Source organism: Pseudomonas sp. LBUM1663 (assembly GCF_059695905.1).
Map to the genome: position 1 here is coordinate 2,567,814 of NZ_CP166792.1, position 57,671 is coordinate 2,625,484.

Here is a 57,671-nt window from a genome sequence, read left to right on the forward strand (position 1 = left end):
TTGGTTCTTATTGCGGTGGCGTGTTGACCTGATCCTACAGCCATCTGGATGCAGATCTTCATATTCCATATCGGTATAAATAGATAATTATATATTCCTTTTGTTGTAGGTGTGGCTGGTGCACCTTGAAGGCCTGCGCATCCATGCGGATGTGTCCGACACCAGACAGGAAGCCTCAACATGACCATCAAAGCGATCAACGTCCGCAATCAATTCAAAGGTGTAATCAAGGAAATCGTGCAGGGCGAAGTGGTTTCCGAAATCGACGTGCAAACCGCCTCCGGCATTGTCACCTCGGTGATTACCACCCGTTCAGTGCGCGACCTTGAATTGAAAGTGGGCAGCGAGGTGATTGCCTTCGTCAAATCCACCGAGGTGTCCATCGCCAAGCTCTGAAAAGCTGGTTCGACATTCAACATCTGCGGCCTCGGCTAATACCGGTAAGTCACGAGCGACGAAAAACCTGTGGGAGCGTGGCTTGCCCGCGAAGAATGCACCGCGGTTTTTCAGGTATTACGCGTCATCGTTCTTCGCGGGCAAACCACGCTCCCACAGGATCTGCGTCTTGAGTTATTAGCGGCCTCGGCCGTTTTTTTTTTGTCGGCGGCCCGGTGCTGCCATGGTTCTTCCCATCACGTTGAGGTTTTCATGGCGACTCCCTTCAAGCGCTCCGCATTGACCCTGTTGGCCGCCTCTGTGGCGGCGGTGAGTGCGTTACTCAGCCCCGGCGTTCAGGCCGAAGGCAACATCAGCATTGCCCAGCAATTTGGTATCGGTTACCTGATCCTCGATGTGGTGCGCGATCAGCAACTCATCGAGAAACATGGCAAGGAGCAGGGGCTCGACATCAAGGTCGACTGGAACAGCATCTCCGGTGCCACGGCGATGAACGAGGCGCTGCTGGCCGGCGCGCTGGATGTGGTGTCGGCCGGCGTGCCGCCGATGCTGACCATCTGGGACCGGACCAAGGGCAAGCAGAACGTCAAGGCCATCGCATCGCTCGGGTCGATGCCCAATTACCTGCTGACCAATAATCCAAACGTGAAGAGCCTCAAAGACTTCACTGAAAAAGATCGCATCGCGGTGCCGGCGGCGGGGGTAGGTTTCCAGTCACGCACGTTGCAGATCGAGACGGCCAAGCAGTTCGGCGCTGAACACTACAAAAAGTTTGACGACATCTCGATCAGCCTCGCCCACCCGGACGCGACGTCAGCGCTGATTGCCGGCGGCTCGGAGATCAACTCACATTTTTCCAGCCCGCCGTTCCAGTACCAGGAACTGCAGAACCCCAACGTGCACAAGGTGCTGAGTTCCTACGACGTACTGGGTGGTCAGGCCACGTTTAACGTGTTGTACACCACCGAAAAATTCCACGACGAAAACCCGAAAACCTACAAGGCGTTCTACGCGGCGTTGGCTGAGGCCGAGCAAATCATCAAGGCCGATAAGCCGGCCGCCGCCCAGACCTATATCCGCGTGGAGCAATCGAAATTGCCCCTCCCACTGGTTGAGAAAATCGTCGCTGACCCTGAAATCGACTTCACCGTCGTGCCGCAGCGCACCTTTATCTATGCCGAAAAACTCCAGGAACTGGGCGTGCTGAAAAACAAGGCCGCCAGCTGGAAGGATTACTTCTTTGAAGAAGCGCACGGCAGTGCGGGTAGCTGATTCTGGGGGCTTCACGCGTAGAACCCTGTCGATCTTGTGCCCCGTCATCGCCCCCCATTGGCCGCGTGATGCCTGCTGACGATGATCTGGCGACAAGGAAACAGCAATACAGAACGTTCCCCTGGTGTTGAATTCCCTCTAAACCCTGTGCCATTGAGCAACGATTACCGAACCCGGCAGTTTCACTTCCAAAGTGCCGGCGAACTGATCGTCGATAGCTTTGAGCAGGCCTTGGGCAGGTGTACGACCCAAGCTGATGGGCTTTAGACCGGAGCTTGCAACCATCAGCGCCTTGAGGTCTTTCAACGGGCCTTTAACCGCTTTGGCACTCGACAGATCCTTGATGTGCAGCAAGTCCGGGGAGGCGAAAAACTCCGCATTGTCCAGACCTGCCGCCGTCATTTGTTCCGGGTTTTCCGGATCAATTTCCGCGTAATGCGTTGCCCCTGCGAGAAACTTTCGGTTCGCTACCTCGCCGTCGATTGCCAAGAGAAAGAAGGTAAACGCTGTATTACCCAGGCGCACCCAATCATCCTGGTTGGTGTTGCTGCCCTGGGTTCTTTGCAATGTTTTGATGTTGCGGTACACCAGTTCAAAGTTCGAAGAAACAGTGTTGAACGGTGGGGGGCCGTCTTTTGACGTGGTGTAGTGGCGGAGGGTGAACTTCTTGTCCGCCACTTTCAAAAGCTCGGCGTCGGTTGCCTTCTTGTCACCAAACTTCAGGTTGTCATCCGTCACCGATTGCATGATTTCGAACGGCTGAATTCGGTCCTGTGGGTGATAGTTCGCCTGGTGTCGTTCATACATTTCCAGCGCCGAAGCCGGTTTTTGCGAAGGTGCTTCACTGGCTCGAGGAGTCGTGCAGGGGCCTTGGTGATAGGTCCCACACTCGGAACAGGTCCTGGGGACTGAAAACGGCACAGGTTTTGGGGTAATAACGGGCGCTGCGCGAGGGGACGGGACTAATGTGCTTGATGAATACGCCTGGGCGCTTTCGATCGGGGGAAAAATCTTACTGCTCCTGCGTATTTGTCCCGCGGGCGGCGTGTTGGGACTTGCTGGAGACGGGACGTTGGGCATGGGGCTTTTGCCTGCGTTCGATCCGGAGTTTTTCAGCACAGTAGTCACTCTCTTGAAGTAGTCGGAGATTAATAACGGCTTGAGGTGATCCCCGCGTTTATAACCGAGCCCAGTATGAAAACTGCCCGAAAATTGTTAGATGAAATTTCCTACATGGAGAAATCTTTGGTGTGTTGCTTGGCCTTCAGATACTTGGGTGGGGCTCTTCGGGCGTAAGATAGCGGTGCTTCTTTCATCAAAAGGAGCCCAGGCAGAACCTGTTGATCAAGCGGGCCGAAGCGCTCGCTGACAAGCTGATGGAAACCAGGAAATAACCGAGGAATTCGAGGGGCCCAAGCGCCACTTGTTCGAAAACATGCAAGCACCTACCTACCAACTACTGGAAGTCGCCCACGGCAAACCGATCAAGCTCTGGACCGAAGGCGTCCCGGTAGAAAACGAAGCCAGGCAGCAATTGATCAACACCGCGAAGATGCCGTTCATCTTCAAACACCTGGCGGTGATGCCTGACGTGCATTTGGGCAAGGGCTCTACCATCGGCAGTGTGATTCCGACGGTGGGTGCGATCATTCCCGCCGCTGTCGGCGTGGACATTGGCTGCGGCATGATCGCCGCGCGCACGTCGCTGACCGCCACTGACTTGCCGGATCACCTGCATGGATTGCGCTGCGCAATCGAAAAAGCGGTGCCACATGGCCGCACCGTTGGTCGTGGCATGCGGGACAAAGGCGCCTGGGACAGCGTCCCCAAGCAGGCCGATCAGGCCTGGGCGGCGCTGAACCCACGGTTCAAGGCGATCACCGATAAATACCCGAAACTCGCCAACACCAACAATCGCGGACATTTGGGCACGCTGGGCAGCGGTAACCACTTCATCGAGGTGTGCCTGGATGAAACCAACCGGGTCTGGTTCATGCTGCACAGCGGTTCACGCGGGGTCGGCAACGCCATCGGTAACTTGTTCATTCAACTGGCTCAGGCCGACATGCGTCAACACCTCGCCAACCTGCCGGACCGTGACCTGGCCTACTTCGAGGAAGGCAGCCGGCATTTTGATGATTACGTCGAAGCCGTCGGCTGGGCTCAGGATTTCGCCAGACAGAACCGTGCGTTGATGATGCACGCGGTGATTCAGGCCACACGCAAAGTGATCAGCAAGCCGTTCGAAGTCGCTTTGGAAGCGGTGAACTGTCACCACAACTACGTGCAGAAAGAGCGGCACTTTGGTCAGGATATTCTGGTCACCCGCAAGGGCGCGGTGTCGGCGCAGAAGGGCGAGTTGGGGATCATTCCGGGATCGATGGGGGCGAAAAGTTTCATCGTCCGCGGGCTCGGCAACGAGCAATCGTTCTGCTCCTGCAGCCACGGCGCCGGTCGCGTCATGAGCCGTACCCAAGCGAAAAGCCTGTTCACCGTCGAAGATCAGGTCCGCGCCACTGCCCATGTCGAGTGCCGCAAGGATGCGGCGGTCATTGATGAGATCCCGATGGCCTATAAAGACATCGACCACGTCATGCACGCCCAGCGCGAACTGGTGGAGGTGGTGCACACCTTGCGGCAGGTGGTTTGCGTGAAGGGTTAGGCATTACGCGTAAGAATGAAGATGAAACAGCCAGCGATTGAACTGAACGTCAGGTGACCATCGAAGGCAAAGCGCAAGGCTGTGGGCCGAGATTCGAGTGTGAAGGTTCTCTTCCAGCGCCGCACCTGCTTATTGTCCGAGTCGATTCAGCGTATGCCACATCGGATCAAGCGACACACTGATAAACCCGTCCAATGGTCGATTCAGCTCTTCAACCAGCAGAATCGTCGCAGCGGTCGACAGCGCACATAACAGCAACACCACCACAATCGTGCCATTGCGCGGTGAGAACAATCCGAATGATCCGAAGATTATCGCCAGCCATGACGTCAGAATAACCAGCATGACAGGCGGGATCGATTGATTGGACTGAAGCAGGGTCAGCCAGCGTGCTGCGAACACAGTATTCATGATCTGCAAGGCGGACGCCTTGAGTGTACGCTGGCTGTCGGTCGTGGGAGAGAGTGCTTCCACTTGGCGTTGCAGCGCCTCAGAGCGGGCTATCGCTTCGGGGGCGTCGAGTTTTTCCAATTGAGTTCGGTTGCGCGAGGCAAGCATTTGCACGACTTCAGCGTAATTGTGCTTAAGACGAGTGCGGATCTCTTGGGTGTCCGGTCCATAGCGGGCCAGCACCCGATCAAACTGAACGACTTCGGCCGCAGCGCCCTCCAGTTCGGCGTTGGCCGTGTCGAAAGTACTTTTGGCGGACGAGACGAGCAGACCCAGAACGAGCGCCGACATGGTTGCGATCAGGCCGGTGGCGAGCTTTACGACGGCGACGGAGTCATCGCTCAGGTGTTGACTGGGTAATCGCTCCCGCACGTAAGAGCCGAGCAAGGCGGTGCCGAACAGGCAAGCGAACACGATCAGGGCAACGACCACGTCATTCAAGTTCAGTCTCCATTGTCATCTGGGAGGTAGGTATTACTTGTATTTGATGACAATTCCTTTGAGTTTGCGGCCCTCGATGGTTTGTACATCGCGAGCCCACAGCGGCCCGTTGACATAGGCACCCACCGCTTGGATGTGGTCATACACCACCACCACGGCGTCGCCGCCGAGCTTGGCGGCTTCTTCCCGGAGTTTTTGTTCCACGTCGGTAATAGGTGGGGCCGGATCGACACTCGCATCGATCAGCACTTCACCCAATCGGATGTGCGGACGCAGCGGTTCGGTGCGTAGCACGACGACTTCGCTTGCCAGCGTCGGCGCAGGATGCTCGACGCCCACATACGCGGTGGTCTGCGCATCAACAGTAGCGCAACCACTCAGCGCGAGCAGGCTGGCGGCGAGCCCTCCAGCCAGCAGCGACAGTTTGAAACGGGTGGACCAGGACGCGTCATGAGCAGGCATGGTGGATTTCCTCCGGCAGGACCGTTGCTAAGCGGGGTCGCTTGTTGACGGTAGCAGACGGTCCGGGAGTTTCCACAAAGCCCAACCCTTTCAAGTCGGCCTTTTTTACACCTGAAAGGTCACTGATCCTTTTCGCAGTTCACCATCCACGACACACCGAACCGGTCCACCAGCATCCCGAAGCGTGCCGCCCAGAAAGTCTTTTCCAGTGGCATTTGCACGTTGCCGTCTTCTGATAACGCACCGAACACACGCTCCGCTTCGGCAATGCTGTCGACGTTCAGCGAGACCGAACAACCGCTCATGTCGTCCGTGGGGCGATCCGGTGTGGTGTCCGAACCCATGATCGCCTGATCGCCCACCGACAAGCGGGTGTGAATAATCAGGTTATGCAGGTCCGCCGGAAAGTGCTCGCGCGCCGGGCTTTCGCCGAAGGTCATCATCATTTCGATCTGGCCTTGCAGGGCTTGCTCATAGAAAGTGAAGGCGGCTTTGCAGTCGCCGTTGAAGATGAGGTAGGGATTGATTTTCATTTTTTGCTCCCGGTAACCAGTGGGACTGGAGACCCACATTGGTCTATGAATGGACTCCAAGTAGCAAAGCGTTAGACGTGGGGTCGTGCCGGGTTTGTTTAGACGTTTTTTTTATGGGAGGGGCGGGGCTTATTGCTTGACAACTCAGGCCACCGCCCGCGTGGCGGGCGACGGGCGCAGCAAGCGTTCAACGGCGCCGATCACCAGGTTTTCCAGCAGCTCATCGCGCAGCGCTTCATCCAGTGGATGTTGCGCCAGCCAGCCGGGTGCGCTGTTGAGCAAGTTGGCGATGGCGTGTCCGGCGGCCTTCAAACCCTGCTCGCCGAGACGGGACGGGGCGCCGAGCATCTTCAGCAACTTGCGTTCGTATTGCTCGCGCAACTGGCGAACACGCGCTTGTTGCTCGGCGTTCAGGCAGCCGCTGTCGCGCTCCGCCAGGCGAAAATGCCACGGCATTTCCCGGTGCAGATTCAAATGCGCGCGGATCAGGTTGAGCAGTTTGTCGCGTTTCGCCGAGGTCTTTTGATCGATGCGCCCAAGGGTCGACAGCAGTTCTTCGTAGAACTCCTCGATCAGGTCGAGCAGCAAGTGCTGCTTGCTCGGGTAATGGTGATACAACGAGCCCGGGGACAGCCCCAGGCACGTTGCCAGCTCACGCATGCCGACCTGCCCGAACCCCTTGCTGGCGAACAACTCCAGCACGATGTCCCGGTACTCGGCGAAGCGCGAGCAACGCTCAGGCATAGGCATGGAAGCCACGTCCTGTCTTGCGTCCCAGGTAGCCGGCGGCGACCATTTCCTTGAGCAGCGGAGCGGGGCGATATTTGCTGTCGTTGAAGCCGTCGTAGAACGCTTCGAGAATCGCCAGCACGGTGTCCAGACCGATCAGGTCGGCCAACGCCAGCGGGCCGATCGGCTGATTGCAGCCCAGACGCATGCCGGCGTCGATGTCGTCGGCGCTGGCCAGGCCTTCCTGGAACACCAGAATCGCTTCGTTCATCATCGGCACCAGAATCCGGTTGACCACGAAGCCCGGGCGGTTGCCAGCGGTGATCGCGGTTTTGCCGAGGGTGGTGGCCATGTCCAGCGCCAGGGCGTGTGTCGCGTCGCTGGTTTGCAGGCCGCGGATCACTTCGATCAGGCCCATCACCGGCACCGGGTTGAAGAAGTGCAGGCCGATGAAACGTTCAGGCTGGCTAACGCTGGCGGCGAGTTGAGTAATCGACAGCGACGAGGTATTGGAGGCAATCACGCACTCGGCGTTGACCTGCGCGGCAATCTGTTGCAGCACGCGCAGTTTCAGGTCGAGGTTTTCGGTGGCCGCTTCGATCACCATCTGCACGTTCTGCAGGCTACTGTAATCGGTGCTGGTGTGGATCCTGGCGAGGGCATCGAGCTTTTGCGCTTCGGTCAGGGTTTCCTTGGCGATCTGCCGGTCGAGGTTTTTGCCAACGGTGGCCAGGGCTTTTTGCAGCGCGCTCTCGGAGATGTCGATCAAGGTCACGTTGAAGCCGGCCAGGGCACAGACTTGCGCAATGCCGTTGCCCATGGTGCCTGCGCCGATCACGCCGATTTTTTGCAGATTCATGTTCCGTCCTTCCGATCAAACCCTGCGATACCTTGGCCGCCGCAACGGCCGAAGGCGTACTATTGGCCGCGAGTCTAGAACCGGCAGGGCGGTTGTCCTATGCCGCAACTGTTCAACGGTGCTGGTGTTTTTTGCCAGTCGGGCGATGGGGAGTGAAGCGTTCAAATGCGGGAAAAGGACTCGGTGGCGGCCTACTTCGTGCAGGCAATGATCCATGGGCAAGGGCACAATCCGCAGCGTTCGCGAGCTGCGCTGGAAGAGGCGGGCATCGACCCGGTATTGATCGAGCAGCCGACCGCACGCGTGCCGGCGAGCGCGTTTGCTGCGCTATGGCTGATTCAGATCCGCGAACTGAATGACGAATTCTTCCGCCTCGACTCCCACGGCATGCCGCCCGGCAGCTTCGCGCTGATCTGCCGCGCCTTGATCCAGGAACCCGACCTGCACAAAGCCATGCGCCAGTGCCTGGCCAACTTCGCGCTGTTCCTGCGCGACTTTCGCGGCACCCTGACCGTGCGCGGCAAACGCGCCATCATCAGCCTCGACACCCACGCGCAAAACGAAGACGCCAGCCGATTCGGTGAAGAGACGTTCCTGGTGTTGATGATCAGCCTGCTGTGCTGGCTCGGCGGGCGACGCATCCCCATCGACCGCGCGGATTTTCGCCATGAGCGCGTTTCCCTCAGCGACGACCGATTGCTCTGGGGCCCCAACCTGACCTTCGGCGCCGAACGCACCGAAATCGAATTCGCCAGCCACTACCTGCGCCTGCCGGTGGTCCAGGATCTGGCCTCACTGAAAGTATTCCTGCGCACGGCGCCGCAATGGCTGGTGATCCGCTTCCGCAACCAGCACGGCCTGGCGTCGCAGGTCCATCAGCGCCTGCGCAACAGCCATTACAGCCAATGGCCAACCTTGCAGGCGTTCGCCCTGGAACAACACCTGAGCCCCAGCACCTTCCGCCGCAAACTGGAGCGGGAAGGGTGTTCGTATCAGGAGATCAAGGACGAAGTGCGGCGCGGGGTGGCGTTTGAGCAGTTGCGTGAGAGTCGGGCGAGTATCAGTGATATTGCTGAACAGCTGGGTTTTCAGGAACCGAGCGCGTTTCATCGGGCGTTCAAGAAGTGGACGGGGGAGAGTCCGGGGCGGTATCGGGGGCGGTTTCAGGACTCTCAGTGAGCGTTTTGAGCGGGCACTTTTTGGGCAATCATGTGCGGCTGTTTAATCATGAAAGGGGGGTTGTTTAAACATCTTTGAAGATACTTCCTGAAAGCTACAAATCCTTGCGCCGTTGCCTACGGCTACGCCAGAATCCGCCGGCTTGTGCGCCTTGGGGGCGCTCGGTAACTTGATTCCCGTCACTGCCCTTCAGTGATCGGGTTTCGCAGCCCGGGTAAACTCTAGACGCACAACGTCTACCGCTCGTGAGCAGACGATTCATCGTCTGTCATTCATGTCATGGCGGCTGTGCGTGGGAGACCTTCGGGTCTGCCGGGTTCCTAGAGTCCTGGTCTGCGAACCCGCGTACAGTTGCCACCTCTTTGTCGTTTCGCAGCGAATGGTGGCAGCTCCATTTCTCTAGGAGTTTTGCCATGTTCAAAGTCACACCCAATCCGCCGGACACCGATCCGATTTCCCCCTACGAACCTGATTCTAAGAAACTCAACGAGGCCGCCGAGCGCGCCCTCGATTTCCACTTCCCGTCGAATGCCGACATCAAAGCCACCCCGCGAACACGTAGCACGCTGTTTTCCGTCGACCCGGAGGCTACGGCCGAAACCCTGGCGGTTTACCTGGTCGAGACTCTGGCCTCGGTCGACGTGATGGTTCATCAATTGGTGGATCATCTGGAGGGTGAGTCACGTTATGCGCTGTTGGGTATTTCCAACAGCATCATGATTGCGGAGATCACGGCGAACCGGGTGTTGGATAAGATTGATTTGCCCAGGTAGGTACGGTTTGCTGGGGTGAGTGGGTAACTGATGTTGGGTGTGCAGCAGTGCCTTTTTTGGGGCTGCTGCGCAGCCCAGCGGGAGCAAGCTCCCTCGCCACAGGGTTTCTTACCTGCCCAGTTGTCCAGCTGAAGTACCATGACGACATTGTCGTGATTAGCGACCTTCTTTTGCCGAGTTCATCAATCCATGCCTGCGGCACTTTCCCGTTTCACCTCATTGCTTGATCAGGCCAGACGCGCCTTGCTCCTGGTCTGGGGCACCTCTCGCGGTCTGTTTCTCGGCCTGGTCCTGGCCACCCTGATCGCCGGTGTCCTCCCGGCTCTGGCCGCGTGGCTGGGCCAACGTATTGTCGATGCGGTCGTCGCGGCCATGCAATTGCACGCGCAGCAGGGCAGTGCGCCGTTGTGGCCGGTGGTGCGTTACGTGTTGTTCGAGGCTGGCGTGCTCGCGTTGCTGTCCGGGACGCAGCGGGCACTGTCGGTTCAGCAGTCGTTGTTGCGGGTGCAGTTGGGGCAGAAGGTCAACACGATGATTCTGGAGAAGGCCCAGACGTTGTCGCTGGTGCAGTTCGAGAATTCCGAGTTCTACGACAAGTTGGTGCGGGTGCGGCGTGAAGCTTCGACGCGGCCCTTGGCGTTGGTGATGAAGTCGTTGGGGTTGATCCAGAACCTGATTGTGTTGATCAGCTTCGGCGTGTTGCTGGTGCATTTTTCGCCGTGGGCGCTGGTGTTGCTGGTGGTGGGTGCGTTGCCGGTGTTTTTCGCCGAGGCGCATTTTTCCGGGGATGCGTTCAGGCTGTTCACGCGGCGGGCGCCGGAGAGTCGGCAGCAGAACTACATCGAGACGCTGCTCTCCCACGAGGGCTACATCAAAGAGGTCAAGCTGTTCGGCTTCGCGCCGTTGCTGTTGAAGCGTTATCGCGAGACGTTTGCTCGCCTGTATGCCGAGGATCGGCGGCTGACCTTGCGCCGCGATGGCTGGGGATTTGTGCTGGGGTTGCTCGGCACTGGCGCTTTTTATCTGGCCTATGCGTGGGTGGTGGTCGATACCGTCCACGGCCAAATCAGCCTCGGGCAGATGACCATGTACCTGGTGCTGTTCAAGCAGGGGCAGACGGCGGTGAGCAGCAGTTTGAGTGCCATCAGCGGTCTCTATGAGGATGGTTTGTACCTGTCGAGCCTCTACGAATACCTCGCCGAACCGGTGGTGGCCGATGCCGGGCATCTCACGGTGGGGGCGGTGCCCGGCGATGGTTTGCGATTCGAGAACGTTGGTTTTCGTTATCCGGGTGCGAGTCGCGCTGCGCTGGAGGGCATTGACTTGCACCTGGTGCCGGGGCGCAGCCTGGCGCTGGTCGGGGAGAACGGTTCGGGCAAGACCACGCTGATCAAGTTGCTGACCCGTCTGTATCGCCCCGATCACGGGCGCATCTTGCTCGACGGCAGCGATTTGCAGGCGTGGGAAGAAGACGCGCTGCGCCGGCGCATTGGCGTGATCTTTCAGGATTACATTCGTTACCAGTTCTCCGTCGGCGAGAACATCGGCGTCGGCGATACGCTGGCGTTCAACGATGAACAACGCTGGAAAGAAGCGGCCACCGAAGGCATGGCAGCGCCGTTTATCGAGGGGCTGGATCGAGGTTACGCCACGCAATTGGGCCGCTGGTTTGCCGGTGGCCAGGAGTTATCCGGGGGGCAGTGGCAGAAGATCGCCTTATCTCGCGCTTACATGCGCCGCAACGCCGACATCCTGATTCTGGACGAGCCGACCTCGGCACTCGACCCGGCGGCGGAAGCGGCGGTGTTCGAGCATTTCAGCGAGCACACCGAAGGCCGCATGACGTTGCTGATTTCCCACCGGTTTTCCAGCGTGCGCAACGCGGACCACATCATTGTGCTGGATCAGGGCGCGATCCTTGAGCGTGGCGATCACGACAGTCTGGTGGCGGCGGGCGGGCGTTATGCGCAGTTGTTCAACCTGCAAGCCCGGGGTTACCGCTAGGCCCAGCAATTTGCGGTGGTTTGGACTTCATCAAACTTTCGAGCGCCTGGCGGTATTGGCTGCCACCCAGGCTCATGCTGTTGTTGTGCGTACCGCCGGGCACCAGTAACAGGCGTTTGGGTTCGCTGGCGGCATTGAACAATTGCTCGCTGAAGCGCGAGGGCATGAACGCGTCGGCCTGGCCATGGACCACCAGCAGCGGCATGTCGATGTCGACAATCTTGTCGATGGAATCGAATTTCTGCGACAGCAGCCAGCGCACCGGCAGCCAGGTGACGGGCAGGTTGTTTTCGGCCACCGCAGCCACCGCATCACCCAGTGAGGTGAAGGTGGATTCGATCACCAGACCGCGCACCGGTATCGCGCTGTGGTCCATTTTCGCCTGCGCCGCCAGGTCTGCCGCGAGGTCGATGGCCACCGCGCCGCCCAGGGAATGGCCGTAGATCAGGCGCTTGTTGGCGTCCGGTTGCATCGCCTTGAAGCGCTCCCAGGCGACGCGGGCGTCCTCGTAGACACTGGCTTCCGACGGCAGATCCCCCTTGCTCTGGCCGAAGCCGCGGTAATCGATGGCCAGCACCGAATAACCCATCGCCCGCAACTGCTCGATGCGAAACGCCTGGCCGGTCAGGTTCCAGCGCACCCCATGCAGATACAGGATCGACGGCGCATCACGACGCGCGGCCGGCCACCACCAGGCATGCAGGTTTTGCCCGCCCTTGAAGCTGGCCGGCTTGATATCGAATTCCTGAACGTCCTTCGGCAAACCGCGATACCAGCCGGCGGTGCCCGGCTCGATGCGGAACAGCAGTTCGCGCTCTTTGTATTTGAGGACGCCGCAACCCACGGGCAAGCCGACGACCAGCGCGGCCATGCACAGCAGCGGCAGCCAGCGACGGCGCAGGCGAGTGAGAAGGGGAGCGGGCATTTGTGTGGTTCGCCGAAAAAAACTGAAGCTCGGTTTTTAACAGACGCGTGGTGCGGACAGGAATCTTTTCGACCTGTGGGAGCCAGCTGGCTTGCTCCCACAGGGGATCAGTCCATGCGCAACACAATCTTGCCGATGTGATCGCCGGCTTCCATCCGCGCATGGGCCTGCGCGGCCTCGGTGTACGGGTAAACCTTGTCGATCATCGGCAGGCAACGCCCGGCAGCGAGTACCGGCCATACGTACTCGCGCAGTTGTTCGGCGATCGAGGCTTTTTCTTCACGGGTGCGTGAGCGCATCAGCGAGCCGGTGATCATCGCGCGTTTGCCCATGATCGCCATCAGGTCGACATCGTTGGCACGGGCACCGCCGAGGAAACCCAGCATCACCAGGCGCCCCTCCATGCCCAGTGCCGCGATGTTCTGATTCAGGTACGAGCCGCCCATGATGTCGAGGATCACATTGACGCCTTTGCCGGCGGTTTTTTCCTGGATGACCTGGACGAAATCCTGATCGCGGTAGTTGATCGCCTCGGCGCCCAGTTTGCGAATCGCCGCGCACTTTTCCTCACTGCCCGCCGTGGCGAAGGCCTTGACGCCGAACTCGCGGCAGAGCATCAGCGCCGTGGTGCCGATGCCGCTGGTGCCGCCGTGAATCAACGCGCGCTGGCCTTTGCTGGCGCCGCCAATGTCGAACAGATTGGCCCACACCGTGAAGAAGGTTTCCGGGACGGCCGCTGCATGCACCCAATCCAAGCCCTCAGGAATCGGCAGCGTCTGGCTGGCCGGTGCGACGCAATATTGCGCGTAACCGCCGCCATTGGTCAGCGCACAGACGTTGTCGCCGACGATGAATTCGCTGACGCCGGTGCCGACGGCTACCACTTCACCGGCCACTTCCAGTCCGGGAATCGGGCTCATGCCGGGTTTCATCGGGTACTTGCCGGCACGTTGAATCACATCGGGGCGGTTGACCCCGGCGGCGTGCACACGAATCAGCACTTCGCCCGCGCCGGCCGTGGGTATCGGTTCCTGGCGCGGCTTCAACACCTCGGGGCCGCCGGGCTCGGTGATTTCAATCAGGGTCATGGTGTGGGGCAATGTCATGTCGGAGTCCTGTCGAGAAAGTCTTCTGTAAATGGGATCGCATAAGTGAACCAATGATTCATTCCAAACCACCGATCCCTGTGGGAGCGAGCTTGCTCGCGATAGCGGTGTGTCAGTCACATTGATGTTGGATCTGCCTACGTCTTCGCGAGCAAGCTCGCTCCCACAGGGGATTTGTTCAGTAAACGCATGGCCTGCTCCAGCAAAAGCGCAACCACAATCGCGCCCGCTGCAATCCCAAACAACAACCCATGCTGACCGCCGCTGGCATTGAACAGCGCCGAATACGCAAACCCTGCAATTGCCTGGAAGGTGGCGAATGAAACCGTCGCGCGGCTCCAGGCAATCTGCTGCTGTTGATGGTTCGGCAGCAGTTCGTGCACTCGCGCCAGCGCCAGTGGAACGATGCCCGGCGGGAACGAACCGAGGATCACGGCCAACACGGCCAGCGCCGTGAACGAGCTGGAAATCGACAGCAGGCCGACGGCAATCGCCTGCACCACCAGCACCAACCGGATGCTCAATTTCGCACCCAGTTGATCGGCCAGAAAACCGTAACTCACCGGCCCGATGATCGCGCCCAGTCCATACATCACCCAGATCAGCGCGCCGATGTGCGGCCCGGCGCCGAGACCGCGGGCCACGTAATCCACCAGGAACACCATGGCCGGCACCAGCCCGGCGGCCATGAAAGCGTATTGGGCGAACAACAGGTAAACCCCTGGGTCGGTTGGCGTGGTGGTTTTCTCGATCGATACCGCAACGGCTTGATGATGCGCCTCTTTTGGCCAGCCGAACCAACTCGTGGCCGTCAGAAGCAGTGAAAGAAGACCCAGGCCAAACCAGGTTTGCTGCAAGCCAAGGCTTAGCAGCGGCGGCACAATCGTTCCCGAGCCGGCGATGCCCAGGCCGATGCCCAGGAAAATCGCACCGCTGGCGAGACCTCTGCGGGACGCCGGCACATGGGGCAACACCGTTGCGGCCACCAACACCATGATCGCGCCACCGGCAACCCCCGACAGCAGTCGCCAGCCGAAGAACCAGCTCACCGACAACGGAAAACCACACGCAAAAAACGACAAGGTCACGGCCAGCATCATCAGGCGCAACGCGGTTTTATTCGACGTGCGGTTGGCCAGTGGCCGGCCGATCAGCGCACCGATCAAGTAACCCACGAGGTTGGCGGCGCCGAGGTACACCACGTCGCTGGCGGAAAACCAGTGCGCCTGGATCAATGAGGGAATCAGCGGCGTATAGGCAAACCGCGCCAGGCCGATGCTGACCAGGCTGGCGGCGAGGCCGGCGAAGATCGGCAGCCAGATCGCGCTGCGCGGTGTGGTCGATGTGGTGTGCATGGGAAAGGTCCTGAGAGGATTTTACGCTGGCCTCCAGACTATCCCGATCGGTCGATGTAATAACGCAGCGAGTTTGCGCTATGGTGATGCAAATCTGCATCAACGAGAGAGCCGTATGAATTGGGATGACGCACGGGTGTTTCTGGCGGTGTGCCGAGCGTCGACGCTCCGGGGCGCGGCGCGGGTGCTGGGGGTTGATCAGGCCACGGTCGGCCGACGGATCGCGGCGCTGGAGAAGTCGTTGAGTGCAACGCTGTTTCTGCGCACCTCTGAAGGCTATGCGCTGACAGCGGTGGGGGAGGCGGCGCTGACGGCCGTGGAAAAAATGGAGCATTCAGCGTTGGAACTGGAGCGCCGGATTCAAGGGCTCGACGATCGACTGACCGGGCTGGTGCGGGTCAGCACCACCGATTCCCTGGCCATCGATTTTCTGATCCCGGCCATTGCCCACTTGCATGAACAGCACCCCGACGTGCGCGTGCAACTGGACGCTTCCACGCAGATTCTCAGCCTGGCCAAACGCGAAGCCGACATCGCCGTGCGCAACACCCGGCCGGACAACCCGGACCTGATCGCCCGTCGCATCGCACGCTGGCCGGTGGGCTTGTTTGCTTCTAAGGAGTATGTGGACGCCCATGGCGTGCCGGCGCCGGGATCGGCGTTCGAGGGGCATGATCTGGTGGTGTATCAGCCGTATCTGCAGGGCAACAAAGACATGACGCTGGTTTCGGAACCGCTGGGACGTGGGCGGATTGTGGCGAGTCTGAGTTCCAGTTTGCTGGTGCGCCGATCCATCGCGGCGGGGCTCGGGGTCGGGGAAATTCCGGTGTACATGGGGGAGAGGGACGGACTGGTCAGACTGTGGCCGGAGCGCACCCGACCGGTGCCGTATGACGTCTGGCTGGTGACTCACGCGGACTTGCGGCATACCGCCCGGGTCCGTGCGGTGATTGATGAAATTGTCGCGGTGTTTTCTGGTACTGGCGAATAAGTCGCCGCTAATCGAAGAACCAACACAACCCCTGTGGCGAGGGGGCTTGCTCCCGCTGGGCTGCGGAGCGGCCCCCTACCTACCTAAAGAGAAGGGGACTGCTTCGCAGTCCAACGGGAGCAAGCTCCCTCGCCACAGATGATGTGATTGGCGGGTAAAGCCTGAGGGCAAAGGCCCCCAGGTCATTCAAGGTCATGGCATTTCCGGCAGTTCTTGCGGGCGCAAATCGAACACCAGCACTTCAGCATCCACACCGTTGCTCAACGCGAGCACCTGCTCCTCACGAACCCGCACGCCATCGCCTTCCTGCAACTGCACACCATTAAGTTCGACGCTGCCACGGGCCACGTGCACATAGGCGTAGCGGTTGGCGGCCAGTTCCAGGGTGGCGCTTTCCTTGCCGTCGATCAGCGCGGCATACACCCGAGCATCCTGACGCAACTTCAGCGAACCCTTGGCACCGTCGGGAGAGATGATCAGTTGCAGGCGCCCGCGTTTTTTCTGGGTGCTGAAGTGCTCTTGCTGATAACGCGGTTTGGCGCCGCTGACTTCCGGCACGATCCAGATTTGCAGAAAGTGCACCGGCCGCGTGGCCGAATGGTTGTACTCGCTGTGCGCCACGCCACTGCCGGCGCTCATCAATTGCACGTCACCGGGGCGGATCACCGAACCGGTGCCCAGGGTGTCCTTGTGCTCCAGCGCACCTTCGAGCACGTAGGAGAAAATCTCCATGTCGCGGTGCGGGTGCTGGCCGAAGCCTTTACCGGCCGCCACACGGTCATCGTTGATCACCAGCAGGTCGGAAAAACCCTGCTCTTTCGGGTTGCGGTAATTGGCGAAGGAAAAGGTATGGAACGACTTCAACCAACCGTGATTGGCGGCGCCGCGATCCGAGGCTTTGCGAAGGGTCAGCATGATGAAATCTCCTGTGGGGACGTTGATTCGTCCGAGTGAGGAGAAGGTTAATGGTTACTGGCTGGTGCAATAAGTAGGTGGAAATTGAAATACTGTCCTGTTCAAGTTGACAGTGATTAACGGGCAATCAGCTATTCTTCTCCGACGCTGGCGCCGTACATTGGCCATAATGCACAGCATCCCTTATCTGCCGCTCCCACAGGGACTGAGTCCGGCAGATGGATCTTCTTTTGACTTCAGTGATTGTGAACCCATGAAAACCGTGGCTATGGTGTTGTTTCCGGACTTTCTGCTGCTCGACATGGCCGGGCCCATGGAAGTGTTTTCCATCGCCAATCGATATCTGGCAGCCGATGACCGTTATGAGCTGTCGACCATCGGCACCGAGCATGGCGCGCTGCGGGCTTCCAACGGCGTCAGCGTGCAGACCGATCTGCACATCGATCAGGCCTATCACGGGTATGACCTGTTGCTCGTCCCGGGCGGCCCGGGCGCGTACAACGAAAAACATCCACCGTTGCTGTGCTGGCTCAAAGACGCCGTCGATCGCGCCGGGCGCTACGGCTCGATCTGCACCGGTGCGTTCGTGTTGGGGCATGCCGGTCTGCTGGACGGTTATCGCGTCACCACGCACTGGCATTACACCGAGCGACTGATCAAAGGCTTTCCCAAGGCGACGGTGCAGACCGATCAGATTTACGTTCAGGACCGCAACCTCATCACCTCCGGCGGCGTCACCGCCGGCATCGACCTGGCACTGTCGGTGGTCGCCGAAGACCACGGCAAGAAAGTCGCCCAGGACGTGGCCAAGGTGTTGCTGGTGGTCATGAAGCGCCAGGGCGGGCAAGCGCAGTTCAGTCCGTTGATGGCCGCTGTCGCGCCGCATGAAACGCCGATCACCCGCGTGCAGAACCATGTGCTCGAACACCTCGACGAAGCCTTCACCATCGAACGCATGGCCAGCCTGGCGAACATGAGCACGCGGCACTTCGCCCGGATGTTCGCCCGGGACGTGAACATGACGCCCATGGAGTTTTTGCAAAGTGCGCGTATCGATTGCGCGAGGAATCTGCTGGAAACCAGCGACTTGCCACTCAAGACCGTAGCCTTTAAAAGTGGTTTTGGCAGCGTGCGGCACATGCGCTTTCTGTTCGGCGAAAAGCTCGGTCTGACCCCGGCCAAGTACCGCGAACAGTTCAGCTAGAGCGTTCTTGGCCGTGTTGCGCACCGCAATGGCCGTGATGCTCCCCCCATGGCAGTTGTACCGTCACCGAGGCCTGCCAAGATAGCCGTGAACTCTTTGCAATGGAGGTGCGGGAGCCTGGAAGGTGGGTGCGATGGATGTTTCTGCACTGTGAGCCGGGCCAGGTTTCAGCACGCAAACGTGCATGAACAGCCTCAGAGATTTAAACAGCGATACGGTGCTGCGGTTCGGCCCCTACGCATTTCACCAGCGGCAACGGCTGATCCTGGACGGTGATCGGCCGCTGCGCATGGGCGGTCGGGCACTGGATATCCTCCAGGTGCTGGTCGAGCGCGCCGGCCATGTGGTCAGCAAGGACGAGTTGATTGCCCACGTCTGGCCGACGTCCGTGGTCGAAGAAATCAACCTGCGCGTGCACATTGCGGCGCTGCGTCGGGCCCTGGGCGACGGGCAGGATGGCCAGCGCTACATCGTCAACATTCCCCAGCGCGGCTACAGCTTTATTGCCCCGGTGGAGCGGGTGCCTGTGGGGACTTTAGTCTCGCTTGAGAGCGCACAAAAACATCAACACAATTTGCCGGCACGGCTCACGCCTGTCACCGGCCGGGATTCGATAGTCGGCAGTCTGGTCCGGCAGTTGCCGGTGCGGCGTTTCATGACCCTGGTCGGTCCCGGCGGTATCGGCAAAACCACCGTGGCGCTACGCGTGGCCGAACTGCTGTTGCAGCACTATGAAGATGGCGTGTGGCTGGTGGATTTCTTGGCGCTCGATGACCCCGCGCAAGTGGTCGACCATCTGACTCAAACCCTGGAACTGGAAGTCGGCACGACCCTGGACGTGTTGGCGAATCGGCATATGTTGTTGGTGCTCGACAACTGCGAACACCTGTTGGAACGCTGCCGGACATTGGTCGACGATTTGCTGGCGTCGGCGCCTCGGCTGTCGATCCTCGTCACCAGTCGTGAACCGCTCATGGCAACGGGGGAAACGGTTCAGCGCTTGCCGTCCCTGGCGGTGCCACCCGCGTCGGCGTTGCACAGTGTGGCCGAGGCCATGGGCTACTCGGCGGTGCAGTTGTTCGTCAGTCGCGCGCGAGCCCTTCAACAAGGGTTTGCCTTGCGCGAGCAGGACCTCAAGGCGGTGCGTGAAATCTGCCGTCGGCTCGACGGCTTGCCACTGGCCATTGAACTGGCCGCGGCGCAGATCGATGCGCTGGCGCTGGTCGGTTTGCAGGCTCAACTGGATAACTGTTTTCAGTTGCTGACCCAGGGCCGGCGCACGGCCGTCCCCCGGCATCAGACCCTCAAGTCCGCGCTGGACTGGAGCTATGAACGGCTGAACCCGTTGGAGCAAGCCGTGTTGCAGCGGCTCTCGGTGTTCAAGATGTCCTTCACCCTCGAAGCGGCGATTGGCGTGAGCAGTTGCGAGGTGCTCAAGCCCAATCAACTGGCGGCACTGGTGCAGCGGCTGGTCGCCAAGTCGTTGCTCTCTATGGATCAGGTCAACGGCACGACGCGTTATCGCTTGCTCAACACCACGCGCACCTATGCCCTGGAGAAACTCGAGCACAGCGGCCACCTGCGCACGTTCGAGCGGCGCTACTCGCATTACATTAGCCGTGCGCGCTGGGTCTCAGGCGTTCAGTTGCCCATGGAGTTCGTCGAGTAGCCGCCGGACTTTGCTCAGGTCCGGCGTGGCAAAGCCTTCGGTGAACCGGTTGTAGATCGGCGCCAGCAATTCATGGGCTTGGCGGTACAAACCCTGGCGCTGCCACAGTTGCGCCAGTGAGGTGGCGCTGCGCAGTTCCCAGGCCAGGGCGCCCTGATGCCTGGCCACATTCAATGCCCGAACCAATACCTCTTCCGCCACCGCGCTTGTGTGGGAGTGAGCCTGCTCGCGATAGCGTCCGCTCAAACAATCCACCTCTGGCGGATTTTCCTCAGCCAGCAATGCATCAGCCCTGGCTCGCAATATCTCCGCCGTGCTCCATCCCGCCGCCCCCGTATCGGCCCGTTGCAACAAGGTTTCATCGACGAACGCGGTGTCCAGCGTGACCATGATTTCCTTGATCAGCCCGGCGCCCGGTGGGGGAGCTGACGGTGCTTCAGCCTGGTCAATCACCTGCGCATAGTGTTGCGCCCACGAATAAAACAGCAGCACCGAATGTTTCTGCGCCTGCTCCAGCAGCAGCCGTAAAAGTTCGCGGGCGGTTTTACTGTCGCCGTTGTAGTGGGCGATCAGGCAGCCGGCCAGCGCCAGGGTGTAGCAAATGGAGGTGCCGTGGTTGATCTGGAGCGCGATGTCCAGTGCCTGACGGGCGGTGCGCCAGGCTTGTTCCGGTTGACCTTGCAGCCAGAGGATGCGCGCCAGAATCGTCAGGGCGGCCACGCTCTGATCGTATTGCACGCCGAAACCGTGGGTGAAACGGTTGAGGTGCCCGCTGTGGGCCATGCGCTGGATGACCTGTTCGGCATTCACCCGGGCCAGTTGCTGATTGCCGGCAAAGTGCAGGGCCAGGACGCGCAAGCGGTGAGTGCTCAGCGACAGCACGGGATCGCCCTGCGCACCGAGACGGTCGAACAGCTGGCTCTGCTCCAGCGCCATTTGGTAATGGCCGCAACTGAGGTTGACCGCCATGTGCCCGGACACCGCCCGCAGTTGGCCGGCCACGTCGTTGTTGTGTTTGGCCAGGGTTCTGGCGCTGACGAACGCGGCGATGGTTTCGGCCGTGCCGCCCTGGGTGTGGTAGCAGGAGCTGCCGAGGGCCAGTTTGAGGGACATCTGCAAATGAGGGCAGGGCTCGGGCGCCGCCTCAAGCAGGGCCAGAGCCTTGCGCACGTAAACGCCGTGTTCCTTGAGCAGCGACAGTTCCTGCCAGAGTGGCGTCGAAGTCGCGGTCAAACGGATCGCCAGTGCCTGCGGACCTTGAGCGTTCAAGCCCCAGTCGAGGGCGGAACGGATGTCATCCAGACTGCGGGCGTAACGCTCGATCCACAGGCCGGTGGAGATCAGTTCCCAGTCGGTTTGAGCCTGATGCATCAAGGCCAGGCAGCGCTCGGCGTGGCGCTTTCGCGTGTCCGGCAGATCCACGGTCTGGTCGAGTTTTTCCAGGGCGTAGCTGCGCGTGGTGTCGAGCAAGCGATAGAACACTTCTTCGTCGCCCACTTCCACGTTCAGCAACGACTTGGCCACCAGTTGCGTGATCGAACCAAACACTTCGCCGGGCTCGATGTGTTCGCCGACGATCACCGCCGCGGCCGATTCCAGCGTGAAGCCGCCCCTGAATACACCCAAGCGGCGCAGGCAGGTTTGTTCGCAGGCGTTCAGCAGTTCGAAACTCCAGTCGAGCGTGGCGCGCAGGGTCTGGTGTCGGCCCAGTGCCGACGGACAGCCCTGGGTAAGCAGGCGAAAACTGCCTTGCAGCTGGGTCAGCAAACCGCTCAGGCCAAAGTGTCCGACTTGCGCCGCCGCCAGTTCAATGGCCAGCGGAATGCCGTCCAGACGGTGGCAGATTTCAATCAATAGCGGCAGTTCGTGATCGCTCAGCTCGAAACTGTCATGGCTGGCCATGGCCCGCTCGACGAACAGTTGCAGCGCAGAAAAGGTCAGCGCTTGAGCGCGGTCCAACACAGCGATGGGTGGTGGGCAATCAAGCGATTCCAGACGCTGGACGAACTCACCCTCGGCCCGCAGGCTTTCGCGGCTGGTGGCCAGGATGTGCACGTGCGGTGAGGCGCGCAGGATGCTTTCGCAGAGCAGCGCGACGGCGTCGATCAGGTGCTCGCAGTTGTCGATCACCAGCAGCATCCGCCGCTCGCGCAGGAACGCGGCAAGGCTGTTCATCGGTTCGGCGTCGTGCAGGGACAAATCCAGCAGCGTCGCTAGATGCGCGGTGATCAGAGACGGGTCGTTGATCGGCGCCAGGTCCAGCAGGCGAATGCCGTCCCGATAGCGACCGATCAACAGTTCGGCCACGCGCAGTGCCACGGTGGTCTTGCCGATGCCACCGGGGCCGACGAGGGTGATGAAGCGCTGGCGTGACAGTTGCGTGACCAGGTTTTCGACCAGCGATTGACGGCCGATCATGCGCGTCCGGCGGATGGGCAGGTTATGGGCGTTCGGCTCGAGGCTTTCGCTCGCGGGGTGCTGATCGATCGGTTCCAGCGAGAATGGCGCGACAAAACTGTAGCCGCGCTGGGCGACGGTGACGATATAGCGCTGGCCGGCCTGGCCGTCGCCGAGGGCTTTGCGCAGCGCCGCCATGTGCACGCGCAGGTTGATGTCTTCGACGACGCTTTTGGGCCAGACCCCGGCGATCAGTTGCTGTTTGCTGACCACGTTTCCTGCGTGTTCCAACAGGATCAACAGAATATCCATGGCGCGCCGGCCCAGGCGCAGGGGCTGGTCGGCCTCCAGCACCAGGCGTTGTCCGGGATAGATCCGGTAGGGGCCGAAATGGATGGCCTGCTCGGGGGGAAGGGTCAACGTGTCGCTCCTGCTTGCAGCCGTCTGGTTCGCGGTTTTCGAGCATATTCGTCAGGTTTTTCCGGCAACGCAACGAGGGTTCGAGTGACTGTCGGGTGTTCGCGGCGACTGCCCGTACCCGGCGCCACGGGCGGGTGCCGTGTTTACGGGGTGCAACCGTAGCAAAGCAGGTGTTCAGGCTTTTGGCGCGCCAATGAAAATTAACAACGTTTAACTCGTCCTGTGTCTGGTCTACGCCCAAAACTCTGCTGCTTCAACACCCGCTGGTCTTGTCGGAGCGTACCTGCTCGCGAAAGCGCTGGGTCAGCTCGCATCGATATTGAATGTGCCACGCAACCTGTGGGAGCGAGCCTGCGTGGCGAGGGGATTTATCCCCGTTCGGCTGCGAAGCAGTCGCAAACCCAGTGAATGCGGTTTTTCTGAAACACCGCATTCACAGGTTCAGGGCCGCTTCGCGCCCCAACGGGGGATAAATCCCCTCACCACAGTTCGCTCCCACAGGGGACGGCGGTGTTGCAAAGGGATCAACTTGTCATGAGGACGCCGCAATGAGCAACGTGGTGGTGGTCTATCACAGTGGCTACGGGCACACCCGGGTCATGGCCGAAGCCGTGGCCCAGGGGGTGGAACGGCACGTGGGCAGCACCTGCCTGCTGGTTCCGGTCGATGAAGTGGACCAGCACTGGGACCAGTTGCACAGCGCCGACGCCATCATCTTCGGCGCCCCGACCTACATGGGCAGCGCGTCGGCACCGTTCAAAGGCTTCATGGAGTCTACGGCGGCGTTCTACCTCGCCCAGCCGTGGCGCGACAAACTGGCCGCCGGCTTCACCAATTCCGGCTGCCTGTGCGGCGACAAACTCAACACATTGCTGCAGATGGCGGTGTTCGCCGCGCAGCACTCGATGATCTGGGTCGGCCTCGGCCTGCTGCCGGCGCGCTCCAGCATCGGCGCCTTCGACGGGCAAATGAATCGCCTCGGCAGTTCGCTCGGCGCTATGGCCCAGTCGAATGTCGAACAGACCCCGGACCTCGCCCCACCTCCCGAAGATCGCTGCACCGCCGCTCACCTCGGCGAGCGGGTGGCGCGGCTGGCTGAACGAATGAACCCTTCACCGCTTTGATACACCCCCAACACTCGCAAAGGAGACATCGCATGAGTACGTTCACGACCCGAGACGGCACCGAGATTTACTACAAGGACTGGGGCACCGGCCAACCCATCGTCTTCAGCCACGGCTGGCCGTTGAACGCCGACAGCTGGGAATCGCAGATGATCTTCCTGGCCTCCAAAGGCTACCGGGTGATTGCCCACGACCGTCGTGGTCATGGCCGCTCCAGCCAGCCGTGGGCCGGCAACGACATGGACACCTACGCCGATGACCTGGCGCAGTTGATCGAGTTGCTGGACCTCAAAGACGCCGTGCTGTTCGGCTTCTCCACCGGCGGTGGCGAAGTGGCGCGCTACATCGGTCGCCACGGCACCGGCCGCGTGGCCAAGGCCGGGCTGATTTCCTCGGTGCCGCCGCTGATGCTCAAGACCGAAGCCAACCCTGGCGGACTGCCGATCGAAGTGTTCGATGGCATTCGTCAGGCGTCCCTGGTCGACCGTTCGCAACTGTACATCGACCTCGCCAGCGGACCGTTCTTCGGCTTCAACAAACCGGACGCCAAACCGTCCCAGGGCATGATCGACTGGTTCTGGATGCAAGGCATGATGGCCGGCCACAAGAACGCCTACGACTGCATCAAGGCGTTCTCGGAAACCGACTTCACCGAAGACCTGAAGAAGTTCGACATCCCGACGCTGGTGGTGCATGGCGACGCAGACCAGGTGGTGCCGTTCGAAGCGGCGGGCATCGCCTCAGCAAAACTGGTGAAAGGTTCTACGCTGAAGATCTACCCCGGCGCCCCTCACGGCTTGACTGATACCCACAAGGATCAGCTCAACGCTGATCTGCTGGCGTTTCTCAAGGGTTGATGTACCCCGGCGCGGGCGTAGATCCGCGCCGGTTTTCGCTCCTGATGAGAGCAGACAACCATCGAGATCACGTTCATGAAAAAGCTCACAAACGCCACCGGCGCGCCGGTGGTCGATAACCTCAATATCCAGACCGCCGGCCCTCGTGGGCCGGCGCTCTTGCAAGACATTTGGCTGCTGGAAAAACTCGCCCACTTCGACCGCGAACTGATCCCCGAGCGGCGCATGCACGCCAAGGGCGCGGGCGCTTACGGCACGTTCACCGTCACCAATGACATCACGCGTTACACCAAAGCCGATATCTTCAGCTCAGTGGGCAAGGAAACGCCGTTGTTCGTGCGCTTTTCCTCGGTGGCCGGCGAACGCGGCGCGGCGGATGCCGAGCGTGACATCCGTGGTTTCGCGGTGAAGTTCTACACCGACGAAGGCAACTGGGACATTGTCGGCAACAACACGCCGGTGTTTTTCTTTCGCGACCCGCTGCGTTTCTCCGACCTCAACCACGTGGTCAAGCGCGACCCGCGCACCGGCCTGCGCAATGCCACCAGCAACTGGGACTTCTGGACCCTGCTGCCCGAGGCGTTGCACCAGGTGACCATCGTCATGAGCGATCGCGGGATTCCCACCAGTTTTCGCCACATGCACGGCTTCGGCAGCCACACCTTCAGCCTGATCAACCGTGACAACCAGCGGGTGTGGGTGAAGTTTCACTTTGTCTGCCAGCAAGGCATCGAAAACCTCTCGGACGCCGAGGCTGCCGCGGTGGTTGGCCAAGACCGCGAAAGCAATCTGCGCGACCTCTACGAAGTCATCGAGCAGGGCAACTTCCCACGCTGGAAGCTGTGCATCCAGGTGATGGAAGAGGAGCAGGCGCTCAACTACCGGCATAACCCGTTCGACCTGACCAAAGTCTGGCCGCACGGCGAGTTTCCGCTGATCGAAGTGGGCATCATGGAGCTCAATCGCAACGCCGAGAACCACTTCGCTGAAATCGAACAAGCGGCGTTCTCGCCGGCCAACGTGGTGCCGGGGGTGAGCTTCTCGCCGGACCGCATGCTCCAGGCGCGGCTGTTTTCCTACGGCGATGCCCAGCGCTATCGCTTGGGGGTGAATTTCAATCACATCCCGGTCAACGCACCGCGCTGCCCGGCCCACAGCTACCACCGCGACGGCGCCATGCGCACCGACGGCAACCTCGGCGGCACCGCCAGTTACTTCCCGAACAGCCTGGGCGAGTGGCAGGATTCACCGGAGCTGGCCGAGCCGCCGCTGCCGCTGGAAGGCTTCGCGCAGCACTATGATCATCGCCTGGAAGAGGACCATTACGAGCAGCCGGGGAACCTGTTCCGTTTGCTCGACCCGGTGCGCAAACAGCTGCTGTTCGACAACACCGCACGGGCCATGAACGGCGTGCCGCAGGCGATTCGTCAGCGCCATATCGACAACTGCACCAAGGCTGATCCGGCGTATGGGTTTGGCGTGGCCGAGGCGTTGGAGCGCCTGACCCCGTTGGGCTGACGCAACCGGTGTCGCAACGAAAGGCTTTGTAGCAGCTGTCGAGCCTGCGAGGCTGCGTTCGGCTGCGAAGCAGTCGTGAAACCTGAGTACGCGGTTTTCCTGAAACACCGCGTTGGCTGATTTCACGACTGCTTCGCAGCCGAACGCAGCCTCGCAGGCTCGACAGCTGCTACAGAGGCCGAACGCGGGCTCGACAGCTGCTACAGAGCGTGCGGCTCCAAGTCTATTGCGCGTGAGTTTGAGCGGAGTAGGCGGGGCGTTGGGGTAGGGCGCGCACAGCGCGGCATCGCCACGCAAACGGATTGATGCCTTCGCTGCGGGTGAAGATGTGGCAGAAATGCGCCTGATCGCAAAAGCCGCATTCGAGGCTGATTTGCGTCAGTGTCAGGTCGGTGCTCTGGATCAACTGCTTGGCCCGGGCAATCCGTTGGTGGCGAATCCAGTCTTGCGGCGAGAGCCCGGTGCTGCACTTGAACGCGCGGGAGAAATGACTGCGCGACAGGGCGCAGGCGCGGGCCAGTTCGGTCACTTCAACGGTTTCACCGAGGCGCTCAAGGATCAGTTGTTTGGCCAGGCTTTCGCGCCACGGGGTCAGGCCGCCGATGGTTTTCTTGCGCGCTTCAGTGACAGTCGCGCGGGCGACGTTTTGCTGAGAATGGGCCATGACAAATGTCCGTGTCGGTGAGCTTCATTCTTGGGCGCGGGGCTCTGGCAGGCGAGTTAAACGTTGTTAATTCCGTCGGTTTACAGGAGGTGACAACGCGCTAACTCAGCACATTGCTGCAATTTCCACGGGCACGATCCGTGCAAAATCGCCATCATCCGACGGCGTTCACATCGCCGCTTTTCTGACTCGATCAAGGGTGAAGGCATGAAACATTCTCTGGTTTGCGCGCTGGGGCTCGCGGTTGCGCTGGCGTCCGGGATTGCCTCGGCGCAGGCACCGGCGCAGGTCGGCACACAAGTGCCGGGCTACTTCCGCCTGGCGGTGGGCGACTTTGAGGTGACGGCGTTGTTCGATGGCTACAACGACCTGTCGCCCAAACTGCTCAAGGGCCTGACCCAGAGTCAGATCCGCGCGCTGCTGGCCCGTCGTTCGATTGAAACGCCAGGCGTGCAGACCGCGTTCAACGCGTTTCTGATCAATACCGGCAAGCAACTGATCCTGGTGGATACCGGCGCTGGCCAGTGCATCGGCGAAACGGCCGGTATGCTCTCGGACAACATGAAAGCCGCCGGTTATGAGCCCGCGCAAGTCGACACGATCCTGTTGACCCACCTGCACCTGGACCACGTCTGCGGGCTGGTCGACGGCCAGCAGAAACCGGTTTTCGCCAACGCCACGGTCTTTGCTGCGAAGGCAGAGGCCGATTACTGGCTTGATCCGCAAGCCCTGGCCAAGGCACCCGAGGGTGCCAGGCCGTATTTCAAAATTGCCCAGGACTCCACCGCACCGTATGTGGCCGAAGGCCGTTTCAAGACCTTCGCTGCCGGTCAGTCTCCCGTGCCGGGGGTGGTCGATGCCGAGCTTGAAAGCGGGCACACGCCGGGCAGCACCACCTATCGCTTCACCTCGCAGGGGCAAAGCATTCTGTTCATGGGCGATCTGGTGCATAACCTCGCCGTGCAGTTCGAGCACCCGCAAGTGTCGATCGGCTTTGACGTCGACAGCCAGCAGGCGATCAAGAGCCGCGCCAAAGTGTTCAGTGAGGCGGCGGCGAGCAAGACCTGGGTGACGGCGGCGCACTTGCCGTTTCCGGGCATCGGTCACATCGCAGCAGAGGGCAAGCACTTCCAGTGGGTGCCGCTGGAATACGGGCCTTACAAGCGTGCGGCCAAAGTACCGCTGATCGAGTAAAGTCCCCGGCTGAACACACAAGGAAACCGTGCCTATGAACCGTAACGATCTGCGTCGCGTCGACATGAACCTGCTGGTGATTTTCGAAGCGTTGATGTTCGAAAAGAACCTGACCCGTGTGGCTGAAAAACTGTTCATGGGGCAACCGGCGGTGAGTGCGGCGCTGGGGCGGTTGCGGGATCTGTTCGACGATCCGTTGTTGCTGCGCAATGGCCGCGGCATGGAGCCGACGGCGCGGGCGCTGGCGATTCTCAAGGAGTTGCAGCCAGCGATGGATGTGATTTCCGGGGCGGTCAGCCGGGCCAAGGAATTCGATCCGACGACCAGTAGTGATGTGTTCCGCATCGGGCTGTCGGACGATGCCGAGTTCGGGTTGTTTCCGCCGTTGTTGCGGCAACTGCAGGAAGAGGCGCCGGGGATTGTCGTGGTGGTGCGTCGCGCCAACTATCTGCTGATGCCGGCATTGCTGGCCTCGGGAGAAATTTCCGTGGGGGTGAGTTACACCACGGATTTACCGGCGAATGCCAAGTGCAAGAAGTTACGGGACATCCCCTGCAAAGTGCTGCGCGGGGACAAGCGGCCGGGGACGCTGACGCTCGACGAATACTGCGAACGGCCGCATGCCATGGTGTCGTTCTCCGGTGACTTGAGTGGCAACATCGATCTGGATCTGGCCAAGGTCGGCCGCAGCCGCCGTGTGGTATTGGGTGTGCCGCAGTTCAGTGGGTTGCGGGCGTTGCTGGCCGGGACTGAGATGATTGCCACGGTGCCGGATTATGCGGCGTGTGCGCTGGTTGAGGGGTGTGCTTTGCGGGCGGAGGATCCGCCGTTTCCCATTGATGCGGCGCAGTTGTCGATGGCCTGGAGCGGGGTGCATGACAATGATCCGGCGGAGCGGTGGTTGCGGTCGCGGATCAGTGAGTTCATGTCGAGGCCTTTGCCGGTTTCTGCTTGAACGTGGCGGCCTTCGGGCCGACCAGGTTCCCCTTGATGTACGCCATCCAACTGTGGGAGCTGGCCTGCCAGCGATGGCGGCCTGATAGCCGACCAATTTCTTTCAGGTGTACATATCCATTTCTGCGGTAACGGCTGCTTATGGTTTCGCCCTTACGGCGACTCACTTTTCCAAACGCCGAAAAGTAAGCAAAAGGCTTCGCCCCAGCGTCCGGCCCCTCGCCTGGGCTCGGCGTACCCTCGCTCCGGCATTCATCTGGGGGCATCGCCTCCGGTCGGCTTCGCTTCGACCTCCTCTCGATGTGTGCGGCTTCGCCGCACGGCGCTACGCGCCCACCCCCCAGATGAACGCCTCCACTCGGCCTCCCGAAGGGGCGGGTAGATCAAGATCAAAAGCTGCAGGCGAGCTAACGCTCGGCCTGTTGAGTGGTGAAAAGCTTACGGTGTGTACCAATCCATTGTGGGAGCGAGCCTGCTCGCGATGGCGGCCTGACAGCCGACCAATATTTTGCAGATGCACCCATTCCAATTGTGGGAGCTGGCTTGCCTGCGAAGGCGGCCTGACAGCCGACCAATATTTTGCTGATGTACCCAATTCTATTGTGGGAGCTGGTTTGCCTGCGATGGCGGCCTGACAGCCGACCAATATTTTGCGGATACACCCATTCCAATTGTGGGAGCTGGCTTGCCTGCGAAGGCGGCCTGACAGCCGACCAATATTTTGCTGATGTACCCAATTCTATTGTGGGAGCTGGTTTGCCTGCGATGGCGGCCTGACAGCCGATCAATATTTTGCTGATGTACCCAATTCTATTGTGGGAGCTGGCCTGCCAGCGATGGCGGCCTGACAGCCGACCAATATTTTGCAGATGCACCCATTCCAATTGTGGGAGCTGGCTTGCCTGCGAAGGCGGCCTGACAGCCGACCAATATTTTGCTGATGTACCCAATTCTATTGTGGGAGCTGGTTTGCCTGCGATGGCGGCCTGACAGCCGATCAATATTTTGCTGATGTACCCAATTCTATTGTGGGAGCTGGCCTGCCAGCGAAGGCGGCCTGACAGCCGACCAATATTTTGCTGATGTACCCAGTTCTATTGTGGGAGCTGGCTTGCCTGCGAAGGCGGCCTGACAGCCGACCAATATTTTGCTGATGTACTCAATTCTATTGTGGGAGCTGGTTTGCCTGCGATGGCGGCGTATCAGCCAACATCAATGCTGAATGACTCAGCGCCTTCTCGAGCAAGCCCGCTCCCACAGGGATCTTCGTCGGTTGTAGATCCGGGCTCATCCGCAAAAAGAGCACACACATCCAATTTTCCCCGCTCCCGTCCCGGCACTATCAAACCAGGTCCCGGCGCATGAACGCCGGTGGTTTTTCATTTGTGCAGGTAGCCCATGAATACATCGCGATGGGATGAGCGGGCGCAGGATCTCGGACTGCTGTTTTTGCGGGTCAGCGGCGGTGTGTTTCTGCTGTGGGTGCACGGTTTGCCGAAGCTGCTTAACTACAGCGCTCAACTGCAAGTCATCGAAGACCCGTTTCACCTGGGCGCGAACGTCACGTTGATGTTGGCGATTTTTGCCGAGGTGCTGTGCCCGTTGCTGATTATCGCCGGGGTGTTGGTGCGGTTGGCGTGCCTGCCGATTTTGGCGGTGCTGCTGATTGCGCTGCTGGTGGTGCACGCGCAATGGAGTCTCGATGAAGGGCAGTTCGGTTGGCTGCTGTTGATTGTGTTCACCAGCCTTCTTATCGCCGGGCCGGGACGGCTGGCGCTCAATGTCCGATTTGCCGGAGCTTTGCGTTATGCCTGAATCCAATCGTTTCGAGGAAGTCGTGACCCTGGTCATCAAGCACCGGGTCAAGGCCGGTTTTGAAGTGCCTTACGAAGCCTGGTTGCGCAACATTGTCAGCATCGCTGGGCAGCAGGAAGGGCATTTGGGCGTGGACGTAATGCGCGGTAAAAACGCTGGCCTGGACATGTACACCTGCGTGCTGCGCTTTTGTTCCACCGAGGCGATGCAGCACTGGCTCGATTCGCCGCAGCGCTTTGAGTTGGTCAACGAAGCCACGCCGATGCTCGCCGATGGCGACCAGACCGAGGTCAACCCAGTCAACGAATTCTGGTTCGCGCCGCAAGCCGACGCCGCTTCGCCACCGCCGCCGCGCTGGAAGCAGGCCGTGGTGACGTTGTTGGTGATTCTGCCGCACACCTTGCTGGTGCCGCTGCTCTGGGGCCCTCTGCTGCAACTCAACGCCATCCTGTCCAATTACGTGGTGGCCACGTTCCTGATTACGCTGACCATCGTTGTCTCGGTGGTGTACCTGTTCATGCCGATGGCGACGCGTCTGTTCGCGCCCTGGCTGTCTCAATCCACTCCGTCCAAGGAAACGCGATGAACGCCGATCTGATTTTATTCAATGGCCAATTTCATACCGTTGACCGTGAAAACCCACGCGCCAGCGCGGTGGCGATCAGCGAAGGTCGCTTCGTTGCGGTCGGCACCGACGCCGAAGCCATGGCCCTGCGCGGGTCGGGCACGCAGGTCATCGACCTCAAGGGTCGCTGCGTCATTCCCGGCCTCAACGACTCGCACTTGCACCTGATTCGCGGCGGCTTGAACTACAACCTCGAACTGCGTTGGGAAGGCGTACCGTCGGTGGTCGATGCCTTGCGCATGCTTAAGGATCAGGCCGATCGCACGCCCACGCCGCAATGGGTGCGGGTGGTCGGGGGCTGGAACGAATTCCAGTTCGCTGAAAAGCGCATGCCGACCCTTGAAGAACTCAATCAGGCGGCGCCGGACACCCCGGTGTTTGTCCTGCATTTGTACGATCGCGCCTTGCTCAACCGCGCCGCTTTGCGTGTGGCCGGTTACACGCGCAACACGCCGAACCCGCCGGGTGGCGAGATTGTGCGCGATGCCAACGGTGAGCCGACCGGCATGTTGGTGGCGCGTCCCAACGCGATGATTTTGTACTCGACGCTGGCCAAGGGGCCGAAGTTGCCGCTGGAGTATCAGGTCAATTCGACGCGCCAGTTTATGCGCGAACTCAATCGCCTCGGCCTGACCAGCGCTATCGATGCCGGCGGTGGTTTCCAGAATTATCCCGACGATTACCAAGTGATCGAGCAGTTGGCCAAGGACCAGCAGCTGACCATTCGTATCGCCTACAACCTGTTCACGCAGAAGCCGAAAGAAGAGCTGACCGACTTCAAAAACTGGACGTCGAGCGTGACCCTGCATCAGGGCGACGATTACCTGCGGCACAACGGCGCCGGGGAAATGCTGGTGTTCTCGGCGGCGGATTTCGAGGACTTCCTCGAGCCGCGTCCGGACCTGCCGCAAACCATGGAAGACGAGTTGGAACCGGTGGTCCGCCACCTCGTCGAGCAGCGCTGGCCGTTCCGTTTGCACGCCACGTACAACGAATCCATCAGCCGCATGCTCGACGTGTTCGAGAAGGTCAACCGCGACATTCCGTTCAACGGTTTGCCGTGGTTTTTCGACCACGCTGAAACCATCACGCCACAAAACATCGAGCGGGTGAGGGCGCTGGGGGGCGGTATTGCGATTCAGGATCGCATGGCGTTTCAGGGCGAGTATTTTGTCGAGCGTTACGGCGCCAAAGCGGCCGAGGCGACGCCGCCGATCAAGCGCATGCTGGCCGAAGGTGTACCGGTCGGCGCCGGCACCGATGCCACGCGGGTGTCCAGCTACAATCCATGGACTTCGTTGTACTGGATGGTCAGCGGCCGCACGGTCGGTGGGCTGGAACTGCACGCCGAGGGCCTGTCTCGGCAGACCGCACTGGAGCTGTTCACCCACGGCAGCGCCTGGTTTTCCTCCGAGCAGGGCAAGAAAGGCATGATCAAGGTTGGCCAGCTGGCTGACGTCGCGGCGCTCAGCGCGGACTTTTTCAGCGTCGATGAAGAAGCCATCAAGTGGATCGAGTCAGTGTTGACCGTGGTCGGCGGCAAGGTGGTGTACGCCGCCGGTGATTTCGAAAAACTCGGACCTGCCAGCGTGCCGGTGCTGCCGGACTGGTCGCCGGTGGTCAAGGTGCCGGGTCATTGGCGTCCGACGTCGCCGATGCAGGCGCAGGTTCACCATTGCAGCGGGCCGTGCGGCGTGCATTCCCACAGCCATGAAAAGGCCCGTTTGTCGAACGCGCCGGTCAGCGATTTTGCGGGTTTCTGGGGCGCGTTCGGCTGCTCGTGCTTCGCGTTCTGACGATCACAACACGCGCCGATGCACTGCGTCGGCGCCATGCGTAATACCCATCCATCGAGGAGCTTCACATGAGCAACGTTCCGTACAAACGCCTGAACAAAGACGATGCCGTAGTCCTGTTGGTCGACCACCAGACCGGCCTGATTTCGCTGGTCCAGGATTTCTCGCCGAACGAATTCAAGAACAACGTGCTGGCCCTCGCGGACCTGGCCAAGTTCTTCAAGCTGCCGACCATCCTCACCACCAGTTTCGAAAACGGCCCGAACGGCCCGATGGTGCCTGAGCTCAAGGAACTGTTCCCGGACGCGCCGTACATTCCGCGTCCAGGCCAGATCAATGCCTGGGACAACGAAGATTTCGTCAAAGCCGTTAAAGCCACTGGCCGCAAGCAATTGATCATCGCTGGTGTGGTGACCGACGTTTGCGTAACGTTCCCGACGCTGTCGGCACTGGCGGAAGGCTTTGAAGTGTTTGTGGTGACCGACGCCTCGGGCACCTTCAACGAAACCGTGCAGCAAGCAGCCTGGGCACGCATGACCGCGGCCGGTGCACAACTGGTGAACTGGTTCTCGGTGGCGTGCGAGCTGCAGGGTGACTGGCGCAACGACATGGAAGGCCTGGCGAACCTGCTGTCGCCGCGCATTCCGAACTATCGCAATTTGATGAACAGCTACGTGGCGCTGACGGCGAAGTAAGCTCGGCGATCCATAAAAATGCCCGCGACTGTGCGGGCATTTTTTTGTCTGGCGAGTGAGCTTGTTGTAGCAGCTGTCGAGCTTGCGAGGCTGCGTTCGGCTGCGAAGCAGTCGTTAGTTCAACCAATGCGGTGAGTCAGAAAAAACTCGCACTCAGGTCTTGCGACTGCTTCGCAGCCGAACGCAGCCTCGCAAGCTCGACAGCTGCTACATGAAACCGCGTGATCCGTTACACAGATTGGCGCTTCTGCAGCCAGCTGAGGAAGCCGCTTTTCTTGATCGGCGCCGGCTTGGCCATCAACGCTAACCGGCTGTTCTGCTGCCGCACCGCCTGCAGCTTGTTCAACGACCGACCCACTTCAACCCGTTGTTCCATGCAACCACGGGTCAGGGATTTGTCGATCCGGTAAATGATGCACGAGGTCAGGGTGGTGAAGGTGGCCTGGGACGGTGTGTCGGTGAGGATGCTTTGTTCGCCCATCACCTCACTCGGCCCCATGCGCCCGGCTTCGGTTTGCCCGGTGCCATCGGGCACGGTGGCGCTGACCACGCCCGTGGCGATCACCATCAGACTGTCCGGCACTTCGCCCATTTCCAGCACCACCTGACCCGCCGCGTATTGTTGCGGGACCATGGACTGGGCCAATTGATCACGCTCGTCCTCGCTCAGGGAACGGAAGACTTTCACCTCATCCAGCAACGCCCGCGCACGGGTCGTCGGTTCAATCACGCCATCGATCTGCCGGGAAATTCCCGCCGCTTCGAGGTGCCGATGCGCCAGGTCGAACAGCTGATTGCGCACTTCGCTCTTCTTGCCGAGCTCGGCGATAAAACCGCTGGCCACGTACTCGGACATGGCTTCGCCAGCCTCTTTGAGCACCACTTTCGGCGCCGGGTTGAGCAGCAAACTGCTGCTGCCTTGAAGCGTGCGCTCCAGTGCTTCCATTACCCGGCGCGGGCGAATGTGGTTGGGCACCTGGATGCTGATCGACACGCCGTGCATGTTGTTCGGCCGGCTCAAATTGACGATCTTCGCCTTGGCCGCCACCGAGTTCGGCACCACCGCGGTGCTGCCGGCGCTGGTCAGCAGGTGTGTAGCGCGCCAGTCGATGTCGAGGACTTTGCCTTCGACGCCGTCAATCATGATCCAGTCATCCACCTGATAGGGCTTGGTGGTGTTGAGCACGATCCCGGAAAACACGTCGCTCAAGGTGCTTTGTAACGCCAGACCGACGACGATGGCCACCACGCCGGACGTCGCCAGCAAGCCTTTCACCGGCAGCTCCAGCACGTAACCGGCCGCCGCGACGATGGCGATCAGGAACACCAGCGCGCCGATGACGTCCTGCAACAGGCGACCGCTGTGACCGATGCGGCGCATCAGCACCAGGCCGATGACTTCGGTGAACACCCGCGCGGCGTACAGCCACCAGACAATCCCCAACGCCGTGGCGCCCAATTGCGCGACGCGATCCTCGGCGAACAACGGCGCCTGCAACGGGCTCACACCGGCATTGATCACCAGCGCGCTGAACAGCACAAACAACGCCAGCCGCACGCCAACCCGCGTGATGCGATGCTTGAACGGCGCGAGGTGCCAGAGCACGGCGTCGATCACCAGCAGCAGGGCACTCCAGGACAGCAGGTGAGCGAGGACAAAGGACATGGGGAACTCCGACTAAGGATCACTTCGATTCATGTAGCAGCTGTCGAGCCCCGGCGAGGCTGCGTTCGGCTGCGAAGCAGTCGTAAAATCAGGCGATGCGTTTTTTCAGGAAAATCACGCCTATAGGGTTCACGACTGCTTCGCAGCCGAACGCAGCCTCGCCGGGGCTCGACAGCTGCTACAAGGGCAAGCAGCTTCGCCACACATTGCTGTGTGGCGAGGCGAGGTGACTCAGTTCAAGTGAATCTTGAGTTCCAGTGCCGCCTGACGAACCGCCGCTTTCACCTCCGGAATCTGGCTCAGCGGGTTGAGCAGGCCGAAGTCGTGAATCATGCCGTTGTAACGCACCGCCGTGACCGGCACACCGGCTGCGTCGAGGTGGCGGGCGTAGGCTTCGCCTTCGTCACGCAACACGTCGAACTCGGCGGTTTGCACCAGGGCGGCGGGCAAGCCTTTGAGCTGTTCGGCACTGGCTTGTAGCGGCGAGGCATGGATCTGCGCACGCTCGGCCTGGTCGGTCGTGTAGTTGTCCCAGAACCAGTTCATCATGCCCTTGGTCAGGAAGTGACCTTCGGCAAATTGCTGGTACGAGCCGCTGTCGAACTGCGCGTTGGTCACCGGCCACATCAACAACTGAAAGCGCAGCGCCGGGGTTTTCTGTTCCTTGGCCATCAACGCCACGACCGCCGCCATGTTGCCACCGACACTGTTGCCGGCCACCGCGAGGCGCTTGCCATCGACGCCGATGTCCTTGCCATGCTCGGCCACCCAGCGGGTCGCGGCGTAAGCCTGGTTGATCGCAGTCGGGTAATGCGCTTCCGGCGACGGTGTGTAATCGACATACACCGCGACGGCACCGGAACCCACCACCAGGTCGTGAATCAGACGCTGGTGAGTCGGGTAATCGCCCAGCACCCAACCGCCACCGTGGAAGAACATGAACACCGGCAATTCACCTTTGACCTTGGCCGGCCGGACGATTTTCAGGTTGATGGTTTGTCCGTCGACCTTGATCGCACGGTCGCTGACGTCCACACCCGACAGATCAACCTTCACCGAGTTTTGCGCACCGGTCAGCACCGCACGGGCCTCTTTCGGGCTCAACTGCTCAAGCGGCTTGCCACCGCCGGCGGCGAGGGCTTCGAGGAACGCCTGGGTATTGTGTTCGACACCCGGGCTACCGGCGGCGAATGCGTTGCCGATGGAAAGGGCGAGAAGGGACGCGGTCAGGGTTTTGTTGACGATGTTCATGGGGCAAATCCTTTTTAGTTAATTAGAGTTTTATGACCTGAGGTCGGGTCGCTGCTGGCGCTGGGGTCCAGGCCTCAGCAACACCGTGGACACAGATTAATAGGTCGCCCAAAAGGGAAAAAGCAGCTATAAAGTGTTTGACTGTCAACCAAGGCGTGACAATGAACCCGTTCGAAGATATGCGTATTTTTTGCCAGGTCATGGACTCCGGCAGCTTCACCTCGGCAGCTGATCAATTGGGCCTGTCCAAGCAATTTGTCAGCCGGCGCTTGATGCAGCTCGAAGAGCGTCTGGGCGTGCGCTTGCTCAACCGCTCTACGCGGCGGCTCGACGTCACGCCGCTGGGCCAGAGTTATTACGAGTCCGCGTTACGGTTGCTCGGTGAAGTCGAGCAAGTGGAGCAGGGCATCGCCGGCCAGACCACCGAGCCGCGCGGCACCATCCGCGTGAGTGCGCCGTTGTCGTTTGCGCTGGCGCACCTGGGGTGTCTGCTGCCGTTGTTTTTACAGCGCTACCGCGATGTCACGGTGGAAGTGGACTTGAGCGATCGGCCAGTGGACTTGCTCAGCGAGGGGTACGACCTGGCATTGCGCATCGGCGTCCTCGAAGACTCGACCCTGATCGCCCGCCGCATCGCCGCCATCCAGCGCGTGTACTGCGCCAGCCCGGCTTACCTGGCTGAACGCGGCACGCCGCTCAAACCCGAAGATTTGCACAATCATGACTGCCTGCCTTATGGCCACGGGCGTCAGGTGCAATGGCGTTTCGAAGGGCAGGGCAAGCCGCTGAGCGTCAATGTGACGGGCAGGATGCGGGTCAATAACGGGGAGTTGCTCAAGGACGCGGCGGTGGCCGGGATGGGGATTACGTACTTGCCGACGTTTATTGTCGGCTCGGCGCTGAAGGAGGGGCGGCTGGTGCCGGTGCTGGATGAGTTTCGTCCGCAGCCGCTGACGTTGTCGGCGGTGTATCCGCAGCATCGCCAGAGTTCGCGGCCGGTGCAGGCGTTGATCGAGTTTTTGCGCGAGCGGCTGGATCGGGTTGAGTGTGGGTTGTAAGGCTCACCCTTTTCACTGTAGGAGTGAGCCTGCTCGCGATGGCGGTGGGTCATTAAGCAAATATGCTGTCTGACATGACGCCATCGCGAGCAGGCTCGCTCCCACAGGGGATTTGTGGAGTTTTGAAGGTTAGTGACTGTCAGGTCCTTTTGTTATCGCCTGGCTCGCCACCGACATGCACGCCGTGGTCGTCGCCGATCTCGCCGGAGCGGTGTACGCCATGGTCATCACCGATTTCGCCGGAGCGATGTACGCCGTGGTCGTCGCCGATCTCGCCGGAGCGATGCACGCCGTGGTCATCACCGATTTCGCCGGAACGATGCACGCCGTTGTCGTCACCGGGTTCGGCGTGAGTGCCACTGCGTCCGGAGGAGGCTGTGTTGCCGGAGTGTCCTGAACCATTATCACTGCCGCTGTGACCGCTGCCGCTATTGCCGCCGCTGCCACTGTTGCCACCGCTGCCGCTTCCTCCGTGACTGCCGCCGTTACCGCCGCTGCCATTGCCACCGCTTCCGCTCCCGCCGTGACCACCGCCATTGCCGCCGCCACCGCTTCCGCCACCACCGCCATTGCCGCCGCCACCGTTTCCGCCGCCACCGCCATTGCCGCCGCCACCGTTTCCGCCGCCACCGCCATTGCCGCCACCGCCGGAACCACCGCCCCCGCCGCCATTGCCGCCACCGCCGGAACCACCCCCACCGCCGCCCGATCCGCCGCCACCACCACTACCACCATCCTTGGCCTGGGCACTCGATACCCCGGACAAGCTGTCCGGAATCAATACGGTAGACGCCGACAGAACTGCGCCAATAGCTACTGCAAGTAAAAGCTTGTTGATGTGCATGTCGTTCTCCGTCTTGTTACTCAGGTTGGAACGTTGATGAACAATGCAACTTGCTGCTCGATTCAATGGGAGAACACCGCAGCGCGCTGATTAATTCAGTTGCAATGTGGATGAACGATGAACGGTACAACGCGACCCTGCTCCAGAGGGTCAGTGAATACTCGAGGCCAGCTCGAAGATCGGGATGTACATCAGGATCACGATGACCCCGATCAGCAGGCCGATGAAGGTCATGAGCAAGGGTTCGAACAGCCGCACGAACCATTCGATCCAGCGGCTGATTTCTTCGTCGTAGAAGTCAGCGCTGCGTTCCATCATCTGGCCGAGGTTGCCGGACTGTTCGCCCGCTCTAAGCAAGCGCAGGGACACCGGGGTCACCAGGTGATTGAGTTCCAGTGCAGCCGACAGTGATTGCCCCTCGCGTACCCGTTCGCAGGCCTGGTCCAGGCGCACGCGGGAGGCGGGGGTGAGCAAGCCGCGAACCATGCCCATCGCGGTGACGAGGGGGATGCCGCCCTGCAACAGAATGCCCAGGGAGCGATAGAAGCGAGCCAGTTCGTACATGAAGATGCGTTGGTGGACCGCCGGGAGTTTTTCGATTACACGGTCGACGCCCCGACGAAAGGCCGGTTGGCGCTGAAGAAAGCCGAGGGCGACGATGATTGCCGCCAATGCGCCGAAGAATTCACCCTGGTGGGCGTGCAGGAACATCCCGCAGCTCATCAGCACCTGCGACAGCCACGGCAGATTCGACCCCAGCCCTTCGAACACCAGGCTGAAGCGCGGCACTACGTAACCCATCAGGAACAACACCACGCCACCGCCAACCACCAGCAACAGCAGGGGGTAGATCGAGGCACTGACGATTTTTTGCCGAACCTCGTCCATACGCTGGCGATAGCTGACATAGCGGCCCAGGGCATCGCCCACGGCGCCGGTCTTCTCGCTGGATTGCACCAGCGCCACGTAGAGCGGAGGGAACACCGCCGACAGCTGGGCCAATGCCTGGGAGAACGATTTGCCTTCATAAAGCAGGCGCACCAGTTCGCTCAAGGTTTTACGGGCCTGTGGAGCGTTCTCTTTTTCCGCCAGGCTTTCCAGCGCATCGATTAACGGCAGACCGGCATTGAGCAGAGTGGTCAGTTCCTGGCTGAACAACACCAGGTTGAAGGTCTCGCGCTTTTGCAAACGCAACGCGCGCCAGTGCCGCTCGACGTGCAGGCTGACCACCCGCAAGCCCTGGTCTTCGACGATGCGCCGGGCTTCGCTGTCCCCTTGGGCCTCGACGGTCATCGAGACCACGCCGGCCTTGCCCACTGCCTTGAGATGAAAGCGCATGGTCGCGACCCTCGTCATTGCCAGCTGGTGACTTCGGCGTTTTCGCCTTCGCCGCCGGGTTGACCGTCCTTGCCCATGGACAGCAGATCGTATTCGCCGTTTTCGCCGGGGTAGCGGTAGTTGTAGTTACGGCCCCACGGATCCTGCGGCAGTTTTTTCTGCAAATACGGACCGGTCCATTTGGTTTCATCGCTCGGCGCAGTGACCAGCGCCTGCAAACCCTGTTCGGTCGACGGGTAATGACCGACCTCCAGACGGTACAGGTCCAGCGCTTTGCCCAGGCCTTCGATTTGTGCCTTGGCCACCTTCACTTCGGAGCGGCCCAGTTGGGCGAAATACTTCGGTGCGACGATGCCGGCCAACAGCCCCAGCACCACCAGCACCACCAACAGTTCGAGCAGAGTGAACCCGCTTTGAGGACGCGGGGCGGAACGCAAACGCTGATTCATGATGACCTCACACAGTCGGCAGAAGGGTCGCCATGAAGGCATATGCAATTGCCATGCTCACCCCCGGACATCCTTCTGAAACCCCGGTATTACGGGCCTTTGCGCTTTCGGCACAGTGCTTGCGTATGGCTTGTTTACTACCGGCCATTGGGGCATTAGCCCCATTTTTCGGGGCCGGGCAGGGGAGGCAAAATAATGAAAACACTCACCACAGGACTGCTCGGCTGCTTGCTGCTGACGAGCGTCGCACAGGCCGATGTGTTCGTTTCCGTGGACGCCAAGGGCAGTTACGTACTGTCCAATGTTCACCGTCCCGGCCGCACCTATGAACGGGTCATTCACGAGCCCCAATCCTCGCTGGTCGGTCTTGACCAGCAGCCCCAAATGATTGCCAGGCAACCTTATGCAGAGCTGGTGTCGGCGGCCGCCATGGCCAATGAATTGCCGGCGGCGCTGTTGCATGCCGTTATCCGCGAAGAGTCCCGCTACAACTCGGATGCGACGTCCCCCAAAGGCGCCGGAGGGCTGATGCAATTGATGCCCGATACCGCCCGGGAGATGGGAGTAAAAAACGTCTATGACCCCAAGGCCAACATCCAGGGCGGCGCCAAATACCTCAAGCGCCTGCTGACCCTGTTCGACAACGACATCACCCTCGCCGTGGCGGCCTACAACGCCGGGCCACAAGCGGTGCTGAGCCGTGGCGGAGTAATCCCGCCGTTCGCTGAAACCCAGCGTTATGTACCCAGTGTCTTGCGACAGTACCGGCGCTTGCAGGGCATGGCCGTGGATGCGCCGCTGTGATTGGCGGACGTGGGGCACGTCCCCCAATAGTGGGGCAACAAGGACCGGGCCGAAAAGTGGGGAAAAATTGGGGGATATCCCCCGAGCTCTCAAATCGTTGCTGTAAACGGCTGAAAAATAACTGAATTTTTTATGGCATGCGGATTGCTCAAGGGGATTTGTCGAGAATTATTCCTGTGAGAACCCACAGCGAGGCCCGTGATCATGACCGGCATACCCTACGCTTCGTCCTTGTTTAAATTTGCGCTGATGGTGGCGTCGATGTTTGGCATCGAGCTGGCTGAAGCAGCACTGCGCTGCGAGCGCAATCTGGTGGCGAACGTCGTGGCGCTGGATCAGCCGCTGATGTTCAACCGCCTCGGCGCGCAGAACGTCAACGGCATGATGTTCGCCCTGCGCCGCGACGTGGTCGACGACCATAATGTGTCCCTGGCCCAGGGCGGCGCGGCAGTGCCGGGCAAAGTCTCGCTGCGGCCCGACAAGCGTCCGCGCCCCCTGGTGTTGCGGGTTGCTGCCGGTGACTGCCTGACGATCAACCTGCAGAATCTTCTGGCTTACCAGGCCAACCCCGGAAGCCACGAAAACGGGGAGGAGGGTGAGATTGAGGGTGAGGTCGAAGTCGGTAACGTCGATCAGTTCAAAGTCGATGAGCAAGTCGCTGACCGCCATGTCGGCTTCCAGGTCAACGGCATGCAAGCGGTCAACAGCATTGACGACATCGCCTCCTACACCGGGCGCAACGGCAATTCGCTGGTGGCCCCGGGCGGCACCCGTTCCTATACGTTGTTCGCTGAGCGCGAAGGTGCATTCGCCGCCAGCAGCCGTGGCGCGACCTTCGGTGGTGAAGGCGACGCCGGCAACGTTGCCAACGGCCTGTTCGGCCAGGTGGTGGTGGTGCCCAAGGGCGGCCGCAGCTATCGCAACACCGTGACCGAAGAAGAGATGCGCCTGGCCAGTACCGGCCGCACCCCAGCCGGTCAACCGATCGTCGATTACCAGGCGCGCTACCCGCAACGCCAACCGTGGATTCGTGAAGGCAAGGCCGGCACGCCGATCATCAACATGGTCGACGGCAATGAAATCATCTCCAGCGAAAGCGACGCGATTGTGATGGGCAGCAATGCCGACGGCAGCTTCCCGCCGTCGACTTATCCGCTGGAAGCCATCGGCAAACGCAACCCGGCGATTCCGAACCGGCTGGAACCGTTCCGCGATTTCGCCTCGCAGTTCCAGGATGAAACCGCCGCGACCCAGGCATTCCCCGCTTATTGGGCAGACCCGGTCATGGCCCACGTGCTGGAGCCGACCCGCGACTCGTTCATGATCAACTATGGCTCCGGCGGCATGGGCGCCGAGGTGGTGGCCAACCGTTTGGGCGTCGGGCCGATGCACGATTGCCTGTCCTGCGCCTACGAAGAATTTTTCCTCAGTTCGCACACCGTCGGCGACGTGGCGATGCTGGTGGACGTGCCGGCCAACGCTGGCCTGGAAGGCATTCTTCCAGGGCAAGTGCCAAGGGCCGACCAGATCGGGGTCAAGGCGACCATGGCGCTGTATCCGTCCGAGCCGTCCAACGTCAACCACAGCTACATCGGTGACTTCATCAAGTTCCGCAACACCCACAATGGCCACGAGCAGCACATCTTCCACCTGCACGGTCATCAATGGCTGTTCAATCCCAACGACGACAACTCCGACTATGTGGATGCCCAGGGCATAGGCCCGGGCGCCGGCTACACCTATGAAATCGCCAACGGTGGTTCGGGTAACCGCAACCGTGTCGCGGGTGATGCGATCTACCACTGCCACTTCTACCCGCACTTCGCCCAAGGCATGTGGAGCATGTGGCGGGTACACGACGTGTTTGAAGAAGGCACCAAACTCGAAGTCTCCCAACAAGGCACCGACGGTTACCACAGCGAACCTTACGCATTGCGCAGTGGCAAACCGGCGGCGGGCGCCCGGGCCTTGCCCGATGGCGAAATCGTTGCCGGGACCCCGATTCCTGCGGTAGTGCCGCTGCCGGGCAAAGCCATGGCGCCGATGCCAGGCAAGGTCGCGGTGGTGCCGAAAATTGGCGAAACCCTGGTCGCCGGCGGTGACGACGATGACGAAGAAGATGACGACGGCGAACATCACGGCGGCAGCGGCGGGCCTCAGGCCATCGGCTCACTGGCCCTGGTGGATCGCAGCGAAGCCAACCGCAATGCCGACGGCAGCCTGAAAAATCCTGGCTATCCGTTCTGGATCGGCGGCATGGAAACCTCGGTCGGGCAACGTCCACCGACTCCACCGCTGGACATGCTCGACGCGGCCAAGGCCCAGTCCTTGAAAACCAGCGGCAACGCCCTGTGGGCCAACCTCGACCCGGCTTCGTCCGGTGGTTGGGACGGCGGCCTGGGGCGTCATTCCCTGGACGGTTTCTCCGCCGGTGGCGTGGCGCACACCATTACCACATCGCTGGATTTCTCCAAGGAAGTGACCCGCGCCAAACCCATCTACATGCCGGAAGAGGGCACCGAAGTCGAACAGGCGGCCATGGCTTTCCACGCCAAAAAGGACCACCCAAGCTTTGCCTTGCTTCCCGGCAATCAAATCGTGGCGAAGGCCTTCCGCACCAACGGTGCCTTGCCGATTGCCGGCGCGCCGTACTACGAACCGTGTATGGACGACCGGCAAAAACGCCTGACCAGCAGCGCCGGCACCGGCGAGTTTGCCAGCGGTGAACGCATCGACGGCATGTCCTATACCGGCTCCTCGACCTTCACCGCCGACCGTCCTCGGGTCTACAAAGCGGCGAACATCCAGTTCGACGCGGTGTACAACAAGGTCGGCTACCACTTCCCGCAAGCGCGCATCCTGGCCCTGTGGGAAGACGCCTGGCCGGTCATCACCAAGCAGCGTCCGCCAGAGCCGCTGGTGATGCGCATGAACACCTTCGACTGCGTGCAATACCAGCAAACCAACCTGGTGCCGGCCACCTATGAGATGGACGACTATCAGGTACGCACGCCGACCGACGTGATCGGCCAGCACATTCACCTGCCCAAATGGGACCTGACGGCGGCCGACGGTTCTGCCAACGGCTGGAACTACGAAGACGGCGTGCTTTCCCCGGGGGCCGTGCAAGAACGCATCCACGCCATTCGCGAGTTCAACCAATGCACAGGCACCGATCCACGTGACGGCACGCCGGCCTGCCCGAAAGCCAAGAATCACCCGTACTTCGGTCAGTTTGGCCGGGCGGATTGGGTCGGGGCGCGCACGGCGATGCAGCGCTGGTTCGTCGATCCGGTGGTGAACGCCAAAGGTGTCGACCGTGGCCTGGGGACCATTTTTACCCACGACCACCTGGGCCCATCGACTCACCAACAGATTGGCCTGTACGCCACCGTATTGGCTGAACCGGCCGGTTCCACCTGGTTCCACGCGGAAACCGGCGAGCCTTTGTACAGCGGCGCGCGCCAGGACGGCGGGCCGACGTCGTGGCAAGCGGTGATTTCTACCGGTGACCTGGATGGCGACGGCAAGAACGACAGTTTCCGTGAGTTCTTCCTCGAATACAGCGACTTCCAGCACGCCTATGAAGCCGGTGTGTATGTGGGCGCCGGGCCTAATGGCGTGCCTAATCCGCAAGCCTTCCCGGCCACCGCGGACAGCTTCCGCTACGCGATCAACCCGCCGGTACGCAACAACGCCAGCACCTTGCTCGACGGCATCATTGAAGTGCAGGGCGGCATGGTGCCGGGTTGTCCGACTCGGCCATGCCCACAGGCGATCTCGGTCGATGACCCTGGCATGTTCGTGGTCAACTACCGGAACGAACCGCTGGCCCTGCGGGTGTACGACCCGAACAAGGTCGGCCCGGACGGCAAGCGCGGCATGCAGGCCGACGGCCTCGGCGGCGACCTGGCGTATGCCATGCAAAGCCGTACTGACCGCGCCATCCCGGCGATGAACCTGGCACCGAACCTGGTCACCGCAGCCACGGGTCCAACCGGCGGCACCACGCTGTTCCCGCCACACGTCAACCGTGGCGGCGCGGAACCGGGTGACCCGTTCACGCCAATGTTGCGCACTTACACCGGTGACAATGTGCGGCTGCGAGTGCATGCCGGCGGTCACGAAGAAGAGCACAACGTGACCCTGCACGGCGTGAAATGGCTGCAAAGCGGTTCCGGCTTCGGCAACAGCTCCAACTCCGGCTGGCGCTCGTCGCAGATGGTCGGTATCTCCGAACAGTTGGGCTTCAACGCGCCGGTCTCGATGCTCTCCAGTTCGGCGGCGACCACGGGGGATTACCTGTACTCGATGGACGCTTCGATTGAAGGTTACTGGAACGGTATCTGGGGCGTGATGCGCAACTACACGGCCCAGCGCAGCGATCTGTTCGCCGTGCCAAACAACCCCAAGCCAATGGGTATGCGCAATACCGTGGCATTCGATGGCGCCTGCCCACGGATCAGTGCCAACCCCAACGGCATCGGCACCCGGCCGACCGTGCAACGCAACTATGAAGTGGTTGCAGCGCTGGCCAACGACATCCTGCGCAATCCGTTGAACCTGACCATCGGCGATCCGGCCGGTATCGGGCAACACGTGGGTGGGCCGTTGAATCCGGCGGGTGGCACCCTGGTGTTCAACTCGCGGCCGGTGAATATCCCTCAGGTCACCGTGGTCGATCCTGAAGATGGCGAAACCATCACCATCGGCGGTCAAAGCGGCCCGTTGCATGATCCGACTGCGATCCTGTACGTGCGCAAATCCGACCTCGATCCGGTCACCGGAAAAATGAAACCAGGTGTACCGGTGGAGCCGCTGGTATTGCGCGCAGCGGCGGGTGACTGCATCAACGTCACGCTGGAAAACCGCTTGCCTGTGGTCATGCCTGACCTGACCCAGACTGCCGTGATGCAAGGGCTGGTCAAGCGCGATCGCAACAATGGCCAGGGTTCGACCATCTTCACCAACAACCTGCTGCGGCCGTCGAGCCACGTTGGCCTGCATGCGCAACTGCTGGCGTATGACATCACCAAATCCGATGGCACCAACGTCGGCGCCAACCCGACTCAGACCGTGCCACCGCGTGTGGGGAATGCCGGCGCGTACCCGACGCGTACCTATCAGTACTACGCCGGGCACCTGGAGCGTGAAGGCAAACCGATCTCGCAACTGGGCCGCAGTGTCGACAACATCAACGCCACGGCAGTGGAGTTCGGCGGACTGAATATCACGCCAGCGGACCTCATCAAACAACCGCAAAAAGGCTTGGGTGGGGCGATGACCATCCTGCCGGCCGGCGCGACCTGGGTTGAGGATGCGCGTAAAACCAACGCAACGGTCACGGCGCCAGGGCAGACCACTTACCGCGACTTTGCGATGGTCTGGCAGAAAGCGTTGAACATCCGCTGGGCCAACGGTCGGCCGGTGGAAGGCATTGCCGCCGAAGGCTTCGGGGTGCCGACCGATCCACAGGACAACTCGAGCATGGCCATCAACTACAAGGCCGAGCCGATCTGGTTCCGCTTCGGGTTGGCGCCGGATGCGCCGTTCGGGCACGCCAACGGTGCCGGTTACGGGGATGTGCCGAACGCGCATATGGCTTACAGCAATGCGCTGGTGGGGGGTGATCCGCAGACACCGGTGCTGTATGTGAAACCGGGGCAACCGTTCCGCACCCACATCCTGATGCCGACCGGTGGCAGTCGCGGCACGACCTTCCAACTGGACGGTCACGTCTGGTCGGTCAACCCGTTCCAGTCGGAGAAGAGCGATACCGGTGGTTATCCGATGGCTACGCCAGGGGTGGGGTCGGTGCGGTTCGGCTACAACCCGATGTCGATGTACATCGGCGCGCGTGAAAGCATCCTGCCGGCGGCGCACTTCAGCTTCATGCACCCGAGCGCCGGGGGCAGCAACGCAATACCGGGCGACTACCTGTTCCGCGACTACGGCGCCTACGGCAACACCGCCGGGCTTTGGGGATTGCTGCGGGTAACCAACGAGCCAGAACCGGCACCGGCACCGTAGGGGCACTAGCCAGTAAAGAGAAAGAACGAGCGATGAGTGATCTGTGGCGAGGGAGCTTTCTCCCGCTGGGGCGCGAAGCGGCCCTGAAAATGGGACTGCTGCGCAGTCCAGCGGGAGCAAGCTCCCTCGCCACAGGGAAAGGCAGGCACAGATCTGTAAGGGGAGAGGGTAATGAACAGGACTACAACAATCGCCGGTGGTGCGTTGGTCGTTGCGGTGGCACTCATCAGCTTCGGCGTCTGGCGCACCGCGCCGCCCAACCTGCTGAGCGAAGTCGCACTGCCGAACACCTGGAGCAGTCAGAACCTCTCCCGTGACGGGATTTCGGTGGCGCTTGAGGTCAAGTCATTGGCCAAGGACGGTGTGTTGCGTGAAGGCGAGTTTGCCGACGTGCAGTTCCGCGTCAGGGACGGGGCTTCAGGTCAGCCGTTGTCGGGCATCAATCCCGGTGCCTGGCTGGACCCGGAAACCATTGCCGCCGACCAGGCCCAGGGCCGGGAGAAAAGCTGCAAATCCCGGGTCGGGGTCTTCCTGAAATCGAGCATCGGCGCGCGGCCGCTGCTCGACCTGAACAGCTACTTCCTGCTGGTGATGAACCGCGACGCCAGTGTCTCGGTGGTCGACCCGTCGGTGTCGGTGGGCGGTATCACCAGCACCATGGCACGGATCGACATCAAGCAACCGCCGATGGACTGGACCACGCCCAAGGACAACAAACGGGTGTTCGTCTCCATGCCGACCGCCGATGCAGTGGCGGTGATCGACAGCGAGCAGTTCAAACTGGTCGACTCGGTTGCCGCCGGCAGCAATCCGGTGCGCGTAGCCTTGCAACCGGACGAGCGCCTGCTGTGGGTCGGCAACAACGCCAAGACAGTCGAGCAGTCCGGGGTCACGGTGATCGACACCCGCAGCCTCAAGCCACTCAAACACCTGGCCACCGGGGCCGGGCACCATGAAATCGCCTTCAGCAAGGACAGCCGTTTTGCCTTCGTCAGCAACCGCGACGACGGCACCCTGAGCATCATCGACATCGCCAGCCTGACCATCAGCAAGCAACTCAAGACCGGCTCGCACCCGCTGTCGGTGGCGTACTCGCCGCTGTCCCAGGCGGTGTATGTCGCCGACGGCAAGAACGGTAGCGTGACCGTGGTCGATACCGCCAGCCTTACGGTTCGGCGGGTGATCAAGATGAAACAGGGCCTGGGTCCGATGGGATTCAGCGCGGACGGGCGTTTCGGCATCGTCCTCAACACCCTGGAAAACCAGGTGACGGTGATCGACGCGGCCACCGATTCGATGATCCACGAACTGGACGTGTCCGCCGAACCCTACCAAGTGGTGTTCACCAAGGCTTACGCCTATGTCCGCGGACTGGCCTCGGCCAAAGTCACGATGATCAACCTTTCGTCATTGGGGGCCGGCCGCACGCCGATCACCCAGGGCTTCGAAGCCGGGCCACAGGCGCCACGGCTGGCCGGTGATTTGCCGCTGGCCTCGAGCCTGGCGGTGTCGCGGGACGACAACGCGGTGTTCGTGGTCAACCCGGTGGACAACACCACCTATTTCTACGCCGAAGGCATGAACGCGCCGATGTCCGGCTACCCCAATCGCGGGCAGGTGGCGCGGGCCGCCATGGTCATCGACCGCAGCCTGCGCGAGGTCGAGCCAGGGCTCTACAGTTCGCGGATCAAGCTGCCAGCCGCCGGGCGTTTCGACGTGGCGTTCCTGCTCAACCAGCCGAACATCATCCATTGCTTCACGGCGCTGGTTGAGCCGGACCCGAACCTCGCCAGGCTCCCCGGCGTGCCAAAGGTCGAGTTCATGCTCGATAAATCCACGGCCGCCCTCGGCAGCCCTTACACCGTGCGGTTCCGCATTGTTCAGGGCCAGCAAAAGGCACAGCGCAGCGGGGTCAAGGACGTTCAGGTGCGCTACTTCCGCGCCCCGACATCTCGCGCCCAACAGGTCGCGGCCCTTGAAGTAGGCAACGGCATCTATGAAGCCCCGGTGACCCTCGACCAGAACGGCGCCTGGTACCTGCACGTGCGCGCGGCGTCCCTTGGCGCGAGTTTCGATGACAAGACCTTTGCCAGCGTTCGGGTAATCCCCGGCGATGCTCACTGAAGAGGAAACCGACATGAACCGATTCGCACACCGTGGACTGCTGACGTTCTGCCTGTTGGCCGTCGGCATCGGTCAAGCCCTGGCGCACTCGGCGGATGAACACGCCGGCCACGACATGCCGGCCAAAAGCGCCAGTTCTGAGAGCGCCCAGGTCAAATTCGCCGACGTCGCGCTGGTGGACCAGAACGGCAAACCGGTACGTCTGGAAAAGGACTTGGTGACCAACAAGATCGTGGTCATGAGTTTCATCTACACCAGTTGCACCACGGTGTGCCCGGTGGTGTCCTCGATCATGGGCAAGGTACAGACGCAACTCGGCGCCCGGGTCGGCAACGAGGTGCAGCTTGTATCCATCAGCATCGACCCGCAGCGCGATGACGCCAAGCGCCTCAACGACTACGCCCGCAGCTTCCAGAAGGGGCCGGGCTGGAGCTGGCTGACTGGCAGCTCGCAGTCGATCAACGAAACCCTCAAGGGCCTCGGCTCCTTCAGCGGTGACTTCAAAAGCCATCAACCGCTGATTCTGGTGGGGGACGGCAACAGCCGCCACTGGACGCGTTATTACGGCTTCACCGACCCGGCCGTGCTGACCCGCCAGGTCGAGAAACTCAGCGGCCAGCGCAACGCCCACGCCAAACACACGGCCATTGCCATGGAGCATCAACCATGAAAGCCCTCGCTCTGATCTTCCTGACGATGTGTTTTTGCGTCATCAGCTTTATGGCGTTTTCCCACGAAGGACACCAGGAGCCCGCGCCGGCGGTGGCCGCTGCGCAACCGGCCGGCGGCACCCGGGATGCGAAAACCTGGTTCACCGACACGCCGTTGCAGGACCAGAACGGCAACACGTTGCGCTTCTACAGTGACGCGCTGCAAAACCGTGTGGTGCTGCTGAACGTGATTTTCACCAGTTGCAACGATGCCTGCCCGCTGATCACCCAAAAGCTCAAGGAAGTCCGTGAAGTGCTGGGCGACAAGGCCGATGGCATCACCTTTATTTCCCTTACCAGTGATCCGCTGCGCGATACGCCGGCGGTACTCAAGGCTTACACCTTGAAGCAGGGCGTCGATGGCCCCCACTGGCTTTTTCTCACCGGCGACAAGGCACAAATGGACCTTGTACTGGGGCGCATCGGCCAGATTGTGCCGACCCCCGAGCAGCACTCGACGCAGCTGATTGTCGGTGACGTGGCCAACAAGCGCTGGAGCAAGATCCGTCCCGATGCACCGGCCGCCGCCATTGCTCAGCGCTTGCAGTTGCTGACAATGCCTGTGGCTGGTCGTTGAGTAAGTGCCATGAAAATTACCCTCGTCCTCGGCCTGCTACTGATTGGCGGCATCAGCTTCAGCGCCAATGCGTTGCCGCTGAGCCCCAGCGAAAGTGCCGGTAAACGGCTGTATCGCGAGGGCGTGTCGGCAAGTGGTGAGCCGATCATGGCTCGGGTGGGCGCGGCGGACATGCTGCTGCCCGCCACCAGCCTGCCCTGCGCCAATTGCCATGGCGCCGACGCCCAGGGGCGACCCGAAGGCGGGGTACGGCCGCCGGACATCAGCTGGTCGCGGCTCTCCAGCAGTTACGGGCAACAGCAGATCAATGGTCGCAATTACCCGGCCTACACCGAGGGCGCACTGGCCCGGGCGATCCAGGAAGGGCGCGATTCGGCGAACAATCGGCTTGACCCGGCGATGCCCCGGTTCGTGCTTTCGATGAATGATCAGCGCAACCTCACGGCTTACCTCAAGCGCGTGGCCGATGACCGCGACCCCGGGTTGACCGCCGACAGCCTGCACCTGGGCACCTTGTTGCCGAGACAGGGGCCGCTGAGCACGGAGGGCACCACGGTGGCGGCGGTGCTCAAGGGCAGCGTGGCGCGGATTAACGAGGCGGGCGGGATCCATGGCCGGCAATTGCGCCTGACCATCCTCGATCCGGGCCCGGACCGCGCCAGTGCCGAACAGGCACTGGACCGCTTGATTGAGCAGGAACAGGTGTTCGCCCTGATCGCACCACTGGCACCTGCGCTCGACACCGAACTGGTCACGCGGCTGGAACGCGCCGGCATTCCACTGATCGGGCCGCTCTCGTTGCAGGGCATGGCGCCAGCCAGTCGGCAGATTTTCGAACCGCTGTCCGGGCTGCGCGAGCAACTGATCGCCTTGGCCGACTACGGTGCCGCCAATTTGCGCTTGCTCCAGGGACCGACGCTGATTGTCCACCCGGACGAGCCGAGCCAACGGCAAGCGGCACAAAACCTCGGCCAGTACCTGCAAGATCACGCTTGGCAGCAAGTGCGGCTAAAGGCCTACAACTCGGCGCAGGACGAGTTGCCGCTGGGCTCGCGATCGGTGTTTTACCTGGGCAGCGGCGTCGGTTTCAGTCACCTCGCCGAGCGCCTGCAAACGGCGGGGCAGGTGCCTTACCTGTTCGCCGCGTCGAATCAGGTGGCCGGCGACCTGTTTCAATTGCCCAGCGGGTTTTCCCGGCGGGTGTTTCTGGCTTATCCGTTCGTGCCCAGTGACTGGACGCTGGCCGGGCGCCTGGCCTTGACGCAACTGCGCGAACACCAGGGGCTCGGCGGTGAGCACGCGGTGCTGCAAGTCGGCGCCTACAGTTCGATGCTGCTGCTCAGCGAAGGCATGAAGCAGGCCGGACGCGACGCCAGCCGCGAAAAACTCATCAGTGCCCTGGAAGGTTTGCACGATTTCGACACCGGGCTGACCCCGCTGCTCAGCTTCGGTCCGGGCCGCCGACTGGGCTTGAGCGGTGCTCATATCGTCACCGTAGATTTGCCCGACCAGCGTTTCTTTCTGGTCGCACCGTACAAACCCATTGCCGCGACACCCTGACGGGAGGCCTGATGATGAAACTCAAGACGCTGCTGATTCTGCTGACGATGTGGGCCCCTGTGGCCTTCTGCAGCAACGGCCCGGCTGCCGCGCGGGTCAATGGCGAGGAAATTTCCGAGTTCCGCCTCGAGCGCTATTTCGCCGAATACCTGGAGGACCAGGGCCGCGCAGTGGGCAGCATTCGCAATCCCAAGGCGTACAAGCAGTTGCGCCAGAAAGCACTGGATGCCCTGATCGACAAGGAGTTGCTGTGGCAGGAAGCGCGCAAACGCGGGGTGAAGATCAGCGATGAAGTCGTGCAAAGCCAGATTGAGCAGACGCGGCAAGCGATGGGCGGTGCCGAAGTGTTCGCCCGCCGGCTCGAAGACGCCGGTTTCGATGAAGCCGGTTTTACCGAGTACACACGCCGCGAGCTCGCGGCGCAAAAGGTCTTTGCCGACCTGCTCCAGGTGGCTGAACCGGACGAAAAACAGGTCCGCGCGTTCTACGAGGAACATCGCGCCGAAATGAGCACACCTGAGCAAATCCAGGCGCGGCACATCCTGGTCAAAGTGCCTCAGGGCGCCGATGCCGCCACAGTTGAAGCAGCCCGGCTACGCTTAGAGGAGATGCAGGTGAAAATCAGCCAGGGCGAGGACTTTGCCAGCGTTGCCCGGGCCGGCTCCGAAGATGCTTCCGCCACCGAGGGCGGGGATCTGGGCTATTTTCCTCGTGGGCGCATGATGCCGGAGTTCGACGCAGCGGCGTTTGCCCTGGCGCCGGGCGCGGTCAGCGCGCCGGTGCGCACGCCTTTGGGCTGGCATTTGATTTACCTACAGAACCACCAGGAGGCGGCCGATGTCTCAGAAACTCAGGGACTTGAAATGGTTCGGGCTTATCTTGCCCGACAGCAAAAGTCCCAGGCTCGTCTACAGGTTCTGGGGCAGTTGCGATCAAGCAATCGAATCGAGCGGATTGACGACGATTGAAGGTTCCCCCCCCAAATGTGGGGAAAGCTTCAGGGCAAATCCGAGCGCTTCCCCGCCTTTGGGGGACGGGGTTCCTGAACGAAAAGATTTTTTCATGAAAATCATAGAGATGAAGCGGTCGAAAACCGGCGCTCAGTCTGGCATGAAGTGTGCGTTAGCCTAATTGAGGCGCGTACTCCCAGGCACGAATATCGGACCTGCAGTTTCAAGGAGTCCACCTTGTTAAACAAAGTACTGGTTGTTGAAGACGAACAGCTGCTGGCGGAAAACCTCCAGGGTTACCTGCAGGCGCAAGCGCTGGAAGTCCGGATAGCTCACAACGGTGAAACAGCCATCGGCGAAGCCGAACGTTTTTCACCCGATGTGATGGTGTTCGATTACCGCTTGCCCGATATGGAAGGCTTTCAGGTGCTCGATGCCGTCCGCCAGAACAGGAAGTGCCATTTTGTGCTGATTACCGGGCACCCAACCGCTGAAGTCTGTGAGCGGGCCCGGCAACTGGGAGTCAGCCATATCCTGTTCAAACCGTTTCCGTTGGCGGAATTGGCCCGTGCAGTCTGTGACCTTTTAGGGATGGAGCGGGAAAACCGAACAGGCGCGAGCCCATCCGAAGGATTCGTCGAACGACGCCAGAGCAGGACCGAAAGCTTCCCGCTGCAGCTGTACGACGGTAGTTGGGTGCTGGCAGATCGTCGACGAAGTTCATCGACCTCCAAGGCACCAGACGACGAACGATTGCTCACCGGGGAGTAGTGGCGCGACAAGACGTTCCGGCATACGCCGCAATGGCCTGCCGCGTCGACAGGGCTCAAAGCCCCCGGCGTTGGAGAGCATGCCATGGACCGTCTATCCCTTGCCGTAGAACCGGCGCTGTTGGAATGTGTACCGTCTCGCTTTTCCAGTGAACAACTGGCCCAGGCCCGGGCCCGGGCAACCAGTTCCGGCGAGCGGGTTCTGGAGGCCCTCGGGGTGTTGTGCGAACTGGCCCCCATGCCCTTCATCCAGTGCCTCGGCGCTACCCTGCATTATCCGGTGCTCGACACCGACACCCTGTTTCAAGCCACCCCGGTGTTCGACCGGGTCACCCTGGCCCAATGCCTCAAGCGCGAATTCATCCTGCTGCGTCATGACGATGCGGTCATTGGCGTGTTTGCCGACCCGTTCGACACGTCGCGCCTGGCCTGGATCGATGATTGCCTGCACGGCGCGCCACTGTACCTGGTGCACGCCGACGACCTGAAAGCCTACCTGGCGCGTCACGAAGAGAGCTTCCACGCGGTGGAATCGCTCAACGCCCAGGCCGACGCCAATATCGAAATCGATACCCTGCAAAGCCTGTCCCTGACCAGCATCAGCGAAGACGCCAGCGTGGTGGTCAAACTGGTCAACTCGACCCTCTACGACGCGCTGAAAATGCACGCCAGTGACATCCACCTGGGCACCACCGGCAGCGGCCTGGTGATCAAGTACCGGATCGACGGCGTGCTGAACAACATCAGCAAAATCCAGGGCAGCGAGTTCGCCGAGCAGGTGATCTCCCGGGTCAAAGTCATGGCCGAACTGGACATCGGCGAAAAACGCGTGCCTCAGGACGGTCGCTTCAAGATCGGTATCAGCGGCCGGCAGATCGACTTCCGGGTCTCGATCATGCCGAGCATTTTTGGCGAAGACGCAGTGCTGCGGGTGCTCGACAAACAAGACCTGGCGGACAAGGTCAGCGGCGTGCAATTGCAGGCACTGGGCTTTGAAGAAGACACCTTGCGCCAGCTGCGCCGGTTAGCCGCCGAACCCTACGGCATGGTGCTGGTGACCGGCCCGACCGGCAGCGGCAAGACCACCACGCTCTACGCCATGATCACTGAGATCAACCACGGCGTGGACAAGATCATCACCATTGAAGACCCGGTGGAATACCAACTGCCGGGCGTGCTGCAAATCCCGGTCAATGAAAAGAAAGGCCTGACCTTTGCCCGTGGCCTGCGCTCGATCCTGCGCCATGACCCGGACAAGATCATGGTCGGTGAAATCCGCGACCCCGACACCGCACAGATCGCCGTGCAATCGGCACTGACCGGGCACCTGGTGTTCACCACCATTCACGCCAACAACGTGTTCGACGTAATTGGCCGGTTCACCCAGATGGAAATCGACCCCTACAGCCTCGTCTCGGCCCTCAACGCCGTGCTCGCCCAGCGGTTGATCCGTCTGGTGTGCGCCAGTTGCAGCGCGCCGAGCACCCCGACCGATGAAGAACTGCGCCTCTCCGGGCTCGATCCGCAGAAGGTCGATCATTACCACTTCGTTCACGGCAAAGGCTGCGGCCATTGCCGGGGCACCGGTTATCGCGGGCGGACCGCGATTGCCGAGCTGCTGCACCTGGACGACGAACTGCGGCAGATGATCGTCGAGCGCCAACCCGTTTCGAAGATCAAGGCACACGCTTGCAAACGTGGCTTGCGCTTGTTGCGCGAGTCAGCCCTGGAACTGGTAGCTGAGGGGCGGACCACGCTCGAGGAGATCAATCGTGTCACTTTTGTCTCGTGATCGTTATGTCGCCGTGCTCGGCGCCAGTGGTGTCGGCCTGGGCCAGCGCAAAGGTGGCGACACCCTGTGGCTGGGCAGCGTCGGCTTTATCGACGAAGGCTTCCATGCCTGGACCGTCGCCCTCGAAACCCTCGACCGCTTGCTGGGCGAACACGCGCCAGCCGGTGCGGAATTGAGTGTGGTGATTTCCGGCCACTTCAGCCGCTTCTGCCTGGTGCCCTGGAGCGAACAGATCAGCAGCCCCGACGAATTGCTCGGGTTTGCCCAACTGTGTTTCGAAGACCTCTACGGTGTACCGGCCCAACCCTGGAGCATGGTGCTGTCGGCCGAACCTGCGGGTTACGACCGGATCGCCACCGCGCTGCCGCAAGACCTGCTGGCGCGTCTGCGCAGCCTGGTCAGCGGTCGCGGCCTGCGACTGCGTTCGGTGCAGCCTTACCTGATGGCGGCGTTCAATCACTTCGATAAAAGCCTCGACGCCGGTGACTTCCTGTTCGTGGTCGCCGAGCCGGTTCGCAGTGTCTTGCTGCTGGCCAGGGAAGGGCGCTGGACCTCGGTGCGTTCAGTGGGCAGCAGCGACAGCGATGCCGCACTGACCGCGCTGATCGGCCGGGAAAGCCAGTTGCAGGCCTCCACCAGCGAACGGCCGCTGAACGTTTACCTGCACGCACCGGCTCGCATCGATGTGCAACCCGACGTACCCGGTGTGCAGTTGCGCACCCTTGAAGAGGACCGGACTGGCGTACGCGATAGTTTGTACGTGATGTCCCGGGCGGTGGCCTGATATGCGCGCCCTGACGCTCGACTTCCAGCCACGCCGCCGCTCGGGCCCATTGGGCTGGAGCCTGCTGGCGGGCGGCGTGGTGCTGGTCGTGACCTGTTTTGTCGCCCAGCAGCACGTCGCCGAACAGGCCTCGCAACAGCAAGGCCATTTGCAGCACGCCCAGCGCGAACTCACCGGCGACACCGGCAGCAAAGTCACCCTGAGCCCGGCCGAAACCCGCGAACAAGCACAGAACCTGGCGGAAATGCGCAAGGTCTCGCAGCAACTGCGCCGCCCTTGGGAACGTCTGTTCGCCATGCTCGAAGCGATGCCGCGCGACAACATCGCTTTACTGACCCTGACCCCGGATGCCCGCAAGGGCCAGGTGCGCATCAGCGCCGAGGCCCGGGACCTGGAAGCGATGCTCGACTTCCACCGCCGTCTCGAAGCCAGCGATGAGCTCTCCGATGTGTCGCTGCTCAGCCACGAAATTGTCGTGAAATCGCCGGAACAACCGGTGCAATTCAACCTGTCGGCTAGCTGGGAGATCGGCGATGCGAATCCCTAGATTGATCGTCCACGAATACCTCCAAGGCCTGGGCGTGCCCGGCCTGGCTGGCTTGGCGATGTTGCTGCTGGCGCTGGCCTGGGCCCTGGGTGGCCTGATGCCGGACTGGAATTCATTGCAAACCCTCAGCCAGCAGACCCGCGAAGCCGGCGAGTACCTGGCCAAGGTTGAAGACGGCAGTGTCGCCGCCCCGGTGGTGCCGCAACGTCAGCTCGACGACTTCCGCAGCAAACTGCCGTCGCAGCCCCAAGCCACTGTGGCCATCGACAAGATCTACGCGCTGGCCGCCCAGGAACACATCACCCTGGCCCGCGGTGAATACTCACTGGGCGTCGACCCCAAGACCCACTTGGCCCGTTATCAGATTCTGCTGCCGGTGCGTGGCAGCTACCCACAACTGCGGCGCTTCCTGCACGCGTTGCTCGGCCAGTTG

General features: G+C 61.2%; 48 protein-coding genes (1 of these 48 only partly in view). 31 read left to right on the forward strand and 17 right to left on the reverse strand.

Annotation, left to right across the window (positions count from 1 at the left end; all coding sequences use genetic code 11):
- The first annotated feature begins 180 nt into the window (after positions 1 to 180).
- The gene (locus ACA075_RS11745; protein ID WP_027921432.1) at positions 181 to 396 is read left to right on the forward strand and encodes a TOBE domain-containing protein; all 216 of its coding nucleotides are present in this window, start codon (positions 181 to 183) and stop codon (positions 394 to 396) included.
- Between the two features lie 252 nt (positions 397 to 648).
- Positions 649 to 1,668: an ABC transporter substrate-binding protein gene (locus ACA075_RS11750; RefSeq protein ID WP_497298603.1), complete on the forward strand. Its 1,020-nt coding sequence runs from the start codon at positions 649 to 651 to the stop codon at positions 1,666 to 1,668.
- Between the two features lie 138 nt (positions 1,669 to 1,806).
- Here ACA075_RS11750 and ACA075_RS11755 read toward each other — a convergent pair whose 3' ends face one another.
- Positions 1,807 to 2,475 carry a hypothetical protein gene (locus ACA075_RS11755; protein WP_497298605.1) on the reverse strand — a complete coding sequence of 223 codons (669 nt, stop codon included), beginning with the start codon at positions 2,473 to 2,475 and terminating at the stop codon, positions 1,807 to 1,809.
- Between the two features lie 628 nt (positions 2,476 to 3,103).
- On the opposite strand from ACA075_RS11755, the gene ACA075_RS11760 reads away from it, so the two are divergent.
- A complete protein-coding gene (locus ACA075_RS11760) occupies positions 3,104 to 4,330 on the forward strand; it encodes an RtcB family protein (protein ID WP_497298607.1) in 1,227 nt (408 codons plus the stop codon).
- 129 nt (positions 4,331 to 4,459) lie between these two features.
- Here ACA075_RS11760 and ACA075_RS11765 read toward each other — a convergent pair whose 3' ends face one another.
- From ACA075_RS11765 to ACA075_RS11785, 5 genes are all read right to left on the reverse strand, one after another.
- A complete protein-coding gene (locus ACA075_RS11765) occupies positions 4,460 to 5,212 on the reverse strand; it encodes a bestrophin-like domain (protein WP_497299239.1) in 753 nt (250 codons plus the stop codon).
- Between the two features lie 42 nt (positions 5,213 to 5,254).
- Positions 5,255 to 5,683 carry a YajG family lipoprotein gene (locus ACA075_RS11770; RefSeq protein ID WP_497298608.1) on the reverse strand — a complete coding sequence of 143 codons (429 nt, stop codon included), beginning with the start codon at positions 5,681 to 5,683 and terminating at the stop codon, positions 5,255 to 5,257.
- Between the two features lie 119 nt (positions 5,684 to 5,802).
- Entirely contained in the window at positions 5,803 to 6,216 is a 414-nt protein-coding gene (locus ACA075_RS11775) for a VOC family protein (RefSeq protein ID WP_497298609.1), read from the reverse strand.
- 144 nt (positions 6,217 to 6,360) lie between these two features.
- On the reverse strand, positions 6,361 to 6,966 hold the full coding sequence (locus tag ACA075_RS11780; protein ID WP_497298610.1) for a TetR/AcrR family transcriptional regulator: 606 nt from the start codon (positions 6,964 to 6,966) through the stop codon (positions 6,361 to 6,363).
- Positions 6,953 to 7,804 carry a 3-hydroxybutyryl-CoA dehydrogenase gene (locus ACA075_RS11785; RefSeq protein ID WP_497298611.1) on the reverse strand — a complete coding sequence of 284 codons (852 nt, stop codon included), beginning with the start codon at positions 7,802 to 7,804 and terminating at the stop codon, positions 6,953 to 6,955. The genes ACA075_RS11780 and ACA075_RS11785 overlap by 14 nt, the downstream gene beginning before the upstream one ends.
- 165 nt (positions 7,805 to 7,969) lie before the next feature.
- Here ACA075_RS11785 and ACA075_RS11790 point away from each other — a divergent pair, with 165 nt between their 5' ends.
- From ACA075_RS11790 to ACA075_RS11800, 3 genes are all read left to right on the forward strand, one after another.
- Complete coding sequence (locus ACA075_RS11790) at positions 7,970 to 8,983, forward strand: AraC family transcriptional regulator (protein ID WP_497298612.1); 1,014 nt, start codon at positions 7,970 to 7,972, stop codon at positions 8,981 to 8,983.
- A 413-nt stretch (positions 8,984 to 9,396) separates the two neighbouring features.
- On the forward strand, positions 9,397 to 9,756 hold the full coding sequence (locus ACA075_RS11795) for a DUF6124 family protein (RefSeq protein WP_497298613.1): 360 nt from the start codon (positions 9,397 to 9,399) through the stop codon (positions 9,754 to 9,756).
- Between the two features lie 189 nt (positions 9,757 to 9,945).
- Complete coding sequence (locus ACA075_RS11800; protein WP_497298614.1) at positions 9,946 to 11,760, forward strand: ABC transporter ATP-binding protein; 1,815 nt, start codon at positions 9,946 to 9,948, stop codon at positions 11,758 to 11,760.
- Here ACA075_RS11800 and ACA075_RS11805 read toward each other — a convergent pair.
- The 3 genes from ACA075_RS11805 to ACA075_RS11815 form a co-directional block, all read right to left on the reverse strand.
- Positions 11,732 to 12,685 carry an alpha/beta hydrolase gene (locus tag ACA075_RS11805; RefSeq protein WP_497298615.1) on the reverse strand — a complete coding sequence of 318 codons (954 nt, stop codon included), beginning with the start codon at positions 12,683 to 12,685 and terminating at the stop codon, positions 11,732 to 11,734. The two genes, ACA075_RS11800 and ACA075_RS11805, sit on opposite strands and share 29 nt — an antisense overlap.
- Positions 12,686 to 12,792: 107 nt before the next feature.
- The gene (locus ACA075_RS11810) at positions 12,793 to 13,791 is read right to left on the reverse strand and encodes an NAD(P)H-quinone oxidoreductase (protein WP_497298616.1); all 999 of its coding nucleotides are present in this window, start codon (positions 13,789 to 13,791) and stop codon (positions 12,793 to 12,795) included.
- Positions 13,792 to 13,928: 137 nt separating this feature from the next.
- On the reverse strand, positions 13,929 to 15,146 hold the full coding sequence (locus ACA075_RS11815) for a YbfB/YjiJ family MFS transporter (RefSeq protein WP_497298617.1): 1,218 nt from the start codon (positions 15,144 to 15,146) through the stop codon (positions 13,929 to 13,931).
- Positions 15,147 to 15,261: 115 nt separating this feature from the next.
- On the opposite strand from ACA075_RS11815, the gene ACA075_RS11820 reads away from it, so the two are divergent.
- Entirely contained in the window at positions 15,262 to 16,137 is an 876-nt protein-coding gene (locus ACA075_RS11820; protein ID WP_497298618.1) for a LysR family transcriptional regulator, read from the forward strand.
- 192 nt (positions 16,138 to 16,329) lie between these two features.
- Here the strand turns inward: ACA075_RS11820 and ACA075_RS11825 are convergent, their stop codons facing one another.
- Positions 16,330 to 17,052: a pirin family protein gene (locus tag ACA075_RS11825; RefSeq protein ID WP_497298619.1), complete on the reverse strand. Its 723-nt coding sequence runs from the start codon at positions 17,050 to 17,052 to the stop codon at positions 16,330 to 16,332.
- Between the two features lie 253 nt (positions 17,053 to 17,305).
- Here ACA075_RS11825 and ACA075_RS11830 point away from each other — a divergent pair, with 253 nt between their 5' ends.
- Together ACA075_RS11830 and ACA075_RS11835 are read left to right on the forward strand one after the other, a co-directional pair.
- A complete protein-coding gene (locus ACA075_RS11830; protein WP_497298620.1) occupies positions 17,306 to 18,256 on the forward strand; it encodes a GlxA family transcriptional regulator in 951 nt (316 codons plus the stop codon).
- A 184-nt stretch (positions 18,257 to 18,440) separates the two neighbouring features.
- The gene (locus ACA075_RS11835; RefSeq protein WP_497298621.1) at positions 18,441 to 19,925 is read left to right on the forward strand and encodes an ATP-binding protein; all 1,485 of its coding nucleotides are present in this window, start codon (positions 18,441 to 18,443) and stop codon (positions 19,923 to 19,925) included.
- Here the strand turns inward: ACA075_RS11835 and ACA075_RS11840 are convergent.
- A complete protein-coding gene (locus ACA075_RS11840; protein ID WP_497298622.1) occupies positions 19,890 to 22,742 on the reverse strand; it encodes an ATP-binding protein in 2,853 nt (950 codons plus the stop codon). The two genes, ACA075_RS11835 and ACA075_RS11840, sit on opposite strands and share 36 nt — an antisense overlap.
- A gap of 548 nt (positions 22,743 to 23,290) precedes the next feature.
- Between ACA075_RS11840 and ACA075_RS11845 the strand changes: the two genes are divergently transcribed.
- From ACA075_RS11845 to ACA075_RS11855, 3 genes are all read left to right on the forward strand, one after another.
- On the forward strand, positions 23,291 to 23,866 hold the full coding sequence (locus ACA075_RS11845) for a flavodoxin family protein (RefSeq protein ID WP_497298623.1): 576 nt from the start codon (positions 23,291 to 23,293) through the stop codon (positions 23,864 to 23,866).
- Positions 23,867 to 23,898: 32 nt separating this feature from the next.
- Positions 23,899 to 24,723 carry an alpha/beta fold hydrolase gene (locus ACA075_RS11850; protein ID WP_497298625.1) on the forward strand — a complete coding sequence of 275 codons (825 nt, stop codon included), beginning with the start codon at positions 23,899 to 23,901 and terminating at the stop codon, positions 24,721 to 24,723.
- A 75-nt stretch (positions 24,724 to 24,798) separates the two neighbouring features.
- Positions 24,799 to 26,241 (forward strand): catalase, encoded by a 1,443-nt coding sequence (locus ACA075_RS11855; RefSeq protein ID WP_497298627.1) that lies wholly within the window; start codon positions 24,799 to 24,801, stop codon positions 26,239 to 26,241.
- Positions 26,242 to 26,464: 223 nt separating this feature from the next.
- Here the strand turns inward: ACA075_RS11855 and ACA075_RS11860 are convergent, their stop codons facing one another.
- Positions 26,465 to 26,905, reverse strand: a complete 441-nt coding sequence (locus ACA075_RS11860; protein ID WP_497298628.1) for a helix-turn-helix domain-containing protein — start codon at positions 26,903 to 26,905, stop codon at positions 26,465 to 26,467.
- Positions 26,906 to 27,112: 207 nt separating this feature from the next.
- Here ACA075_RS11860 and ACA075_RS11865 point away from each other — a divergent pair, with 207 nt between their 5' ends.
- The 6 genes from ACA075_RS11865 to ycaC all read left to right on the forward strand — a co-directional run bounded on the left by ACA075_RS11865 (position 27,113) and on the right by ycaC (position 33,984).
- Positions 27,113 to 28,099, forward strand: coding sequence for an MBL fold metallo-hydrolase (locus tag ACA075_RS11865; protein ID WP_497298630.1), 987 nt, complete (start codon positions 27,113 to 27,115; stop codon positions 28,097 to 28,099).
- Between the two features lie 34 nt (positions 28,100 to 28,133).
- Positions 28,134 to 29,054 (forward strand): LysR family transcriptional regulator, encoded by a 921-nt coding sequence (locus ACA075_RS11870; protein WP_094471694.1) that lies wholly within the window; start codon positions 28,134 to 28,136, stop codon positions 29,052 to 29,054.
- 1,397 nt (positions 29,055 to 30,451) lie between these two features.
- On the forward strand, positions 30,452 to 30,868 hold the full coding sequence (locus tag ACA075_RS11875) for a DoxX family protein (protein ID WP_497298631.1): 417 nt from the start codon (positions 30,452 to 30,454) through the stop codon (positions 30,866 to 30,868).
- On the forward strand, positions 30,861 to 31,454 hold the full coding sequence (locus ACA075_RS11880; RefSeq protein ID WP_497298633.1) for an antibiotic biosynthesis monooxygenase: 594 nt from the start codon (positions 30,861 to 30,863) through the stop codon (positions 31,452 to 31,454). The genes ACA075_RS11875 and ACA075_RS11880 overlap by 8 nt, the downstream gene beginning before the upstream one ends.
- Positions 31,451 to 33,289, forward strand: coding sequence for an amidohydrolase (locus ACA075_RS11885; RefSeq protein WP_497298635.1), 1,839 nt, complete (start codon positions 31,451 to 31,453; stop codon positions 33,287 to 33,289). Before ACA075_RS11880 ends, ACA075_RS11885 begins: the two co-directional genes overlap by 4 nt.
- A 68-nt stretch (positions 33,290 to 33,357) precedes the next feature.
- Entirely contained in the window at positions 33,358 to 33,984 is a 627-nt protein-coding gene (ycaC, locus tag ACA075_RS11890) for an isochorismate family cysteine hydrolase YcaC (RefSeq protein WP_219097846.1), read from the forward strand.
- A 229-nt stretch (positions 33,985 to 34,213) separates the two neighbouring features.
- On the opposite strand, the gene ACA075_RS11895 is transcribed toward ycaC, so the two are convergent.
- Together ACA075_RS11895 and ACA075_RS11900 are read right to left on the reverse strand one after the other, a co-directional pair.
- On the reverse strand, positions 34,214 to 35,650 hold the full coding sequence (locus ACA075_RS11895) for a mechanosensitive ion channel domain-containing protein (protein ID WP_497298636.1): 1,437 nt from the start codon (positions 35,648 to 35,650) through the stop codon (positions 34,214 to 34,216).
- A 231-nt stretch (positions 35,651 to 35,881) separates the two neighbouring features.
- Positions 35,882 to 36,901 carry an alpha/beta hydrolase gene (locus ACA075_RS11900; RefSeq protein WP_497298637.1) on the reverse strand — a complete coding sequence of 340 codons (1,020 nt, stop codon included), beginning with the start codon at positions 36,899 to 36,901 and terminating at the stop codon, positions 35,882 to 35,884.
- A gap of 161 nt (positions 36,902 to 37,062) precedes the next feature.
- Between ACA075_RS11900 and ACA075_RS11905 the strand changes: the two genes are divergently transcribed.
- Positions 37,063 to 37,959 (forward strand): LysR family transcriptional regulator, encoded by an 897-nt coding sequence (locus ACA075_RS11905; RefSeq protein WP_497298638.1) that lies wholly within the window; start codon positions 37,063 to 37,065, stop codon positions 37,957 to 37,959.
- A gap of 139 nt (positions 37,960 to 38,098) precedes the next feature.
- On the opposite strand, the gene ACA075_RS11910 is transcribed toward ACA075_RS11905, so the two are convergent.
- The 3 genes from ACA075_RS11910 to gspG form a co-directional block, all read right to left on the reverse strand.
- Positions 38,099 to 38,803, reverse strand: a complete 705-nt coding sequence (locus tag ACA075_RS11910) for a hypothetical protein (protein WP_497298639.1) — start codon at positions 38,801 to 38,803, stop codon at positions 38,099 to 38,101.
- A 150-nt stretch (positions 38,804 to 38,953) separates the two neighbouring features.
- Positions 38,954 to 40,141 (reverse strand): type II secretion system F family protein, encoded by a 1,188-nt coding sequence (locus tag ACA075_RS11915; protein WP_094471766.1) that lies wholly within the window; start codon positions 40,139 to 40,141, stop codon positions 38,954 to 38,956.
- 14 nt (positions 40,142 to 40,155) lie between these two features.
- On the reverse strand, positions 40,156 to 40,590 hold the full coding sequence (gspG, locus tag ACA075_RS11920; protein ID WP_010455721.1) for a type II secretion system major pseudopilin GspG: 435 nt from the start codon (positions 40,588 to 40,590) through the stop codon (positions 40,156 to 40,158).
- A 195-nt stretch (positions 40,591 to 40,785) separates the two neighbouring features.
- Here gspG and ACA075_RS11925 point away from each other — a divergent pair, with 195 nt between their 5' ends.
- The 12 genes from ACA075_RS11925 to ACA075_RS11980 form a co-directional block, all read left to right on the forward strand.
- Complete coding sequence (locus tag ACA075_RS11925) at positions 40,786 to 41,394, forward strand: lytic transglycosylase domain-containing protein (protein ID WP_497298640.1); 609 nt, start codon at positions 40,786 to 40,788, stop codon at positions 41,392 to 41,394.
- A gap of 204 nt (positions 41,395 to 41,598) precedes the next feature.
- Positions 41,599 to 47,424 (forward strand): manganese-oxidizing multicopper oxidase MnxG, encoded by a 5,826-nt coding sequence (gene mnxG, locus ACA075_RS11930; RefSeq protein WP_497298641.1) that lies wholly within the window; start codon positions 41,599 to 41,601, stop codon positions 47,422 to 47,424.
- 171 nt (positions 47,425 to 47,595) lie between these two features.
- Complete coding sequence (locus tag ACA075_RS11935) at positions 47,596 to 49,548, forward strand: YncE family protein (RefSeq protein WP_497298642.1); 1,953 nt, start codon at positions 47,596 to 47,598, stop codon at positions 49,546 to 49,548.
- A 13-nt stretch (positions 49,549 to 49,561) separates the two neighbouring features.
- Complete coding sequence (locus ACA075_RS11940) at positions 49,562 to 50,218, forward strand: SCO family protein (protein ID WP_094471707.1); 657 nt, start codon at positions 49,562 to 49,564, stop codon at positions 50,216 to 50,218.
- Positions 50,215 to 50,835, forward strand: coding sequence for an SCO family protein (locus ACA075_RS11945; RefSeq protein WP_497298643.1), 621 nt, complete (start codon positions 50,215 to 50,217; stop codon positions 50,833 to 50,835). The genes ACA075_RS11940 and ACA075_RS11945 overlap by 4 nt, the downstream gene beginning before the upstream one ends.
- A 9-nt stretch (positions 50,836 to 50,844) precedes the next feature.
- Positions 50,845 to 52,395 (forward strand): cytochrome c/ABC transporter substrate-binding protein, encoded by a 1,551-nt coding sequence (locus ACA075_RS11950; RefSeq protein WP_497298644.1) that lies wholly within the window; start codon positions 50,845 to 50,847, stop codon positions 52,393 to 52,395.
- 14 nt (positions 52,396 to 52,409) lie between these two features.
- Positions 52,410 to 53,363: a peptidylprolyl isomerase gene (locus ACA075_RS11955; protein WP_497299240.1), complete on the forward strand. Its 954-nt coding sequence runs from the start codon at positions 52,410 to 52,412 to the stop codon at positions 53,361 to 53,363.
- A gap of 219 nt (positions 53,364 to 53,582) precedes the next feature.
- The gene (locus ACA075_RS11960; protein ID WP_497298645.1) at positions 53,583 to 54,116 is read left to right on the forward strand and encodes a response regulator; all 534 of its coding nucleotides are present in this window, start codon (positions 53,583 to 53,585) and stop codon (positions 54,114 to 54,116) included.
- Between the two features lie 84 nt (positions 54,117 to 54,200).
- Positions 54,201 to 55,907, forward strand: a complete 1,707-nt coding sequence (locus ACA075_RS11965; RefSeq protein ID WP_497298646.1) for a GspE/PulE family protein — start codon at positions 54,201 to 54,203, stop codon at positions 55,905 to 55,907.
- Positions 55,888 to 56,691: a hypothetical protein gene (locus ACA075_RS11970; protein WP_497298647.1), complete on the forward strand. Its 804-nt coding sequence runs from the start codon at positions 55,888 to 55,890 to the stop codon at positions 56,689 to 56,691. Before ACA075_RS11965 ends, ACA075_RS11970 begins: the two co-directional genes overlap by 20 nt.
- Position 56,692: 1 nt before the next feature.
- Positions 56,693 to 57,238 (forward strand): PilN domain-containing protein, encoded by a 546-nt coding sequence (locus tag ACA075_RS11975; RefSeq protein ID WP_094471713.1) that lies wholly within the window; start codon positions 56,693 to 56,695, stop codon positions 57,236 to 57,238.
- Positions 57,225 to 57,671: the 5' portion of a GspMb/PilO family protein gene (locus tag ACA075_RS11980; RefSeq protein ID WP_497298648.1), read on the forward strand. 102 nt of this gene lie beyond the right edge of the window; 447 of the gene's 549 nt are visible here — the first part of the coding sequence; it begins with the start codon at positions 57,225 to 57,227; the stop codon falls past the right edge of the window. The genes ACA075_RS11975 and ACA075_RS11980 overlap by 14 nt, the downstream gene beginning before the upstream one ends.

Excerpts from the sequence above, each read along its gene's own strand:
- ACA075_RS11900 (WP_497298637.1), bottom strand. The coding sequence starts at position 36,901 with ATGAACATCGTCAACAAAACCCTGACCGCGTCCCTTCTCGCCCTTTCC.
- ycaC (WP_219097846.1), top strand. The coding sequence starts at position 33,358 with ATGAGCAACGTTCCGTACAAACGCCTGAACAAAGACGATGCCGTAGTC.
- ACA075_RS11880 (WP_497298633.1), top strand. The coding sequence starts at position 30,861 with ATGCCTGAATCCAATCGTTTCGAGGAAGTCGTGACCCTGGTCATCAAG.
- ACA075_RS11965 (WP_497298646.1), top strand. The coding sequence starts at position 54,201 with ATGGACCGTCTATCCCTTGCCGTAGAACCGGCGCTGTTGGAATGTGTA.
- ACA075_RS11775 (WP_497298609.1), bottom strand. The coding sequence starts at position 6,216 with ATGAAAATCAATCCCTACCTCATCTTCAACGGCGACTGCAAAGCCGCC.
- ACA075_RS11830 (WP_497298620.1), top strand. The coding sequence starts at position 17,306 with ATGAAAACCGTGGCTATGGTGTTGTTTCCGGACTTTCTGCTGCTCGAC.
- ACA075_RS11790 (WP_497298612.1), top strand. The coding sequence starts at position 7,970 with ATGCGGGAAAAGGACTCGGTGGCGGCCTACTTCGTGCAGGCAATGATC.
- ACA075_RS11795 (WP_497298613.1), top strand. The coding sequence starts at position 9,397 with ATGTTCAAAGTCACACCCAATCCGCCGGACACCGATCCGATTTCCCCC.
- ACA075_RS11855 (WP_497298627.1), top strand. The coding sequence starts at position 24,799 with ATGAAAAAGCTCACAAACGCCACCGGCGCGCCGGTGGTCGATAACCTC.
- ACA075_RS11785 (WP_497298611.1), bottom strand. The coding sequence starts at position 7,804 with ATGAATCTGCAAAAAATCGGCGTGATCGGCGCAGGCACCATGGGCAAC.
- ACA075_RS11870 (WP_094471694.1), top strand. The coding sequence starts at position 28,134 with ATGAACCGTAACGATCTGCGTCGCGTCGACATGAACCTGCTGGTGATT.
- ACA075_RS11820 (WP_497298618.1), top strand. The coding sequence starts at position 15,262 with ATGAATTGGGATGACGCACGGGTGTTTCTGGCGGTGTGCCGAGCGTCG.
- ACA075_RS11805 (WP_497298615.1), bottom strand. The coding sequence starts at position 12,685 with ATGCCCGCTCCCCTTCTCACTCGCCTGCGCCGTCGCTGGCTGCCGCTG.
- ACA075_RS11825 (WP_497298619.1), bottom strand. The coding sequence starts at position 17,052 with ATGCTGACCCTTCGCAAAGCCTCGGATCGCGGCGCCGCCAATCACGGT.
- ACA075_RS11755 (WP_497298605.1), bottom strand. The coding sequence starts at position 2,475 with ATGTATGAACGACACCAGGCGAACTATCACCCACAGGACCGAATTCAG.
- ACA075_RS11860 (WP_497298628.1), bottom strand. The coding sequence starts at position 26,905 with ATGGCCCATTCTCAGCAAAACGTCGCCCGCGCGACTGTCACTGAAGCG.
- ACA075_RS11800 (WP_497298614.1), top strand. The coding sequence starts at position 9,946 with ATGCCTGCGGCACTTTCCCGTTTCACCTCATTGCTTGATCAGGCCAGA.
- ACA075_RS11760 (WP_497298607.1), top strand. The coding sequence starts at position 3,104 with ATGCAAGCACCTACCTACCAACTACTGGAAGTCGCCCACGGCAAACCG.
- ACA075_RS11915 (WP_094471766.1), bottom strand. The coding sequence starts at position 40,141 with ATGCGCTTTCATCTCAAGGCAGTGGGCAAGGCCGGCGTGGTCTCGATG.
- ACA075_RS11780 (WP_497298610.1), bottom strand. The coding sequence starts at position 6,966 with ATGCCTATGCCTGAGCGTTGCTCGCGCTTCGCCGAGTACCGGGACATC.
- ACA075_RS11975 (WP_094471713.1), top strand. The coding sequence starts at position 56,693 with ATGCGCGCCCTGACGCTCGACTTCCAGCCACGCCGCCGCTCGGGCCCA.
- ACA075_RS11815 (WP_497298617.1), bottom strand. The coding sequence starts at position 15,146 with ATGCACACCACATCGACCACACCGCGCAGCGCGATCTGGCTGCCGATC.
- ACA075_RS11925 (WP_497298640.1), top strand. The coding sequence starts at position 40,786 with ATGAAAACACTCACCACAGGACTGCTCGGCTGCTTGCTGCTGACGAGC.
- ACA075_RS11865 (WP_497298630.1), top strand. The coding sequence starts at position 27,113 with ATGAAACATTCTCTGGTTTGCGCGCTGGGGCTCGCGGTTGCGCTGGCG.
- ACA075_RS11895 (WP_497298636.1), bottom strand. The coding sequence starts at position 35,650 with ATGTCCTTTGTCCTCGCTCACCTGCTGTCCTGGAGTGCCCTGCTGCTG.
- ACA075_RS11835 (WP_497298621.1), top strand. The coding sequence starts at position 18,441 with ATGAACAGCCTCAGAGATTTAAACAGCGATACGGTGCTGCGGTTCGGC.
- ACA075_RS11905 (WP_497298638.1), top strand. The coding sequence starts at position 37,063 with ATGAACCCGTTCGAAGATATGCGTATTTTTTGCCAGGTCATGGACTCC.
- ACA075_RS11845 (WP_497298623.1), top strand. The coding sequence starts at position 23,291 with ATGAGCAACGTGGTGGTGGTCTATCACAGTGGCTACGGGCACACCCGG.
- ACA075_RS11910 (WP_497298639.1), bottom strand. The coding sequence starts at position 38,803 with ATGCACATCAACAAGCTTTTACTTGCAGTAGCTATTGGCGCAGTTCTG.
- ACA075_RS11850 (WP_497298625.1), top strand. The coding sequence starts at position 23,899 with ATGAGTACGTTCACGACCCGAGACGGCACCGAGATTTACTACAAGGAC.
- ACA075_RS11940 (WP_094471707.1), top strand. The coding sequence starts at position 49,562 with ATGAACCGATTCGCACACCGTGGACTGCTGACGTTCTGCCTGTTGGCC.
- ACA075_RS11750 (WP_497298603.1), top strand. The coding sequence starts at position 649 with ATGGCGACTCCCTTCAAGCGCTCCGCATTGACCCTGTTGGCCGCCTCT.
- gspG (WP_010455721.1), bottom strand. The coding sequence starts at position 40,590 with ATGAATCAGCGTTTGCGTTCCGCCCCGCGTCCTCAAAGCGGGTTCACT.
- ACA075_RS11875 (WP_497298631.1), top strand. The coding sequence starts at position 30,452 with ATGAATACATCGCGATGGGATGAGCGGGCGCAGGATCTCGGACTGCTG.
- ACA075_RS11770 (WP_497298608.1), bottom strand. The coding sequence starts at position 5,683 with ATGCCTGCTCATGACGCGTCCTGGTCCACCCGTTTCAAACTGTCGCTG.
- ACA075_RS11950 (WP_497298644.1), top strand. The coding sequence starts at position 50,845 with ATGAAAATTACCCTCGTCCTCGGCCTGCTACTGATTGGCGGCATCAGC.
- ACA075_RS11945 (WP_497298643.1), top strand. The coding sequence starts at position 50,215 with ATGAAAGCCCTCGCTCTGATCTTCCTGACGATGTGTTTTTGCGTCATC.
- ACA075_RS11810 (WP_497298616.1), bottom strand. The coding sequence starts at position 13,791 with ATGACATTGCCCCACACCATGACCCTGATTGAAATCACCGAGCCCGGC.
- ACA075_RS11935 (WP_497298642.1), top strand. The coding sequence starts at position 47,596 with ATGAACAGGACTACAACAATCGCCGGTGGTGCGTTGGTCGTTGCGGTG.
- ACA075_RS11885 (WP_497298635.1), top strand. The coding sequence starts at position 31,451 with ATGAACGCCGATCTGATTTTATTCAATGGCCAATTTCATACCGTTGAC.
- mnxG (WP_497298641.1), top strand. The coding sequence starts at position 41,599 with ATGACCGGCATACCCTACGCTTCGTCCTTGTTTAAATTTGCGCTGATG.
- ACA075_RS11745 (WP_027921432.1), top strand. The coding sequence starts at position 181 with ATGACCATCAAAGCGATCAACGTCCGCAATCAATTCAAAGGTGTAATC.
- ACA075_RS11955 (WP_497299240.1), top strand. The coding sequence starts at position 52,410 with ATGAAACTCAAGACGCTGCTGATTCTGCTGACGATGTGGGCCCCTGTG.